Below are 57,671 nucleotides of genomic sequence, written 5' to 3'. Positions count from 1 at the left end.
GGCCGCGTATTGCACCATAAATTCAATATCGACGATACCTCCGGCGTCCTGCTTGATATCGAACGGCGCCGTGGCTTCGAAGGCATTCGCCCCGGTGCCGGCCGCCGTGCTCTTGCTGCCGAGGTTATCGCGCATCTTGGCGCGCATCTCGCTGACCTCCTGGCGCAGGGTCGGCAAATCACGTGGCTTGCCCAAAATCGCGGCACGGACTTTCTCGAATGCCTGGCCGACATCCTGACTGCCCACCAGCACTCGCGCCCGCACCAGCGCCTGGTGCTCCCAGGTCCAGGCTTCGTTTTCCTGATAACGGGCAAACGCCCCCAGGGAACTCACCAGCAACCCCGACGCGCCGGACGGCCGCAGACGCATGTCCACTTCATATAACTGCCCGGAGTTGGTCTGCGCCGTCAGCAAATGAATGATCCGCTGCCCCAGACGGGTGAAAAACTGCGCACCATCGATGGGTTTGGGTCCATCGGTTTCGGCCTGCGGATCACCGTCATGGATGAACACCAGATCCAGGTCCGAACCATGCCCGAGTTCCAGGCCGCCGACTTTCCCGTAACCGACAATGATGAAACCGGGATCGCACAAGGTGCCATCGGTGCGCAGCGGCGTGCCGTACTTGGCCACGGTCTGGCGCCAGGCCAGTGCCAGCACTTGTTCCAGGATCGCTTCAGCGAGCCAGGTCAGGTAATCGCTGACCTTCATCAACGGCAGGCTGCCGGCGATTTCCGAAGCGGCCACCCGCAAGCGGTGTGCCAGCTTGAAGTGGCGCAGAGCTTCCATCTGCTGTTCGAGGTCGTCCTCGGGTATCCGTGTCAGGCGCTCGCGCAACTCGGCCGCCAGCTCTGGGGCCAACGGCGGCTTGAACAGCCGGCCTTCGTTGAGCAATTCGTCGAGCAGCAACGGGAAACGAGTGATTTGCTCGGCGATCCACGGGCTCGCCGCGCACAGCGTCAGCAAACGCCGTAGCGCGCCGGGGTTCTCGGTCAGTAGCACCAGGTACGCGGAGCGACGGGCCACGGCTTCAACCAGCGGCAGCACCCGTTCCAGTACCAGGTCCGGATTGTCATGCTCCACGGCCTGAGCCAGCAAACGCGGAATAAAAGCATCGAGACGTTCGCGCCCCAGACGCTGCATCGCCCTCAATTGCGGGCTGCTGCGCAAGCCGGCCAAGGCTTTCAAGGCTTTGGGGGCATCCTTGAAACCACCCTCTTCCAGTTGGCGGCAAGCGGCCTCATCGTCCTGAGCCTCCTCCCACAGCGGCAACCATTCACCGCCGACCACCACTTCGCTTTCGGCGCCCTGCTCTTCGTCGGGATCGGCGATCACCTGTCCGAAGTGCCAGGCCACGCGGCCGCGCCAATACATCAGTTGTTCGTGGAAAGCCGTCCAGTTGGCGAAACCCAGCATAAAGGCAATACGCGCCTGATCCTGCTCTCCATCGGGCAACATTTGCGTCTGGCGATCGGCAATCGCCTGAATCGCGTGTTCGGTGTAACGCAGGAATTCGTAACCTTCACGCAGCTCGCTGATCACGGCCGGCGGCAGGTAACCCTGGCCTTCCAGTGTGCTGAGCACCTTTAACAGTGGGCGCTGCTGCAAGCTCAAATCGCGGCCGCCGTGAATCAGCTGGAACGCCTGGGCAATGAACTCGACTTCACGAATACCACCGGAACCCAGCTTAATGTTGTCGGCCATACCCTTGCGCCGCACTTCCTGCTGGATCAGCTGCTTCATGGTGCGCAGCGCTTCGATGGCCGAAAAGTCCAGGTAACGCCGGTAAACGAATGGCCGCAGCATGTCTTGCAGTTGCGCACCGGCCACCTGGTCGCCGGCCACCACCCGCGACTTGATCATGGCGTAGCGTTCCCAGTCGCGCCCCTGGTCCTGGTAATACTGCTCCAGCGCATTGAAGCTCAGCACCAGCGCGCCTGCCGAACCGTAGGGGCGCAAGCGCATGTCGACGCGGAACACAAAGCCGTCGACGGTCATCGGGTCCAGAGCCTTGATCAGCCGCTGCCCCAGACGAATGAAGAACTCCTGGTTATCCAGCGGGCGTTTCACGCCGACGGTTTCGCCACCCTCGGGGTAGGCAAAGATCAGATCGATGTCCGAGGACAGGTTCAGCTCCACCGCGCCGAGCTTGCCCATGCCAAGAATGACCATCTGCTGCGGCTCGCCGCTGCGCCGGCCGGTCGGCACGCCGAACTGCTGGCAATGTCGCACGTACAACCATTGATAGGCCTGATCGATACTGGCATCGGCCATGTCCGAGAGGTCACGACAGGTCTGGATCAAATCGGCCTGGCGGGTCAGGTCGCGCCAGATGATCCGCACCTGGTGGCGCGCACGCTGACGGCGCAAGGCGCGGCCAAGCTGATCGTCGGTCTCGGCCACACTCACGGCGGCGGCAATCTGCGCGCACAACTCGCCGGGAGCAAAGCTGCGGTCCAGTTCGCCGGACTGCACCATCTGCAGCAACATCAAAGGGTCACGAACACACTGTTCAATCACGAAATCGCTGGCGGCGGTGACGCGTGCAAATTGCGCCCAGCGCTCTGGCGTCCAGGCAGACAACCCGTGGTCATCGCCCAAAGCGACGACGGCAGCCCGGAACGACTGCTCGGCACGGGTGACAAACGGCAGGAGAATGGCGGGCAGTTCGGCAAACGAAGGGAGGCTCATGGTCTATCCTTGATCGGCGTACAACGGACTGCATGTAGTGGTTTTCGAAAACCCACTACCTGAGGGAGTGTCAAACAAAAGTTAGAAATAGCTGAAATTTCTTTAATTTTGGCAGCCAGCATCAAACTTTTACCTTTTGTAGTTGGAAAAAGACCAACCTTAACGATTATTCTCACAACGCAGCCGGGGGCCACAAGCCGCTCACCTGTAGTTTTACTACTCGTATATACATTAGCCGGGCTGAAATGCCGGAAGATTTGTAGTAAAACTACACGCCGCCGGAACAACCTGTCGGCAATCCAAGAATTCATAACGTCTGCCCACAAGGCCAGTCGCTAACTCAGGCAACCGATTCTGGTAGCCTTTCCGCCCTGGAGCAAGCCATGCAAGACCTCGATCCCGTCGAAACCCAGGAATGGCTGGACGCCCTGGAATCGGTTCTCGACAAAGAAGGCGAAGACCGTGCTCACTATCTGATGACCCGTATGGGTGAACTCGCGACCCGCAGCGGTTCGCAGTTGCCTTACGCCATCACCACGCCTTATCGCAACACGATCCCCGTTACCCACGAAGCACGCATGCCTGGCGACCTGTTCATGGAACGCCGCATTCGCTCGCTGGTACGCTGGAACGCGATGGCCATGGTAATGCGTACGAACCTGAAAGATTCTGACCTCGGCGGTCACATCTCCAGCTTCGCTTCCAGTGCGACCCTGTATGACATCGGCTTCAACTACTTCTTCCAGGCCCCGACCGACGAACACGGCGGCGACCTGATCTACTTCCAGGGGCACACCTCGCCAGGCGTTTACGCCCGCGCATTCATGGAAGGCCGTATCACCGAAGACCAGATGAACAACTTCCGCCAGGAAGTCGACGGCCAGGGCCTGTCGTCCTACCCGCACCCTTGGCTGATGCCTGACTTCTGGCAGTTCCCGACCGTATCCATGGGTCTGGGCCCGATCCAGGCCATCTACCAGGCACGCTTCATGAAGTACCTGGAACACCGTGGCTTCATCCAGCCAGGCAAACAGAAAGTCTGGTGCTTCCTGGGCGACGGCGAGTGCGACGAGCCGGAATCCCTGGGTGCCATCTCCCTGGCCGGCCGCGAGAAGCTCGACAACCTGATCTTCGTCATCAACTGCAACCTGCAGCGCCTCGACGGCCCGGTTCGCGGCAACGGCAAGATCATCCAGGAACTCGAAGGCGTGTTCCGCGGTGCTCAGTGGAACGTGACCAAAGTCATCTGGGGCCGTTTCTGGGACCCACTGCTGGCCAAGGACGTCGACGGTATCCTGCAACGCCGCATGGACGAAGTCATCGACGGCGAGTACCAGAACTACAAAGCCAAAGACGGCGCGTTCGTCCGTGAACACTTCTTCAACACGCCGGAACTCAAGGCGATGGTTGCCGACCTGTCCGACGACGAGATCTGGAAACTCAACCGTGGCGGCCACGACCCGTACAAGGTCTACGCGGCGTACCACGAAGCGGTCAACCACAAGGAACAACCGACCGTCATCCTGGCCAAGACCATCAAGGGTTATGGCACCGGTGCCGGCGAAGCGAAAAACACTGCGCACAACACCAAGAAAGTCGATGTCGACAGCCTGAAGTTGTTCCGCGATCGTTTCGACATCCCGGTCAAGGACGAAGAGCTGGAGAACCTGCCGTTCTTCAAACCGGAAGAAGGCAGCGCCGAAGCCCGTTACCTGGCCGAGCGTCGCAATGCGCTGGGTGGTTTCGTACCACAGCGTCGCGCGCATAGCTTCAACATCCCGACCCCTCCACTGGATACCCTCAAGGCGATCCTGGACGGCTCGGGCGACCGTGAAATCTCCACCACCATGGCCTTCGTGCGGATCCTCGCGCAACTGGTCAAGGACAAGGAAATCGGCCCGCGCATCGTACCGATCATCCCGGACGAAGCCCGTACCTTTGGTATGGAAGGCATGTTCCGTCAGTTGGGCATCTACTCCTCCGTCGGCCAGCTCTACGAGCCAGTCGATAAAGACCAGGTGATGTTCTACAAGGAAGACCAGAAGGGCCAGATCCTCGAAGAAGGCATCAACGAAGCGGGCGCCATGAGCTCCTTCATCGCTGCCGGTACTTCGTACTCCAGCCACAACCAGCCGATGCTGCCGTTCTACATCTTCTACTCGATGTTCGGCTTCCAGCGTATCGGCGACCTGGCCTGGGCCGCTGGCGACAGCCGCACCCGTGGCTTCCTGATCGGCGGCACCGCCGGCCGCACCACCCTGAACGGTGAAGGCCTGCAACACGAAGACGGTCACAGCCACCTGCTGGCTGCCACCATCCCGAACTGCCGCACCTACGATCCAACCTACGGCTACGAGCTGGCGGTGATCATTCAGGACGGCATGAAGAAGATGACCGAAGAGCAACAGGACGTCTTCTACTACATCACCGTGATGAACGAGTCGTACCAGCAGCCAGCCATGCCGGTCGGTGCCGAAGAAGGCATCAAGAAAGGCATGTACCTGCTCGAAGAAGACACCCGCGAAGCGGCACACCACGTTCAACTGATGGGCTCCGGCACCATCCTGCGTGAAGTCCGTGAAGCAGCGAAGATCCTGCGCGAAGAGTTCAACGTCGGCGCCGACGTGTGGAGCGTTACCAGCTTCAACGAACTGCGTCGCGACGGCCTGGCCGTTGAGCGCACCAACCGTCTGCACCCGGGCCAGAAGCCCAAGCTGAGCTACGTCGAAGAGTGCCTGAACGGCCGTAAGGGTCCGGTCATCGCGTCTACCGACTACATGAAACTGTTCGCCGAGCAGATCCGTCAGTGGGTACCGTCCAAGGAATTCAAAGTCCTGGGCACCGACGGTTTCGGCCGCAGCGACAGCCGCAAGAAACTGCGTCATTTCTTCGAAGTCGACCGTCATTTCGTGGTGTTGGCAGCCCTGGAAGCACTGGCTGACCGTGGCGACATCGAACCCAAGGTGGTGGCCGAGGCCATCGCCAAGTTCGGTATCAACCCGGAAAAACGCAACCCACTGGACTGCTGAGGAGAGATTCTGTGAGCGAACTCATTCGCGTACCTGACATCGGCAGCGGTGAAGGTGAAGTAATTGAACTGTTTGTGAAGGTCGGCGACCGTATCGAAGCCGACCAGAGCATCCTGACACTGGAATCGGACAAGGCGAGCATGGAAGTGCCTGCGCCGAAGGCCGGTATCATCAAGAGCCTGAAAGTGAAGCTGGGCGATCGCCTGAAAGAAGGCGACGAACTGCTGGAGCTGGAAGTCGAAGGTGCCGCTGCCCCCGCTTCTGCACAGTCTCCTGCGACTGCCGCAGCGCCAGCAGCAAAGGCCGCAGAGAAGCCAGCCGCTGCTCCAGCTCCTGCCGCTGCGCCGGCTGCCACTTCGGTTCAGCAAGTGCACGTGCCGGACATCGGTTCGTCGGGCAAGGCCCAGATCATCGAGATCCAGGTCAAGGTCGGCGATACCGTCGCGGCTGATCAGTCGCTGATCACCCTGGAATCCGACAAGGCCAGCATGGAGATCCCATCGCCTGCCGCTGGCGTGGTCAAGGCCATCAGCGTCAAGCTCAACGACGAAGTCGGCACCGGCGACCTGATCCTGGACCTGGAAGTGGCGGGCGCTGCTGCGCCGGCTGCTGCCGCTCCTGCTCAGACTGCTGCACCTGCCGCCGCTGCTCCAGCACCTGCCGCTGCCGCCCCGGCTGCACCGGTAGCCGACAGCGTTCAGGACATCCACGTTCCGGACATCGGCTCGGCAGGCAAGGCCAAGATCATCGAAGTCCTGGTCAAGGCCGGCGACACCGTTGTCGCCGACCAGTCGCTGATCACCCTGGAATCCGACAAGGCGAGCATGGAAATCCCGTCGCCTGCCGCTGGCGTGGTGGAAAGCATTTCCATCAAGCTCGATGACGAAGTCGGTACCGGCGACCTGATACTCAAGCTGAAAGTCAAAGGCGCTGCTCCTGCTGCACCTGTTGCTGCGACCGCACCTGGCGCTGCTGCTCCGAGCGCTCCGGCCCCAGCCGCTGCAGCACCTGCCGCGGCCGCACCTGTTGCTGCCCCGGTCGCAGCCCCAGCCAAGCCGGGTGCCAAGGTTCACGCCGGCCCTGCCGTGCGTCAACTGGCCCGCGAATTCGGCGTCGAGCTGAGCGCCGTCGGCGCCAGCGGTCCGCACGGTCGCATCCTGAAAGAAGACGTGCAGGTCTACGTCAAAGCCATGATGCAGAAGGCCAAGGAAGCACCGGCCGCTGCTGGCGCAACCGGTGGCGCGGGCATCCCGCCGATTCCGGTCGTGGACTTCAGCCGTTTCGGTGAAATCGAAGAAGTGCCGATGACCCGCCTGATGCAGGTCGGCGCTGCCAACCTGCACCGCAGCTGGCTGAACGTGCCGCACGTGACGCAGTTCGACTCGGCGGATATCACCGAACTCGAAGCGTTCCGTGTTGCCCAGAAAGCCGCTGCAGAGAAGGCCGGCGTCAAGCTGACCGTCCTGCCGTTGCTGCTCAAGTCCTGCGCACACCTGCTCAAGGAACTGCCGGACTTCAACAGCTCGCTGGCACCAAGCGGCAAAGCGATCATCCGCAAGAAATACGTGAACATCGGCTTCGCCGTCGACACGCCGGATGGCCTGCTGGTACCGGTCATCAAGAACGTCGACCAGAAGAGCCTGCTGCAACTGGCGGCCGAAGCAGCTTCCCTGGCTGAAAAAGCCCGGACCAAGAAGCTCTCGTCGGACGAGATGCAAGGCGCCTGCTTCACCATTTCCAGCCTCGGCCACATTGGCGGCACCGGCTTCACGCCGATCGTCAACGCGCCGGAAGTGGCGATCCTCGGTGTCTCCAAGGCAACCATCCAGCCAGTCTGGGACGGCAAAGCCTTCCAGCCGAAACTGATGCTGCCACTGTCGCTGTCCTACGATCACCGTGTGATCAATGGCGCCGCTGCTGCACGCTTCACCAAGCGTCTGAGCGACCTGCTGGGCGACATCCGCACCATGCTCCTGTAACACCGACCGGCCCTCCTTCATCGGAGGGCCGATTGCGTTCCACGTTTCCGAGCGCCACGCTCGTACCTCAACCCCGCCAATTTGGCGGGGCTTTTTTTTGCCCTGTATTTATCAATGCAATAGTTTCTTACAGAAAATAAAAGTACACCACAACTTTAGCAGCGCAGAAGTACGACAACTAGCGCTCACAAATACTACATAAGAAAACACCATCATCCGACAGGCAACCAGCTACGCAGCTACTTAAAGTTAACTTCGTTGCGCAACACAACTAATAACTTATCGGACGGAATCGAATATGAAACTTAACACCCCGATTGTCGGCCCTATTCTTGGTCACACCACACATAACGAAGCTCGCATTATGTTGGCCGGCACAACTAGCAACACCACAGCGCTGGCGGTTATTCGTTACCGGCGAACCGGAGAACTTAAATGGTCCACCCCACACTTCTCCGAACTTCCGGCAAACGACGATACGACCGGTGTTGTGGTATTGAGCAATCTGCAACCGAGTATGAAATATACTTACCAGGCCGGCTGGTGCAGCCCCGCCAGTTCAACCAGACCGCAAGACATCTCTTTTGCATGGCCCGAGCAAGAACACACTTTCTGGACCGTCTCGGCGCAATCCGACATCAAGCGCAGCTACATAATTGGCTCATGCCGCTACCTCAACCTGACCGCGAAAGAGGCTGTGGATCCGCAACGAGGGGATCGGATCTTCAAGGTAATGGCTGATCAAAACCTTCGTACCGACGGCCTGGTGATGGTCGGCGATCAGGTTTATGCCGACGATCTTAACTTTGCCTTTCCAGACCGAAAACTTTCAGATTTTCTGCGGAAATACCGCGCGGCTTTTTCACAACCTCATATCAGGAACATAATGAGTAACACCCCCACATACATGATTCTTGATGACCATGAAATCGAAGATAACTGGCCCGCCAAGCGCGCGCCAAACGATGATGAGCTGTACGACAACGCAATGAAGGCTTATCAGCTTTATCAATGCCGCCACAGTCCAGCTTATACACTGGCACCTGACAACACTATCAATCGCAAACTTGAGCACTATTGGTATCAGTTTACTAACGGCAACCTTGAGTGGTTCGTGACTGACACTCGCACCCAACGCAATCTGTCACCTAATGATCGACGACTGATGGATCACACCCAAGAGAAAGCCCTGACCGACTGGTTGTTGACCAGCAACGCCAAAGTCAAATTCATCGTTACGTCGGTCATGTTTTACCCCGACCTGAAAAACGACGGCGGCGATGCCTGGAAGTCCTTCCCCAAGCAGCGGAACAGGCTCCTGGAGTTCATTCGCTTGAACAAGATCAAAAACGTTGTTTTCGTTTCCGGTGACGTGCACGGCTCGATGACCAGTCGATTGACCCACTCCGAGGACAAAGACTTTGTTGTGCATACCATCGTGTCTTCGCCACTGTGCAACACCACCCTGCTGCCTTATGCCAAAACGGCCGACTTCATCCTGGACAAGCCGCTGACCACCGTCGGCACTGGCAGCTACAATCTTGCCCTGACCAGCAACAAGGTCATCGGCACAGACAACTTCGCGCGCATCACCGTTGAGGGCAACCGGATCACCGTAGGTTTCTTCGATAACACCGGACAGAATCTTCAGCCGGTCACCATCCCATTGGTCTGATGGCGGCATGACTCGCCATGTGGGGCGTATTCAACATTTTCCAGCCCCCATGGCGACCGGTTTTACCCCCGTCACTCCAGAATTTCACTTCGTTGCCGACATATTCTTATAGCACTTGGCCTTCATCTCTCTTGTCAGTCGGTGTCGCAATGATGCAACCTTGCCGCAGGCAACAGTAAAGAGGGCGAGAGCCCAGCGCGTTCAGCATATTCGAAGCGAGTTTCCCTCCATATGAAAAGCCAACCCGATGCCGCCAGCCGTATGGTGGCCGAGGTAGTGACGCAGTTGCCTGTGCCCTCGCGGCTCGGCATGCTGCGTTTCGAACGGCTTAATGAACCCAGCTGGGCGCTGCTGTTTCTCGATCCCAATTGCGAGCGCCAGTTCGGCCTGCCAGCCGTGGAGCTGTGCGCGCTGGTGGGCTCGCCCTACGCCAGCCTGATGGAGCCGGAAGCGCGCTATCTACTGCACGACGCGGTCCAGCAACAGCTGACTGAAAGCACGCATTACCTGATCCGCTACACCTTGCACACCGCCTCGGGCTCCCTGAATCTGCTGGAGCTTGGCGAAGCCTACAAACAGCACAATCGCCACCTGTTGCGCGGCTACCTGCTGGTCATTGACGGCCTGTTCGAGGATGACCCGCTGCAACCGGCCCTGGACCTGGAAACCCAGAACTCGCGCCTGCAAATCGCCCTGGAACTCAATCAACGGGCCCAGCAGGAGCAACTGCTGCATCTGGACCGGGCGCGTGCCCAGCAGGACCTGATACTGCTGCTCACCCGCCAACGCTACAGCAGCAACGACTCCCTGCGCGAAGCCGCCGAGCTGATCACCCGCAGCGCCTGCGACATTTACGAAATCGACTGCGCCAGCCTGTGGCACCTCGAAGGCTCGATGCTGGTGCCGATCTCGGCCTATCACCGCACAAGACAGGAATACCTGCTGCCGCAGCCAATCGATGTCAGCGTTTTCCCCGACTACCTCGACGCCTTGCACACCGGTCGAGCCATCGACGCCCATAACGCCATGCGCGACCCGCGCACCCGGGAGATGGCCGAAAGCCTGCGCCCGCGTGACGTCAACGCGATGCTCGACGCCAGTATCCGCGTCGATGGCCAGGTAGTCGGCGTTTTGTGCCTGGAGCAAACCGGTGCAACCCGTGCCTGGCAGTCGGACGAAATAGCCTTCGCCGGCGAACTGGCGGACCAGTTTGCCCAGGTCATCAGTAACCACAACCGGCGAACCGCCACCAACGCCCTGCACTTGTTTCAGCGCGCGGTCGAACAAAGTGCCAACGCCTTTTTGCTGGTCAACTGCGATGGCGTGGTGGAGTACGTCAACCCGAGCTTCACCGCAATCACCCAGTACTCCACAGAAGAAGTGCACGGTCAGCGCCTGTCGGAACTGCCGGCCCTGGAGAACCTCAGCGAACTGCTGTTCGACGCGCCTTCGGCACTGGCCAAAAGCAACAGTTGGCAAGGCGAATTCAAGAGCCGGCGGAAAAACCTCGAACCCTACTGGGGCCAGTTGTCGATCTCCAAGGTCTACGGCGACAACCGCGAGCTGACCCACTACATCGGCATTTACGAAGACATCACCCAGACCAAACTGGCCCAGCAACGCATCGAGCGCCTGGCCTACACGGACAACCTGACCAATCTCGGCAACCGCCCGGCGTTCATCCGCAACCTCGACGAACGCTTCGCCCGGGACAGCGACGCACCGATCAGCCTGTTGCTGGTGGACATCGACAACTTCAAGCGGATCAACGACAGCCTCGGCCACCAGACCGGCGACAAACTGCTGATCAGCCTGGCCCGGCGTCTGCGCAACAGCTTGATCCCAAGCGGTAGCCTGGCACGATTCGCCAGTAACGAATTCGCCGTGTTGCTGGACAACAGCGACCTCACGGTGGGTCAGCAGGTGGCCAACCAATTACTGGCGACCCTCGACAAACCGATGTTCGTCGACAACCAGTTGATCAGCGTCACAGGCTCCGTGGGCCTGGCCTGCGCGCCGCTGCACGGACGCGACCCGCAAACCCTGATGCGCAACGCCGGGCTGGCGCTGCACAAGGCCAAGGCCAATGGCAAACACCAGGTGCAAGTGTTCACCGAAGCGCTGAACGCTGAGGCCAGCTACAAGCTGTTCGTCGAAAACAACCTGCGCCGCGCCCTGACCCAGAACGAACTCGACGTGTTCTACCAGCCCAAGTTGTGCCTGCGCAGCGGGCGCCTGCTGGGGATGGAAGCACTGCTGCGCTGGGATCATCCGGAAAAGGGTATGATCCGCCCGGATCAGTTCATCAGCGTCGCCGAAGAAACCGGGCTGATCATTCCGATCGGCAAATGGATCGCCCGCCAGGCCTGCCGCATGAGCAAAGCGCTGACCGTCGCCGGACTGGGCAACCTGCAGGTGGCGATCAACCTGTCGCCCAAACAGTTCTCCGATCCGGACCTGGTGGCTTCCATCGCCAACATTCTCAAGGAAGAAGCCCTGCCCGCTCATTTGCTGGAACTGGAGCTGACCGAAGGCCTGCTGCTGGAAGCCACCGAAGACACCCACTTGCAGCTCGACCAGCTCAAGCGCCTGGGCCTGACCCTGGCCATGGACGACTTCGGCACCGGTTACTCGTCGCTCAGTTACTTGAAAAAATTCCCCATCGACATCATTAAGATCGATCGAAGCTTCATCCACGAAATCCCGGACAACCAGGACGACATGGAAATCACCTCCGCGGTGATCGCCATGGCCCACAACCTGAAACTCAAGGTCGTGGCTGAAGGCATCGAAACTGCCGAACAGTTGTCATTCCTGCGCCGTCACCGCTGCGACGTCGGCCAGGGCTACCTGTTCGACCGTCCGATCCCGGGCAACGAGCTGATCGAAAAGCTCAAGCGCTACCCGCGTGGTCCAATCGCCTGACAGCGATCCAACTCTCGGGCAAACTGCTTGTCTGTCTAATTATCCTGACTGAGAGGACTGATCATGGTTCTGCGCTCGGAAATTCTGGTGAACAAAAACGTGCTCCCTACTAAAGAACAAGCTCTGCCTGGCCGCGAAACCCCGATGAACCTGCCCGAGAAGCACTTTGTCTTCAAGGACACCCCACTACTGGGTCCATTCTTCGAGGACGTCGAGTTCGCGATCTTCGGCCTGGGCTGTTTCTGGGGTGCGGAACGCCGCTTCTGGCAGCGCGAAGGCGTGGTCAGCACGGTGGTGGGTTACGCCGGTGGCTTCACGCCGAACCCGACCTACGAAGAAGTCTGCTCGGGCCTGACCGGCCACGCCGAAGTGGTGCTGGTGGTGTACGACAAGGCGAAAGTCAGCTACCAGGAGCTGCTGGCGATGTTCTGGGAACTGCACAATCCGACTCAGGGCATGCGCCAGGGCAACGACATCGGCACCCAGTACCGTTCGGTGATCTACGCCACTTCGCCTGAACAACTGGACGCCGCGCTCAAGAGCAAACAAGCGTACCAGGCTGAGCTGTCCAAGGCCGGTCTCGGTGAAATCAGCACCGAAATCGAACAGGCCCCGACCGTCTATTTTGCCGAGGCCTATCACCAGCAGTATCTGGCGAAGAATCCGGAAGGGTATTGCGGAATTGGCGGCACAGGCGTGACCTGCCCTATCTAGCTACTGACTGCAGGAGCGAGCTCGCTCGCGAAAAACCAAAGTGCGCCACTGGGCATCCGGTTTTACGCGGTATCGTTAACGACCTTCGCGAGTGAGCTCGCTCCCACACAATGATGGCGTCCAACCGGACGCCACTGATGCACAGATCAACTCTCAGCGATCAACCAATCCATCCGCCATCCACCCTGGGTCTGTCCAAGTTTCTCGGACAACCACGGCAGCAGCTCACGCAACTCTTCCTCCAGCCCCCACGGCGGGTTGGCAATCGCCAGGCCGGAACCGTTCAGGCTGTTCGGCGTATCCAATGGATGCACCAGCAACTCCACCCGCAACAACTTCGGCGCACCGGTGCCAGCCAGGTCCTGATAGAAACGCCGCAGAGCGCGCTGATCCTTCACCGGGTACCAGATCGCCGCCACGGTCTGGCGCATCCGGCCAATCGCTTCCTTCAACGACGCGGCACAACGCTGCATCTCGTCGAGCTTCTCGAACGGCGGATCGATCAACATCACCGCACGCTTCTCCGGCACCGGCAGCAAGGCCCGCGACACATGCCAGCCCTCGCCCAGGTGAACCTTGACTCGACGGTCGCCAGCCATGTTGCCCTTGAGCAACAGGCCGTCTTCCGGGTGCTTCTCGTTGAGCAACACTCGGTCTTGCGGACGAGTCAGGCGCCGCGCCAGTTCCGGCGACCCCGGGTAATAGCGCAACTGGCCATCCGGGTTCATCTCGTGCAGCACCTGCATGTAATCGGCAGTCAGGAGCGGCAGATCCGGCTGATCCCACAAACGCGCAATGCCTTCCAGGTACTCGCCGGTGCGACTCGCCTGATCGCCCTGCAGGTCATACAGACCAATACCGGCGTGGGTGTCGAGATAGGCAAACGGCTGCTCCTTGCGCGACATCAGGGCGATGAGGCGGGTCAAGGTCAGGTGTTTGAACACATCGGCGTGATTGCCGGCGTGGAAGGCGTGACGATAATTCATGGCTGCTCCTGCGAAGGCCGGGAAGTTTACCTTTTACCGGCCGGCAAGTCAGGGGTTGGCGGCTGAGCGGGTGAACCGCGAAAAACACTGCAGTGAAAATGCAAAAAAATGGCCCGCGTCCAAAAGGATGCGGGCCATTTTCATTCAAGCCTTCGGGTCAGCGCATGCGCGCATCCCCATCACTTGTTCAAACGGTAATCGCTTTCGGCGGCAGCAAAACGCTGGAACATACCGGCAGTCGGCGTGCCCATTTTGCTGACGAGGTAGATCGCCAGGCTGGCGAAGATGAAGCCAGGGATGATTTCGTACAGGCCCAGCAGTTCGAAGTGTTTCCACACGATCACGGTGATCGCGCCGACCAGGATGCCGGCCAGTGCGCCGTTGCGGGTCATGTCTTTCCAGATCACGGAGATCAGCACCACCGGACCGAACGCGGCACCGAAACCGGCCCAGGCGTAGCTGACCAGACCCAGCACGCGGTTTTCCGGGTTGGCGGCCAACGCGATAGCAACCAGGGCAACCAGCAGCACCATGGCACGACCGACCCAGACCAGCTCCAGCTGGGAAGCCGATTTACGCAGGAAGGTTTTGTAGAAGTCTTCGGTCAGTGCGCTCGAGCACACCAGCAGCTGGCAGCTCAGGGTGCTCATGACGGCAGCCAGAATGGCCGACAGCAGGACACCGGCAATCCAGGGATTGAACAGGATCTTCGCCAGTTCGATGAACACGCGCTCGTGGTTCTCACTCACTGGCATGGCAACGGCCGGGTTGGCCGAGAAGTAAGCGATACCGAAGAAACCTACTGCGACGGTGCCGCCCAGGCACAGGATCATCCAGGTCATGGAGATGCGACGAGCATTGGCAATCGACTTGACCGAATCCGCCGCCATGAAACGCGCCAGGATGTGCGGTTGACCGAAGTAGCCCAGGCCCCAGCCCATCAGCGAGATGATGCCGACGAAGGTTGTGCCCTTGAGCATGTCGAAGTTGGCTGGATCTTGCGCCTCGATCGCCAGGAAAGTGGTATCGACGCCACCGGTGGCCAGCAGCACGATGATCGGCGTCAGGATCAGGGCGAAGATCATCAGGGTGGCTTGTACGGTGTCAGTCCAGCTCACCGCCAGGAAACCGCCGACGAAGGTGTAGGCAATCGTCGCCGCAGCGCCGGCCCACAGCGCCGTCTCGTAGGACATGCCGAAGGTGCTTTCGAACAGACGGGCACCGGCCACGATGCCGGAGGCACAGTAGATGGTGAAGAACACCAGGATCACGACGGCGGAGATGATCCGCAGCAGGCCGCTTTTGTCTTCGAAACGGCTGGCGAAGTAGTCCGGCAAGGTCAGGGCATCACCGTTGTGCTCGGTCTGTACGCGCAGGCGGCCGGCGACGAACAGCCAGTTCAGGTAGGCACCGACGATCAGGCCGATGGCAATCCAGCTTTCGGAAAGACCGGACATGTAGATAGCGCCTGGCAGGCCCATCAACAGCCAGCCGCTCATGTCGGACGCACCGGCAGACAGCGCGGTAACGACGCTGCCCAGGCTACGACCGCCAAGAATGTAGTCGGAAAGGTTGTTGGTGGAGCGATAGGCCATGAAACCGATCAGCACCATTGCAGCGATGTAGATCACGAATGTGATCAGGGTTGGATTCGTTACGCTCATTAAGTGACGCCCTGGCTTTGTTTTTATGTAGCAGCGGCTGTTGAACCCCTCGCAAACGCTGACGTTTGACAGACGATTCGAGACGCCGCGCATTTATGACTGATGTTTCCCCAGGAAAGCCATCAGCCGGCACACCTGTCTTCTCGACGGGTTGCACCTTGGGGCGCGAATGCTATGCAACAAAGCAAATAAGGTGCAACCCATTTTTTGGGAATCAGTTGCACCTATATGCTTTACCCGTATCCAAATGTTTTTTTGCTCCCTTTTAGCGCAGTCCAGAGGCTTTACTAGAAGTAAAAGCCTCAAGCAGCAGAAGCACGCCCGTACCAGAATTCAATTCCCGACGAGGCGCCGATTTTTCCTGCAAAAAAAGGGTTGCACCCGGTTGCACCTCGACAATTGCACGGCTAATCTTGCCGCCAGCTGATGCCACGCCGTCGTGGCAAACATGAGGATAAAAACATGGCTACCACCACCCTTGGGGTCAAACTCGACGACCCGACCCGCGAACGCCTCAAGGCCGCCGCGACTTCGATTGATCGCACGCCGCACTGGCTGATCAAGCAGGCAATCTTCAATTACCTGGAAAAACTCGAGGGTGGTGCAACCCTGACCGAGCTGAGCGGTTTGTCCAAGGATTCCGACGACACCGTCGATGCGCCTCTGGATCACGCCCACCAGTGCTTCCTCGAATTCGCCGAAAGCATCCTGCCGCAATCGGTACTGCGCGCCTCGATCACTGCCGCCTACCGTCGTCCTGAGCCGGAAGTGGTACCGATGCTGATCGAGCAGGCACGCCTGCCGGCACCGATGGCTGAAGCCACCAACAAACTCGCCGCTTCGATTGCCGAAAAACTGCGTAACCAGAAGAGTGCTGGCGGTCGTGCCGGCATCGTTCAGGGCCTGCTGCAGGAATTCTCCCTGTCGTCCCAGGAAGGCGTGGCACTGATGTGCCTGGCCGAAGCGCTACTGCGTATCCCGGACAAAGGCACCCGCGACGCGCTGATCCGCGACAAGATCAGCACCGGCAACTGGCAGCCGCACCTGGGCAACAGCCCGTCGCTGTTCGTCAACGCTGCCACTTGGGGTCTGCTGCTTACCGGCAAGCTTGTGTCTACGCACAATGAGGCCGGCCTGACCTCGTCCCTGAGCCGCATCATCGGCAAGAGCGGCGAGCCGATGATCCGCAAGGGCGTCGACATGGCCATGCGCCTGATGGGCGAGCAGTTCGTCACCGGCGAAACCATCGCCGAAGCCCTGGCCAACGCCAGCAAATTCGAAACCAAGGGCTTCCGCTATTCCTACGACATGCTGGGTGAAGCCGCACTCACCGAGCATGACGCGCAGAAGTACCTGGCCTCGTACGAACAAGCCATCCACTCGATCGGCAAAGCTTCCCACGGTCGCGGGATTTATGAAGGCCCGGGCATTTCGATCAAGCTGTCCGCCCTGCACCCACGCTACAGCCGCGCTCAGTACGAGCGCGTGATGGATGAGCTGTACCCGCGCCTGCTGTCGCTGACCCTGCTGGCCAAGCAATACGACATCGGCCTGAACATCGACGCCGAAGAAGCCGACCGCCTCGAGCTGTCGCTGGATCTGCTGGAGCGCCTGTGCTTCGAACCGCAACTGACCGGCTGGAACGGTATCGGGTTTGTGATCCAGGCTTACCAGAAGCGTTGCCCGTACGTGATCGACTACGTGATCGACCTGGCTCGCCGCAGCCGTCACCGCCTGATGATCCGCCTGGTGAAAGGCGCGTACTGGGACAGCGAAATCAAGCGCGCCCAGGTCGAAGGCCTGGAAGGCTACCCGGTCTACACCCGCAAGGTGTACACCGACGTGTCCTACATCGCTTGCGCCCGCAAGCTGCTGTCGGTACCGGAAGTCATCTACCCGCAGTTCGCCACGCACAACGCCCACACCCTGTCGGCCATTTACCACATCGCCGGTCAGAACTATTACCCGGGCCAGTACGAGTTCCAGTGCCTGCACGGCATGGGTGAACCTCTGTACGAACAAGTTGTAGGCAAGGTATCCGAAGGCAAGCTGAACCGTCCGTGCCGCGTGTACGCTCCAGTCGGCACCCACGAAACCCTGCTGGCCTACCTGGTTCGTCGTCTGCTGGAAAACGGCGCGAACACTTCGTTCGTCAACCGTATCGCCGACCAGTCGATTTCGATTCAGGAACTGGTGGCCGACCCGGTGGCGAGCATCGAACAGATGGCGACCGTGGAAGGTGGTTTCGGCCTGCCGCACCCGCGCATTCCACTGCCGCGTGACCTGTATGGCTCCGAGCGCGCCAACTCCAGCGGCATCGACATGGCCAACGAACATCGTCTGGCATCCCTGTCCTGCGCGCTTCTCGCTACCGCACACAACCACTGGAAAGCGGCGCCGATACTCGGCTGCGCATCCAGCAACGAAGCCCCGGCCCCAGTGTTGAACCCGTCCGACCTGCGTGACGTGGTCGGCCATGTACAGGAAGCGACCGTCGAAGACGTCGACAATGCGATCCAGTGCGCCCTGAACGCTGCACCGATCTGGCAGGCCACGCCGCCCGCCGAACGCGCCGCGATCCTGGAGCGTGCCGCCGACCTGATGGAAGCCGAGATCCAGCCGCTGATGGGCCTGCTGGCTCGCGAAGCCGGCAAGACCTTCGCCAACGCCATTGCTGAAGTGCGCGAGGCCGTGGACTTCCTGCGTTACTACGCAGTGCAGGCACGCAACGATTTCACCAATGACGCCCACCGTCCGCTGGGCCCGGTGGTGTGCATCAGCCCATGGAACTTCCCGCTGGCGATCTTCAGTGGCCAGGTGGCTGCCGCACTGGCTGCCGGTAACCCGGTATTGGCCAAGCCTGCGGAACAAACGCCGCTGGTGGCCGCTCAAGCCGTGCGCCTGCTGCTCGAAGCCGGGATTCCGGAAGGCGTGCTGCAACTGCTGCCGGGCCGTGGCGAAACCGTCGGTGCCGGCCTGGTCGGCGACGAACGCGTCAAAGGCGTGATGTTCACCGGTTCCACCGAAGTCGCACGCTTGCTGCAACGCAACATCGCCGGCCGCCTGGACAGCCAGGGTCGTCCGATCCCGCTGATCGCCGAAACCGGTGGCCAGAACGCAATGATTGTCGACTCTTCGGCTCTGACCGAACAGGTGGTGATCGACGTGGTGTCCTCGGCGTTCGACAGCGCCGGCCAGCGTTGCTCGGCCCTGCGCGTCTTGTGCCTGCAGGAAGATTCCGCCGACCGCGTCATCGAAATGCTCAAGGGCGCCATGGCCGAAAGCCGTCTCGGCAACCCGGAGCGCCTGTCCGTGGACATCGGCCCGGTGATCGACGCTGAAGCGAAAGCCGGCATCGAGAAACACATCCAGGCCATGCGCGACAAAGGTCGCAGCGTGTACCAGGTGGCCATCGCCGATGCCGAAGAGGTCAAACGCGGTACCTTCGTGATGCCGACGCTGATCGAACTGGAAAGCTTCGACGAGTTGCAGCGGGAGATCTTCGGCCCGGTGCTGCACGTGGTTCGCTACAAGCGCAAAGACATCGATCAACTGATCGGCCAGATCAACGCTTCCGGCTACGGCCTGACCCTGGGCGTGCACACCCGCATCGACGAAACCATCGCCAAGGTGATCGACACCGTCAACGCCGGTAACGTCTACGTCAACCGCAACATCGTCGGTGCCGTGGTCGGCGTGCAGCCATTCGGCGGCGAAGGCCTGTCGGGGACCGGCCCGAAAGCCGGTGGCCCACTGTACCTGTACCGCCTGCTGTCGACGCGCCCTGCGGATGCGATCGAACAATCCTTCGCTCGCGGCGATGCCGCCGCAGCGCCGGACGTTCGTCTGCGCGACGCCATGAGCAAGCCGTTGACTGCCCTGAAAGCCTGGGCCGACAACAACAAGTTCGCCGACCTGAGCACCCTGTGCGTGCAGTTCGCCGCACAATCGCAAAGCGGTATCACCCGCGTTCTGGCTGGCCCGACCGGCGAGCGCAACAGTTACGCAATCCTGCCACGGGAACACGTGCTGTGCCTGACGGAAGTCGAAGGCGACCTGTTGACCCAACTGGCAGCAGTACTGGCGGTAGGCGGTTCGGCGGTATGGCCGGAATCCGACACCAACAAGGCGCTGTTCGCACGCCTGCCGAAGGACATTCAGGCGCGCATCAAGCTGGTTTCCGACTGGAACAAGGACGATGTGGTATTTGATGCGGTTCTGCATCACGGCCATTCCGACCAGTTGCGTGCGGTTTGCCAGCAAGTTGCCAAACGTACCGGTGCGATCGTTGGCGTGCAGGGTCTGTCGCAAGGCGAAACCAGCATTGCGCTGGAGCGCCTGGTGATCGAACGTGCGTTGAGCGTCAACACGGCGGCGGCGGGTGGTAATGCCAGCTTGATGACGATCGGTTAAACCGCAACAAGACCGGGCAACCGCAATGGCTGTCCGGTTTGCAATACCCCCTGTGGGAGCGAGCCTGCTCGCGATAGCGGTCTGTCAGTCACATCTGTTTTGGATGTGCCGCCGTCATCGCGAGCAAGCTCGCTCCCACAGTTGTTTTGTGGTACCTGCTAAGTCGGTGCTCTGCCCCACCATCACGCTCATCAATCATCCTGTTCAGCCTTTATCCCCACGCCTAGACTCGGCCCATTCCAATAAAAGGTAGGCCGCCATGTCCGAGACGTTGCTCAGTTCCCGCAATCTGGCTTTCGAGCTGTATGAAGTCCTTGATGCCGAGGGCCTGACCCAGCGTGAGCGTTTCGCCGAGCACAACCGTGAAACCTTCGATGCAGCCATCGGTACCGCCCGCAACATCGCCGAGAGGTTCTTCGCCCCGCACAACCGCAAGGGCGACGAAAACGAGCCGCGCTATGAAAACGGTCAGGCGATTCTGATTCCGGAAGTGAAACCGGCGGTGGATGCCTTCCTCGAAGCCGGCTTCCTCAATGCTGCGCGCAGTTTCGAGGCGGGTGGCATGCAGCTTCCTACGCTGCTCTCCCAGGCCTGCTTTGCCCACTTTCAATCGGCCAACGCCGCATCGACGTCCTATCCGTTCCTGACCATGGGCGCGGCAAACCTGATCGAAAGCTTCGGTACCGATGAGCAGAAGCGCCGCTTCCTGCAACCGATGATCGACGGCCGTTTCTTCGGCACCATGGCCCTGACCGAACCGCACGCGGGCTCGTCGCTGTCGGATATTCGTACCCGTGCCGAGCCGGCGCCTGACGGCACTTATCGCCTCAAGGGCAACAAGATCTTCATTTCCGGCGGCGATCATCCGCTGTCGGAAAACATCGTGCACATGGTGCTGGCCAAGCTGCCGGATGCACCGGCCGGGGTGAAGGGTATTTCGCTGTTCATCGTGCCCAAGTTCCTGGTCAACGACGACGGCAGCCTGGGCAAGCGCAATGACGTGCTGCTGGCCGGGCTGTTCCACAAGATGGGCTGGCGTGGCACCACGTCCACCGCGCTGAATTTCGGCGATAACGGCGAGTGCGTCGGCTATCTGGTGGGCAAGCCGCACCACGGCTTGAGCTACATGTTCCAGATGATGAACGAGGCGCGCATTGGCGTCGGCATGGGCGCGGTGATGCTCGGTTACGCCGGCTATCTGTACTCGCTGGAATACGCCCGCGAGCGTCCGCAGGGGCGCGTGCCGGACAGCAAGGACCCGAACACTGCACCGGTGGCAATCATTCAGCACGCCGACGTCAAACGCATGCTGCTGACGCAAAAGGCCTACGTCGAAGGCTCGTTCGACCTCGGTCTGTACGCGGCGCGGCTGTTCGATGACACCACGACGCTAGAGACCGAAGCCGAACGCAAACAGGCCCATGAACTGCTGGACCTGCTGACGCCGATCGTCAAATCCTGGCCATCGGAGTTCTGCCTGAAAGCCAACGAACTGGCGATCCAGATTCTCGGCGGCCACGGCTACACCCGCGAATACCCGGTGGAGCAGTACTACCGCGACAACCGCCTGAACCCGATCCACGAAGGCACCCACGGCATACAGTCGCTGGACCTGCTGGGCCGCAAACTGGCGCAGAACGGTGGTGCGGGGCTCAAGCAACTGATCCGCCTGATCGCCGACACCGCCGAGCGCGCGCAAGCCCATGAATCGCTGACCGCGCTGCGTGAACCGCTGGAGAAACTGGTGGCGCGCCTGCAAACCGCGACCATTGGCCTGCTGACGGACCTGGCTCAGGGCAAGGTCAACAGCAGCCTGGCGAACTCGGCGCTGTACCTGAAGGTGTTTGGGCACACGGTCATTGGCTGGCGCTGGCTGGAACAGGCCATTCGGGCCGAGGAAGGCCTGGCCAAGGGCAATGCGGCGGATGTGAGCTTCTATAAAGGCAAATTGCAGGCGGCTCGCTACTTCCTGACGTGGGAGGTGCCGGGTTGCCACCATGAGCTGGCGATTCTTGAAGCTCGGGATGATGCTTGCCTGGGCATGCAGGATGAGTGGTTCTGACCAAATTCTTGTGGCATGGCTGAAATCCAATCGCGGGCAAGCCCGCGATGGCGTCAGTACAGCCAACACAGCTTCAGCCCAACCGAAACCCACCCATCTGCCGCGCCAGATCATCCGCCAACCGTTGCAACGTCTGGCAATCATCCCGACAGGCCCTGACCTCCCCCGCCGTCGCCCGCGCGAGATCGGAGATGCCCTGCACGTTGCGGTTGATCTCCTCGGTCACCGCCGACTGCTCTTCGGTCGCCGTCGCCACCTGATGATTCATGTCACTGATGCGTTCCACCTGACCGGTAATCGCCGTCAACGACGCGCCAGTCCTCTGGCTCGACTCCACACCGGTACCCGTGGCCGCTTGCCCGGTATGCATCGACGACACGGCGTTCTCGGCACCCTGCTTGAGGCTGCCGATCATCTGCTGGATTTCATCGGTGGACGATTGCGTACGCCGCGCCAGGGTGCGCACTTCATCGGCCACCACGGCAAACCCGCGCCCCATGTCCCCCGCCCGCGCCGCTTCGATGGCGGCGTTGAGCGCCAGCAGGTTGGTCTGCTCGGAAATCCCGCGAATCACCGCCAGCACCTGATCGATGGACGCCACCTGATGGGCCAGCTCACCCACCGCAGTGGCCGCTAAGCCGATTTCCCGGGACATGCTTTCAATGTGGCGGATCGAACCACCCACCACCTCCCGCGCCTGCATCGCTTCGTCACGGGCGGTCTGTGAAACGAATGCCGCGTTGCCGGCGTTCTGCGCGATGTCCTGCACCGTCAGGCCCATTTCATGTACCGCGGTGGCGACCATGTCGGTCATTTCCTGCTGGCGTCCGGAACGTTCGGCGGTGTTGTCCACCACCCGCGCCACCTGCCCGACAGCAGTGCGCAGGTGTTCGCTGGTGGTCAGTACTTCACCGATCATGTCGCGCTGACTGTCGAGGAACCGATTGAAACCGCGAGCCAGATCGCCCAGCTCATCGGCGCGACTGGAATCTAACCGCTGGGTCAAATCTCCACCACCGCTACCAATGGCAACCAGTGCCGCTGTTACCTGACGAATCGGCCGTACCAACCCACGGGCCAGCAGCACCACCAGCAACAGGCACACAATCGCCACCGCCAGGCCGATACCGCTGCTGATCCACATGGCGCGCCGGGCTTCAGCGTAGATCTGCGATTGCGGCACTTCGGCCACCAGTGTCCAGCCGAGATCGCGCAATGGCAGGCTCAACGCGAGGAAGTCTTCGCCGTCACGCAGGAAGCCGCTACTGGTGGCAACTTTTTGACTGATCACCGCTTGTGCCGCCGTAGCACCAATTTGCTCGGCCAAAGTGCGCTTACCACTGAATTGCGCCTCGGGATGGACCTGGATCAAACCGTCGGAACGCACGAGATAGACCTTGCCGCGCTCACCGAAGCTGAAATTGTGGATCAGCTCCGACAGCTCTTTCATGCTCAGGCCCAGCCCGGCAACGCCCACGACTTTACCGGCCTGCTCGACTTTCAGGTCGATGAACAGCGCCAATTCTCCGGTGGCTGTGTCGTTGTCGATATTGAGGGTGCGCGGCTGGTTGCTGTCGAGGAACGCATAGAACCAGGCATCCTTCGGGTTGGAACGACTGAGCGTACGGTCCAGGCCTTTTTCGGTGAAGTAATGGTTCGACGCGGTGCCGACAATCAGCGCGGTAAAGGCCTTGTGCTCGGCGCGAATGCCTTCGAGGTAGGTGGTAAACGTACCGACCCGGGCACTGTCTTCACCCCCGGCCAGCCAGTCGCGCACCATGCTGTTGCTGGCGATGTCCTTGGCGGCAGTGAGGGGTTGGACGAGGATGCGTTCGATGTCGTTGCGCATCGCTTCGATGCTCGAAGGCAGGGCTTGTTCGACCAGATAGCGCTGGGCGAGGCGGTTGACCACCAAGGTATAAATGCCAACCACGATCAGAATGCTGATCAGCAGGGCGGTGCCCATGCTCAGGATCAACTGCCATTGAATACTGCGTCGCCAGAACTGCATGGAGCACCCCCAAAGAATAAGAGGCTGAAACACTGCAACAGCCGTGCCGATTGTATACAAACCAATCGACAATCTATTCTTTGGTTGTGCGCAAAGCCGATCAGGCCTGATTGATCGTCTTGGAAATCACTTCAACCGTGGCGCTGACTTGCTCTTGGTAACGGTCGAGTTCGAGCTTGTGCTGCTTCTGCATTTCGATCTGTTGCGAGCACAGGTTCATCGCGGCCAGCACCAGCAGTCGGTCACCGATCAGCGTCGGGTACTTCCTCTTGGTTTCGGCCAGGGCTGCCTTCAACATCATCGCGGCGTCCAACAGGGTCTGTTCTTCCCCGGCCGGTGCCTTGATCGAATAGTCCTCTCCCAGGATCGAGACGACTTTTACCCCTGCGGCGTTGTAACTCATGCGCTGACAGGACCTGCGCTGACACGCTCAACCAGAGCCTGAATGCGAGCAGCCGTGGCGCCTTGCTTCTCTTCCTGCTCCATCAGGCTCAATTGCAGGCTTTCGTTTTCATCCTTGGCCTGGGCCAGTTCTGCAGTCAGGGCCTGGTTGGTACCGAGCAACGTCTGGTTCTGTTGCACCAGGTCACTGACCAGTTGTTCCAATTGGCTTAGGGATGCTTCCAACATTTTGATTTTCCGGGCTTTTTCAAAGGGCGCGTACGATAAAGAAAAGTCACCGTGGATGCCAGGGTTATACAGGCGCAAAGCCTTGATTCTGCTGACGGGCGACCTTCCTCGCGAGTTTTAAAGACTGCGATTGGCCAATCTGGTTCCTGCACTTCGTCGCCACAAGGTGCAACCGGCTGAAACAGGTCGAGCTCAAGACTTCAGTCCGGCAACCGATAAGTCATTCATACAGCAGCCTCAGCCCCGCACGGATGCGCTCTTTCCCGGTAAACGCCATGTCCCTTCGTAACATGAATATCGCCCCTCGGGCGTTCCTCAGCTTTGCCCTGATCGGCGGTTTGATGATGATTCTGGGAGTGTTTGCCTTGAATCAGATGAGCAAGATCCGTGGCGCGGCCGAGAACATCACCAACAACAGTGTGCCGAGCATCAAGAGCCTGGACGAGTTCACCCAGCTCACCTTGCGCCTGCGCGTGTTGTCCTACCGCTTGCTGGTGAACCGCGAGCCTGACGTGCAGCAAAAAACCATGGAACTGCTGGAGATGCGCAACCAGCAGATTCGCACCGCCCAGGCGACCTACGAAAAGCTGATCGCCAGCCCGCAGGAACGTGCGGCCTACGATCAATACGTGCAGTTGCTGGGTCAGTACCGCCAGATCGAAGACCGGATGAAAACCTTGTCGCGCAACAATCAGGTCGATGAACTGCGCAGCTTGCTCAACACCGATTTGCTCAATAACTCCGAAGCGATCAACCTGGTGTTGAACAAACTGCTGGAGATCAACACCCGGCAGAGCCACGACACCAACCAGCAGGCGGCAGATCAATACGATTCGGCGTTCAACCTGGTGATCACCTTATTGGTGATCGCCACCGCCCTGACACTGCTGTTCGCCTGGTTGCTGACCAACAGCATCACCCAACCGATCGCCAATGCCCTGAGCGCAGCCGAACAAATTGCCGAAGGCAACCTGACGTGCCCGATCACGGTCGACGGCCAGGACGAGGCCGGCCGCTTGCTGCTGGCGATGTCGAAGATGCAGGACAAACTGCGCGACACCCTGCAACGGATTTCCGGCTCCGCCACTCAGCTGGCTTCTGCCGCCGAAGAACTCAACAGCGTCACCGACGAAAGCGCCCGTGGCCTGACCCGGCAGAACAACGAAATCGAACAGGCTGCCACTGCGGTCAACGAAATGACCAGCGCCGTGGAAGAAGTCGCGCGCAATGCGGTCAGCACGTCCGAGGCGTCGAAGAACGCCACCACTTCTGCCGGCGACGGCCGTGATCTGGTACAGGAAACCGTCAGCGCCATCGAGCGCATGAGCGCCGACGTGCAGAGTACCGCGAACCTGATCGGCGACCTGGCCAACGAGTCCCGCGACATCGGCAAGGTGCTGGATGTGATCCGTGGCCTGGCCGACCAGACCAACCTGCTGGCCTTGAACGCCGCCATCGAGGCCGCACGCGCCGGTGAGGCCGGCCGTGGTTTCGCGGTAGTGGCCGACGAAGTGCGCGCCCTGGCCCATCGTACCCAGCAGTCGACCAGCGAAATCGAGCGCATGATTGGCAGCATCCAGAGCGGTACCGAGCACGCGGTGGATTCGATGCGCAACAGCACCGAACGCGCCGAATCGACCCTGAATATTGCCCGTGGTGCCGGGATATCGCTGGACACCATCAACAGCGCCATCGTCGAAATCAACGAACGCAACCTGGTGATCGCCAGCGCCGCCGAAGAACAGGCGCAGGTGGCCCGCGAAGTGGATCGCAACCTGGTGAACATTCGCGATCTGTCGGTGCAGTCGGCCACCGGGGCGAATCAGACAAGTGCGGCGAGCAACGAGCTGTCGCGCCTGGCGGTGGACCTGAACACCCTGGTTGGGCGGTTCAGCCTGTAACCGCCAACACCGCCCCCTGTGGGAGCTGGCAAGCCAGCTCCCACAGGGGATCGGGTGTATCGGAAGGCTGTGTTTTTTTATCTGCAAAAGCTTTTTGACAGCATCACATTTCAACAGGTTAGAATCGCTGGCACGCGGACTGCATGGTCAGTTTGTGCCCGCCTTTCAGCTTTCTGGAGTACTGCCTTTGAATGCGACGACCATCAACAGCCTGTTCTTGATCGGCGCGTTGCTGGTAGGTGCGAGCATTCTGGTGAGCTCACTCTCATCGCGCCTCGGTATCCCGATCCTCGTGATTATCCTGGCCGTCGGCATGGCGGCCGGCGTCGATGGCGGCGGCATTATTTTCGACAACTACCCCACGGCTTATCTGGTCGGCAACCTCGCGCTGGCAGTCATCCTGCTCGACGGCGGCCTGCGCACCCGGGTATCGAGTTTCCGCGTGGCGTTATGGCCGGCATTGTCTCTCGCTACCGTCGGGGTGCTGATTACCACCGGGCTGACCGGCATGGCCGCCGCATGGCTGTTCAACCTTAACCTGATCCAGGGCCTGCTGATCGGCGCCATTGTCGGCTCCACCGACGCCGCTGCGGTGTTCTCGCTATTGGGCGGCAAAGGCCTGAACGAACGGGTTACCGCCAGCCTTGAAATCGAGTCCGGCAGCAACGACCCGATGGCGGTGTTCCTTACCGTCACCCTGATCGACATGCTCGCCAGCGGCCAGACCGGCCTGCACTGGAGCCTGCTGACCCACCTGATCCGCGAGTTCGGCATCGGAAGCGTCATCGGCCTGGGCGGTGGCTGGCTGATGCTGCAACTGGTCAACCGCATCAACCTGGCCACCGGCCTGTATCCGATTCTGGTCATCGCCGGTGGCCTGGTGGTGTTTGCCCTGACCAACGCCCTGCACGGCAGCGGCTTCCTCGCGGTTTACCTGTGTGGATTGATGATCGGCAACCGTCCGGTGCGCAGCCGCCACGGCATCCTGCACATGCTCGACGGCATGGCCTGGCTGGCGCAGATCGGCATGTTCCTGGTGCTGGGGCTGCTGGTGACGCCTCACGACCTGCTGCCTATTGCCTTGCCGGCACTGGCACTGGCACTGTGGATGATTCTGTTTGCCCGGCCACTATCGGTACTGGTTGGCCTGCTGCCGTTCAAAGCGTTCCATGGTCGCGAGAAAGCGTTCATTTCCTGGGTCGGTTTGCGCGGCGCGGTCCCGATCATTCTGGCGGTGTTCCCGCTGATGGCCGGCCTGCCCAACGCCCAGCTGTACTTCAACCTCGCGTTCTTTATCGTGCTGGTGTCGCTGCTGGTTCAGGGCACGAGCCTGCCGTGGGTCGCCAAGCTGTTGAAAGTGACGGTGCCCCCGGAGCCTGCACCCATCTCCCGCTCGGCCCTGGAAGTGCACGTCACCAGCGAATGGGAGCTGTTCGTTTATCGCCTCGGCGCGGAAAAATGGTGCATCGGCTCGCACCTTCGTGAACTGAAAATGCCCGAAGGCACCCGTATCGCTGCCCTGTTTCGTGGCGAGCAACTGCTCCATCCGTCGGGTAGTACGGTGCTGGAAGTCGATGATTTGCTGTGTGTCATCGGCCATGAACACAACCTGCCGGCCCTCGGAAAACTCTTCAGCCAGGCGCCACAACGGGGCCTCGATCTACGTTTCTTCGGTGACTTCGTACTGGAAGGAGACGCCCAGTTGGCCGCGGTTGCGGCCCTGTATGGGCTGAAGGTCGAAGGCATCGATCCGGACATGTCCCTGGGCCGCTTCATTGCCCAGAAAGTCGGCGGCGCACCGGTGGTGGGTGACCAGGTGGAATGGAACAACACCATCTGGACCGTGGCGGTCATGGACGGGAACAAGATCGGCAAAGTGGGCGTCAGATTCCCCGAAGGAAGTCGCCCGGGTCCCGGCCTCTTCCTCTAAACTGCTTCCACTATCACTTGCTTGACCGGTCTCTATGCCTAACCTGCGCTCCATTTTCGCCATAGCCCTTCTGGGCTTGAGTCTCTCTGTCGGCCCCCTTGGTTTATTGCAAGCGGCACAAGCGGCCGAACCGCCCTCCAGCGAAGCCGTGCAGGCGAGCCTGGACAAAATCGCCGAGCGCAAATTGCCGGAAGCCGACCAGAAGGCCCTGCAAATCGTCCTGCAAAGCACGCTGACCCAGCTCAACAACAAGCGTGACTACGAGCAGAAGCTGGCCGATCTCAAGCAAACGTTGAGTTCTGCACCCAAGCAGACCCTCGAGAACCAGCGTGAACTGACCCGCCTCAAGGCCAGCACCGTGGTACCGGTGGCGCAGCGCTTCGCCAAGGAACCGATCCAGCAGCTTGAACTGGTGTTGACCGAGCGCTCCACCCAGCAAAGCGATCTGCAAAAAGCCCTGGGCGATGCCAACAGCCTGATCATCACCGCCCAGACCCGCCCCGAGCGCGCCCAGGCGGAGATATCCAGCAGCCAGACGCGCATTCAGCAGATCAACAACATCCTCAAGAACGGCAAGGACGGTGGCAAGGCCTTGAGCGCCGAACAGCGCGACCAGCTCAATGCCGAGCTGGCAGCGCTGAACGCCCTGATCCCGCTGCGCCGCCAGGAACTGGCCGGCAATACCCAATTGCAAGACCTCGGCAACAGCCAGCATGACCTGCTGTCGGAGCGATCCGACCGCCTGGATCGGGAAATCCAGGAACTGCAAACCCTGATCAACCAGAAGCGTCTGGCTTTGTCCCAGGAAACGGTCACCCAGCAATCCATCGAAGCGCAGAAAGCTGGCGGCAGCAGCCTGCTGGCCACCGAAAGCGCGGCCAACCTGAAGCTCTCGGACTACTTGCTCAAAAGCACCGACCGCCTCAACGAAGTCACCCAGCAAAACCTGCAGACCAAGCAACAGCTGGACAGCCTGACCCAGAGCGACTCGGCCCTGGACGAACAAATCAATGTGCTCAAAGGCAGCCTGCTGCTCTCGAAGATTCTCTACAAACAGAAACAAGCGTTGCCGCGCCTGCGGCTCGACCGCAACCTGGCCGACCAGATCGCCGACATTCGCCTGTATCAGTTCGAAGTCAGCCAGCAACGGGAGTTGCTGAGCAATCCGACCACCTACGTCGAGAACCTGCTGTCGACCCAGCCGCCCGAGCAAGTCACGCCGCAACTGCGCAAAAGCCTGATGGAACTGGCCACCACCCGCGCCGACCTGCTGGAACGCCTCAATCGCGAACTGAGCGCGGTGCTCAATGAATCCATCACCCTGCAACTGAACCAGAAGCAGCTACTCAGCACGGCGCAAAGCCTGCGGGCGACGCTCGATGAGCAGATGTTCTGGATTCCGAGCAACAAACCGCTGGAGCTGGAGTGGATTCGCACTGTGCCGGATCGCCTCCAGCGTCAACTCGACTCACTACCGGTACTTTCAAGCCTGAGTGAACTGACTGACGGCCTGACCCAGCGCCCGCTACTGTTCCTGCCGCTGGCACTTTTGATCGGCGCTCTGCTGTGGCGCCGCAGGAATCTGTACGCGCGACTGATTAAGGTTCACCAGGACATCGGTCATTTCAAACGCGACAGTCAGTGGCACACGCCGCAGGCGATTCTGATCAACATCCTGCTGGCGATGCCGGTGTCGCTGGGCCTCGCCTTGTGTGGGTTGGCCCTGCGAATCGACGCCCGTGGGCAGAACGCCAATATGGGCGCGGCGTTACTGCAGATGGCCGGGGCCTGGCTGGTGTTCTACACCGCCTACCGGATCCTCGCACCGGGTGGTGTGGCAGAACTGCATTTCCGCTGGGAAAAGCCCCAGGTGGAATTCCTGCGCAGATGGGTCCGCCGCCTCGGCATAGTGGTGATGGCACTGGTGACCGTAGTCGCCGTTGCCGAATTGCAGCCGGCGGCGCTGGCCGATGACGTGATCGGCATGCCGGTGGTGCTCACCTGCTACGCCTTGATGACCTTGCTGCTCAGCCGTTTGCTCATCAGTAGCCCGACCCACGAGAACGCTTCGCTGTTCCGCAAGCTCGTGGGGATCCTGTTCACCGCCCTGCCCGTCGCGCTGTTCGTGGCGGTGTGTTTCGGCTACTACTACACCGCGCTGAAACTCAGCGATCGCTTGATCAACACGCTGTACCTGCTGATGTTCTGGCTGGTGATCGAAGCCACGTTCGTGCGCGGCCTCAGCGTGGCGGCCCGCCGCCTGGCTTACCAGCGCGCCCTGAGCAAGCGGCTGGCCGCCAAGGAGGCCGGCGACGGCGAAGCGGTGATCGAAGAGCCGAGCATGGACATCGAGAAGGTCAACGAACAGTCCCTGCGCCTGATCCGCCTGGCGCTGCTCGGCGGTTTCATGGCAGCGCTGTATTGGGTCTGGGCCGACCTGATCACGGTGTTCTCGTATCTGGACAACATCACCCTCTACGAATACACCAGTGGTACCGGGGCCAACATGAGCATGGTGCCGATCAGCATCGGTGACATGCTCGGCGCGCTGATCATCATCGGTATCACCTTCGCCCTGGCGCGTAACTTGCCCGGCCTGCTGGAAGTGTTCGTGCTGTCGAAACTCAACCTGGCCCAAGGCAGCGCCTACGCGACCACCACGCTGCTCTCGTATGTGATTGCCGGCGTCGGTTTCGTCTCGACGCTGTCGACCCTTGGCGTCAGCTGGGACAAGTTGCAATGGCTGGTGGCAGCGCTGTCGGTCGGCCTCGGTTTCGGTATGCAGGAGATTTTTGCGAATTTCATCTCCGGCATCATGATCCTGTTCGAACGTCCGGTGCGGATCGGCGACACCATCACCATCGGCAACCTTTCGGGCACCGTGAGCAAGATTCGCATCCGCGCCACGACCATCACCGACTTCGACCGCAAGGACATCATCGTCCCGAACAAGACGTTCATTACCGGACAACTGATCAACTGGTCACTGACCGACACCATCACCCGGGTGACCCTCAAGCTCGGCGTCGACTATGGCTCGGACCTGGACCTGGTGAAAGAACTGCTGCTCAAGGCGGCCCGCGATAACCCGCGCGTCCTGAAAGACCCGGAGCCGCATGTGTACTTCCTGAATTTCGGCGAAAGCACCCTGGACCACGAGTTACGCATGCACGTGCGCGACCTCGGTGACCGCAACCCGGTACTCGACGAGGTCAACCGCTTCATCAACCGCGAGTTCAAGAAACAGCACATCAATATCTCGTTCCGGCAGATGGAGGTTTACCTCAAGAACCTGCACGGCCAGGAATACAAGATGGTGCCAATCGAGCCCGAAGCGAAAACCATCGTGCCACTGGTCGACGGCAAACCGCCGCAAGAACCGCCCGCCGCCAAGCTCGACTAACCGGGCTTTCCCCAGCAGAATGCTCGGACATTCTGCTGGAGCCGGCCCTTGAAAGCCCTCGACGAACTGACCTTCGATAATCGCTACGATCGCCTGGGCGACGCATTTTCCGCCCATGTGCTGCCCGAGCCCATCGACAATCCGCGCCTGGTGGTGGCCAGCCCCGCCGCCATGGCGCTGCTGGACCTCGACCCGGCCGTGGCCGAAACTCCGGAGTTCGCCGAACTGTTCAGCGGCCACAAGCTCTGGGCCGACGCGATCCCGAGGGCGATGGTCTATTCCGGGCATCAGTTCGGCTCCTACAACCCGCAACTGGGCGACGGTCGCGGCCTGCTGCTGGGCGAGGTGTACAACGAGGCCGGCGAGCACTGGGACCTGCACCTCAAGGGCGCCGGCCAGACGCCGTTTTCACGCATGGGCGATGGCCGGGCGGTACTGCGTTCGTCGATCCGCGAATTCCTCGCTTCCGAAGCCCTGAACGCCCTGAACATCCCAACCACCCGCGCCCTGTGCGTGATCGGCTCAGACACCCCGGTGTGGCGCGAAAAACAGGAGCGCGCAGCCATGATCCTGCGTCTGGCGCCGAGCCATGTGCGCTTCGGCCACTTCGAATTCTTCTACTACACCAAGCGCCCGGAGCAGCAGAAAATACTCGGTGATCACGTGCTGGCCATGCACTTTGCGCAATGCCTGGAACAACCGGAGCCGTACCTGGCGATGTTCCGCGAAGTGGTCGAACGCAATGCCGAACTGATCGCCAAGTGGCAGGCCTATGGCTTCTGCCACGGGGTGATGAATACCGACAACATGTCGATCCTCGGCATCACCTTCGATTTCGGCCCGTTCGCCTTCCTCGACGACTTCGACGCCAACTTCATCTGCAATCACTCCGACGACCAGGGCCGTTACTCCTTCAGCAACCAGGTGCCGATTGGCCAGTGGAACCTCAGCGCATTGGCCCAGGCCCTGACGCCCTTCATCAGCGTCGAAGCCCTGCGCGCAACCCTCGGTCTGTACCTGCCGCTGTTCCAGGCCCATTACCTGGACCTGATGCGCCGCCGCCTCGGCCTGACCACCGCGGAGGAGGATGACCAGACATTACTGGAGAGCCTGCTGCAACTCATGCAAAACAGCGGCGTCGACTACAGCCTGTTTTTCCGTCGCCTGGGTGATGAAGCACCGGCACAGGCCATCACCCGCCTGCGTGATGACTTCGTCGACCTCAAGGGCTTTGATGCCTGGGGCGAGCGCTATGTCGCCCGGGTAGCCCGTGAAGGCGCACTTGATCAAGAGCAGCGCCGCCAACGAATGCACGCCGTCAACCCGCTGTACATCCTGCGCAACTACCTGGCACAAAAGGCCATCACTGCGGCAGAAAGCGGCGACTACTCGGAAGTCCGCCGACTGCACGCGGTGCTGAGCAATCCGTTCGAGGAACAACCGGGGATGGAAAGCTACGCAGAAAGGCCGCCGGAGTGGGGCAAGCATCTGGAGATCAGTTGTTCGTCGTGAGGGGGATCAGATAAAGACTTCTGCCGACACAGCAAAGCGCTCGGCCAGCCAGCGGACCTGTCGCAGGTTGAGCTGGCGCTTGCCGCTAAGTATCTCGGAAACGACAGACTGAGGGCCGACACCAGGCAGGTCACTCTGGCTCAGGCCGTGTTCACGCATCAAGTAGCCAAGAACCTCGACCCCGCTAGGCTTCGGCATCGGGTGATACTTATGATCCCACTCCTCAATCCAGTCACCGATGATATCCACCAGGCTCATCAGCGGGTGGGACTCATCATCGCCGGTCATCTCGAGCAACTCGTCCAGCGCCTGCGCCAGCAAGTCATAGTCATCTTCGCTTTTCGGTTTTCGAAGCAGCGGTGAGACGAACTCCCAGTGCTCGGCAGCTCTTTTGATCAGGATGCTCATGCTCTTTCCTCCTTCCATTTGCCGCGATCATATTCACGGTGGTCCAGCACATGCTTGATATAAAGCTTTTGCGATCGATATCTGACAAAAGCGATCAGCCGCAATTTGTTGCCACCGATATCGAAAACATGAACACCCACCTTGTCGACTGCAGGAAATGTGGTTCTCATCGCCGCAAAATCCGACGGTTTGCTTCCTTTGGCTAATTGATACCAATGATCCAGGGCGTTGGCTGCCATTGGCCATTTGACCTTGGCTTCACGTACTCTTTTTTCGGTGAGAACATGCATGCAACATCCTTATCGCATTTTGCTATAGGAAGTTAATCTCAGGCCAAAAATATCGCAAGTTGCGATAATCCTCAGCAGACCAGCGGTCTGGTTCAGCACGACTCAGCCTAGTTTTATCGCCAGGCACTGCGCGATTGAAAATATGAGCAAACGTCTCCAACTAGGTGTTATCAGCTTCCAATTGGATATCGCTCATGACCGCCCCACTCCACATCCCCTGCCCCCACTGCAACGGCCTCAACCGCATTCCCGCTGAGCGCCTCAACGATCACCCCAAATGCGGACGCTGCAAGACCGAAGTCTTGCTGAACAAACCGTTTGAATTGAAGCAAGGCGACTACGCCAGCCAGATCAAGGGTGATCTGCCGCTGCTGGTGGACGTATGGGCGGACTGGTGCGGGCCGTGCAAGTCGTTTGCACCGGTGTTCGAGCAGGCGGCCAGGCAACTGGAGGGCCAGTGTCGGCTGGCCAAACTGGACAGCGAGGCGAACCAGCAGTTGTCGGCACAGTTGGGGATCCGCTCGATTCCGAGCTTGATCCTGTTCAGAAACGGCCGGGAAGTCGCCCGGCAGAGCGGGGCCTTCCCGTTACCGCAACTGATGAGCTGGTTGCGTAGCCAGGGGATTTAAAACCACCACAGGGGTTTTGTGTTGTCAGCCAGAATCAGGCGTTTTCCAGCAGGTTGTGCAACTCGACAAACTGCTGGGTCAGCTTGTGCCGTGGATCGAGATGAATCAGCGGCGTATTGGCCTGGTGGGATTCGCGCATGCGGACCGAGCTGGCCAGGTACACCGGTAACACCGGCAGGCCTTCGGCGATCAGTTCGTCGAGAATTTGCTGGGGCAGACTGGCGCGAGCCTGGAACTGGTTGACGACGATGCCTTCGACTTCCAGACCTTCGTTATGATCATCTTTCAACTCTTCGATTTCCGCCATCAGGCCGTACAGTGCCTGGCGTGAAAAACTGTCGCAATCGAAGGGAATCAACACACGATCGGCGGCAATCAATGCAGAAACCGCATAGAAATTCAGCGCCGGCGGGGTATCGAGGTAAATCCGGTCGTAGTCTTCGCTCAGCTCCTCAAGCAACTTACGCAGCTTGTTGATCTTGTGCTTGGCTTCAAGCTTTGGCTGCAAGTCCGCCAGCTCGGCGGTGGCGGTAATGACATGGAGGTTATCGAACGGGGTTTCGTAGATGTCGACCTGATTCTTCTTGGAAAATGGCCCGGAAGACAGCGTCTGCTTGAAGAAATCAGCGATGCCCATCGGGATGTCGTTACCGGTGAGCCCCGTCAGGTACTGAGTGGAGTTGGCCTGGGCATCGAGGTCCACCAGCAAGGTGCGAAAACCCTCGCTGGCACTGACCGCCGCCAGATTGCAGGCGATGCTGGATTTGCCAACGCCACCCTTCTGATTGAACACCACGCGCCGCATGTCAAAACCTCCGTGTATCAAAGAATGACCGAGTGTAGTGGTCCGCCGCGCTGCTTCGCTACCTTCTCGGTAAAGGGACTACACAGTCAGTTGCCTTCTCTTGCATGAAAAGCTCTGAACGGCCCTATAGCTTGGCGCAGGAACCGACAGACGGAGCAATAACTTTGTGAATAATTACCAATCATTCAATTTTTTCGAGCCCGCCGCTTCATCTTGCTGAGCAAAATGTAACCAGCATTTGCTACACGTTCCCGGCACCGGGATAATGCGCGCCACTCGGCGCCAAACGCCACGCAGGGTGAGTCTTGGCTCTTGGCCACTCCCCCGTGTCAAGTAAGCCCGTGAGGGTGGGATGAATGTCTGTGATCAACTTCAACATCGCCCAATGGCGCGCCTGGGCCCCGGGGCTTGATAGCGTGGACGACTGGCAGGCCTGGAGCCGGCAACCGGTCGTGCTGCCGCACAGCGATGCCGTTCCCGACGTTTCCTTTCTGCCGGCCATGCAGCGCCGTCGGCTCAGCCGCCTGGCGCGGATGGCCTTCAGTGTCGGCTGGCCATTGGCCGAAGGCCGGCAGGATCTGCCATTGGTCTTTGTTTCCCGTCACGGCGAAACGCCCCGCACCGTCGACATTCTCAGTGATCTGGCCGCCGACCAGCCGCTGTCGCCGACCCAGTTCAGCTTGTCCGTGCATAACGCGATTATTGGTTTGTGGTCGATCATGCGAGGTGAAACCAGCGAAATGACGGCCCTGGCTGCCGCAGGCGATGGTCTTGAACACGGCATGCTGGAAACTGCTGCGCTGCTGGCAGAAGGCGCACGCGCGGTACTGCTGGTGGTCACCGAAGAGCAGCCGCCCGAGGCTTACTCGACCTGGATCGACGACGTGCCGTTCCCTTATGCCGTCGGCCTGCTGATCACACCAGGTACCGACTGGCAGTTGTCCTTGAACAGCCCCCCGAATGCGTTGTCCAACCCCCGCTGGCCACACGCACTGAATCTGTTGCGGATGCTGCTCGGCCAGCAAACCACCAGCCAACATGCCTGGAAAAATCGTGTATGGACCTGGCAACGCAACCCGTGACCGAGAAAAACCGTGACGCCTATTACTGGCGCTTGCTGGCCACCGCCGCAAGCTTTGCCCTGTTCGGGTTGGGCGGGCTGTGCCTGCGCCTGGTGATTTTCCCTTTGCTGAACTGCCTGCCGGGCGATGCCCGGACCCATCGGCTGCGGGCTAGGCAAACGGTCAGCCGCTGTTTCTGGATTTTTGTGCGTTTCATGGCCCGTACCGGGGTGCTGACCTACAACATTGAAGGCGCGGAAAAACTTGGTCGTCCCGGGCAAATGATCGTTGCCAATCACCCATCGCTGATCGACGTAGTGTTTCTGATCGGCCTGGTGCGCCACGCCAACTGCGTGGTCAAGCAAAGCCTCTGGGAAAACCCTTTCACCCGCGGACCGCTGCGCTGCACCGAATACATCAGCAACGACGGCAGCATGGACATGCTCGACGCGGCTGCCGACGCGCTGAAAGACGACCAGACCCTGATCATTTTCCCCGAAGGGACGCGCACCCGCCCCGGCCAGGTACCGGCCTTTCATCGGGGCGGCGCGGCAATCGCCGTGCGTGGTGCGAAAATCCTCACCCCGGTCATTATCAAGGTCAACCCGACTACATTGACCAAGGCCGAGCCCTGGTATCGCATCCCCAAGCGGCGCGTGCACTTCAGTTTCCGGGTCGGGGCCGATATAGACCCACAGACTTTCGCCAAGCAGGGGCCGCCTCCGCAAGCCTCGCGCAAGCTCAACGATTATTTGCATTCTTACTTCATCAAGGAGCTCGCCGAAGATGAGCGATCTGAACACCCATAGCCTGGTGCTGGAAATCAAAGAGCTGATCATCGAAGCCCTGGGGCTCGAAGACATCAGCGCCGAAGACATCGGCAACGAACAGACGCTGTTCGGCGAGGGCCTGGGCCTGGACTCGGTGGACGCCCTGGAGCTGGGCCTGGCCATCCAGAAAAAGTACGGCATCAAAATCGACGCCGATGCCAAAGACACACGTAACCACTTCAGTAACGTGGCGAGCCTTGCGGCGTTCGTCACCGCAAAACAGGCAGCTTGAGACCGGACCATGCAAACTCGTGACGACATTTTCAACACCCTGCGCGATGCCCTGGTCGAGCTGTTCGAACTGGACCCCGAGCGTGTGAGCCTGGAATCCAACCTGTATCAGGACCTGGAAATCGACAGCATCGACGCGGTCGACCTGATCGATCACATCAAACGTCAGACCGGCAAGAAGATCGCCGCCGAAGAATTCAAATCGGTGCGTACCGTCAGTGACGTGGTCGAGGCGGTCTACCGTCTGGTTCAACCGGCCGCATGAGTCGACTGATTGGCCTCGGCCTGCTGCTGGCAGGCCTCTTGTATCCCTTTGCGGTGTATTTCGGCATAGAGCATTTCGCCCCCTGGCAGTTCGGCCTGCTGCTGGGTGGACTGTGGCTGGCCCGGGCGCTGACCGGCAAACGACGGCCTGGCAGCTTGTGGATGGCGATGGTGGCCATTGTGTTCTGTCTGTTGCTGGCACTGTTCGACAGCCCGGCGCTGTTGCGCTGGTATCCGGTGTTGATCAGCGGCTTCATGCTGGGGCTGTTCGGCTCGAGCCTGACATTCGGCCCGCCGATCGTTGAACGCCTGGCCCGGATACGCGAGCCGCAATTGCCGGCCGAGGGCATTCGCTATACCCGTCAGGTGACCATCGCCTGGAGCGTTTTTTTTCTTTGCAACGGTTTGTGTGCCGCCGCCCTGACCCTCTGGGCGCCGCTGAGCTGGTGGACGTTGTACACCGGCCTGATTTCCTACGGATTGATAGGCCTGATGTTTGCCATTGAATGGCTAATACGAATAAGGGTACGAGGCCACCCATGAATTGGATAAAACTTGAGCACCTGCTGCTCAAGGCCCAGCCGGAGCGCGCTGTAACAACCGGTCCGGCGCTGGATCACGCCCGACTGTGCGAACAGGCGCTGCGCCTGGCTGCCGGTCTGCAAGCCCGGGGCGTACGGCAGATGGCCGTACACCTTGAGGACGCGGCCGATCTGGCGGTCGCATTGCTGGGCGCCTGGCGTGCCGGGGTCAGCGTGCTGCTGCCGTCTGACTTGCAACCGCAGACCCGCCAACGCTGGTCAGGCGAAGTCGATCTGTGGCTGAGCGATCTGCCCGACGATGCACACCTGAGCGATTTTCGTCATCCGCCACTGAGTGCAGCGGCGCTGGACCTCGATCAGTGCCAACTCAGCCTGTGCACATCGGGCTCCAGTGGCGAACCCAAGCGCATCGAAAAACACCTGCGCCAACTGGCCAATGAAGTCGAAGCCCTGGAACAACTGTGGGGCTCTGGCCTGGGCCCGGCGTGCATCATCGGCAGTGTCGCTACCCAGCACATCTACGGATTGTTGTTCCGGGTGCTGTGGCCGCTGTGCGCCGGGCGCCCGTTCGTACGTCGGCAATTGGCCTTTCCGGAAGACCTGCAACGCGCCAGTCGCGAGTACCCGGCCTTCGCCTGGGTGGCCAGCCCGGCGCTGCTCAAGCGCATGGGCGACAACCTCGATTGGCCGGCCTTGAGCGCCGTGCGCCGGGTCTTTTCCTCCGGCGGCGCATTGCCGGTCGAGGCCGCAAAGAGCCTGTATGAGCGCCTTGGGCAATGGCCAACGGAAATTTTCGGCAGTTCGGAAACCGGTGGCATCGCCTGGCGTCAGGGCGCTGAACTCTGGCGGCCCTTTGCCAATGTCACGCTGACTCAAGACAGTGATGGAGCGCTGTTGATCGCTTCGCCCTACTTGCCTGACGGCCATGTCGAACAGACTGCCGATTCTGCGCGCATCGCCGCCGATGGTCGCTTCGAATTGCTCGGGCGACTGGACCGGATCGTCAAACTGGAAGAAAAACGCATCTCGCTGCCGATGCTGGAACAGGCGCTGATGGCCCATGAATGGGTCGTCGAAGCGCGGCTCGGCGTCGTTCAGGAAAACCGTGCCTCCCTGGGAGCGTTGTTGGTGCTGAGCGAGGCCGGTTTGCATGTTCTGCGCAATCAGGGCCGACGCAGCCTCACCGAAACATTGCGCCAACACCTGAGCCAACACTGCGAAGCCCTGGCCCTGCCAAGACGCTGGCGCCTGCTGCGACAATTGCCGCTGAACGCCCAGGGCAAACTGCCCCAGGCCGACGTCAACGCCCTGCTGTTGGCGTCGCGCCCCAAAACCCCGGAGGTGCTGGAGCACGTCGAAAGCAATGGCGAGTGGAGCCTGCAACTGGCCGTGCCACCGGACCTGGCCTATTTCAGCGGTCATTTCCCCAAGGCGCCGGTATTGCCTGGCGTGGTGCAAGTGGAGTGGGCGATGAGCCTGGGCCAGCAACTGATGAACCTGCCGAAAAAATTCGCCGGCATGGAAGTCTTGAAGTTCCAGCAACTGGTGCGTCCTGGAGATGAAATCCAGCTGCACCTGCGCTTCGACCCGGCGCGCGGCAAATTGTATTTTGCCTATCGCAACGAAACCGCCACGTGTTCCAGCGGGCGGATCTTGCTGGAGGCAGCGCATGCATAGCCCCTGCGCCGTCGTCCCGGTGTACAACCACGAAAGTGCCATCACCACGGTGGTCGATGCCCTGATCGCCAGCAACCTGCCGTGCATTCTGGTGGACGATGCCAGCAGCCCGCGCTGCGCCCGGGTGCTGGATCGCCTGGCCCAGCGTGAAATGGTTTACCTGATCCGACTCGCCGAAAACCAGGGCAAGGGTGGCGCGGTCATGACCGGCTTGCGCGAAGCGTCGCGCCTGGGTTTCAGCCATGCCTTGCAGGTCGATGCCGATGGCCAGCACGATTTGCAGGACGTCAAACGCTTCATCGAACAATCACGCTGCCACCCACGGGCAGTGATTTGCGGTTATCCGCTATATGACGCCAGCGTGCCGAAAGGTCGTTTGTATGCGCGTTACCTGACTCACGTCATGGTCTGGATCAATACCCTGTCATTGCAGATTCGCGACTCCATGTGCGGTTTCCGGGTTTACCCGCTGCCACCGGTTCTGGCGTTGATCGAGTCAGCGAAAATCGGCAAGCGCATGGATTTCGACTCGGACATCCTGGTGCGCCTGGCCTGGCGCAATCAGCCGATGCAATGGCTGCAAACCAGAGTCCATTACCCGCTGGACGGCGTTTCACATTTTCGCATGTTCCACGACAACGTCCTGATTTCCAGCATGCATACGCGGCTGTTCTTCGGCATGTTGCTGCGGGCGCCGGTGATCCTCTGGCGACGGTGGCGGGCATGAGTACAGACAAGCAACACTGGGCCGACCGCGAGGAGCGCGGCAGTTTCTGGCTGATGAAGCTCACTGCATTCGGCGCCAAGGTGCTGGGCCGTCGGCTGCTGAGCCCGCTGCTGTACGGCATCGTTCTGTACTTTTTCCTGTTCGGCCGCAGCGCCCGACACAGTGCCTGGCAATACCAGCAACGCCTGGCCGAGTGGAGCGGTCGCAGCGAGCTGCGCCCGAGCCACTGGCGTGTGTTCGGCCAGTTCATGGCCTTCGCCGACTCCATGCTCGACAAACTCGACGTCTGGAACGGCAGGCTGAGCATCGAACAAATCGAAATCGTCGACCCGGCACTGCTGCGCGACCAGTTGCGCAGTGCCCGCGGGCAGATGCTGGTGGGCGCGCACCTGGGCAATCTGGAAGTCTGCCGCGCACTGGCGGAGCTCGGCGAAAAAGTCACGATGAACGTGCTGGTGCACACCAAGCACGCCGAACAGTTCAACCGTTTGCTGGGTGAAGCCGGGGCAACCAATTTGCGCCTGATTCAGGTCAGCGAACTGGACCCCGGGATCATGCTACAACTCAGTGAACGCCTGGAGCGCGGCGAGTGGCTGGCGATTGCCGGCGACCGCGTGCCGCTACATGGCGGGCGCAGCGTGACCGTGGACTTCCTCGGCCACCCGGCCAGGTTCCCCCAGGGTCCATGGCTGCTGGCCGGCCTGCTGAAATGCCCGATCAATCTGCTGCTGTGCCTGAAAAAGCCCGACGGCGACTATCGACTGACCATTGAACCGTTCGCCGACGCAATCACCTGGAAGCGCAGCGACCGCGAGCAGGTCATTCATCAGTGGGCCTCCCGCTATGCCGAGCGCCTGAGTCACTATTGCCTCGAAGCGCCCCGACAATGGTTCAACTTTTACCCTTTCTGGAAGACCGATGACGACGCCAACGCTTGAGCCGGTAACCTTCGGCGAACTCCCATTGCGCATCGAAGACGTGCTGGCCCTCGCCAACCGTCAGGTGCCGACGCAATTACAGGGCGATCCTGAGTTCCGTCGGCGCATCGCCAAGGGTGCGCAGTTCCTCGACTCCCTCTTGGACAAGGAAGGCGTGATCTACGGCGTGACCACCGGTTATGGCGATTCCTGCGTGGTCGCGGTACCGCTGCATCACGTCGAGGCGCTGCCCCGTCATCTGTTTACCTTCCACGGTTGCGGGCTGGGCAAACTGCTCGACGCCAAGGCCACCCGTGCGGTATTGGCCGCGCGTTTGCAGTCGTTGTGCCAAGGTGTTTCCGGGGTGCGCGTGGAACTGCTGGAGCGCCTGCAGGCGTTCCTTGAACACGACATCCTGCCGCTGATACCGGAGGAAGGTTCGGTGGGTGCCAGCGGTGATCTGACGCCGCTTTCGTACGTTGCCGCCACGCTGTCCGGCGAACGCGAAGTGATGTTCCGCGGCGAACGCCGGCAGGCAGCCGATGTGCACCGCGAACTCGGCTGGCGGCCACTGGTGTTGCGTCCGAAAGAAGCCCTGGCACTGATGAACGGCACCGCCGTGATGACCGGTCTGGCGTGCCTGGCTTACACCCGCGCCGATTACCTGCTGCAACTGGCTACGCGCATCACCGCACTCAATGTTGTCGCCCTGCAAGGCAACCCGGAGCACTTCGACGAGCGCCTGTTCGCCGCCAAGCCACATCCGGGGCAGATGCAGGTCGCCGCGTGGTTGCGCAAGGACCTGGCCATCGACGCACCGACCGCCCCCTTGCATCGCCTGCAAGACCGTTATTCCCTGCGCTGCGCGCCCCATGTGCTGGGCGTGCTGGCCGACAGCCTGAACTGGCTGCGCCCGTTCATCGAGATCGAGCTCAACAGCGCCAACGACAACCCGATCATCGACGCCGAAGCCGAGCGTGTGCTGCACGGCGGGCACTTCTACGGCGGGCACATCGCGTTCGCCATGGACAGCCTGAAAAACCTCGTGGCCAACGTCGCCGACCTGCTGGATCGACAACTCGCGCTGCTGGTGGATGAGCGCTACAACCATGGTCTGCCGAGCAACCTGTCCGGTGCCACGGCTGACCGCGCCATGCTCAACCATGGTTTCAAGGCAGTGCAGATCGGCACCAGTGCCTGGACCGCCGAAGCGCTGAAGAACACCATGCCGGCCAGCGTCTTTTCGCGCTCCACCGAATGCCACAACCAGGACAAAGTGAGCATGGGCACCATCGCTGCCCGGGATGCGATCCGCGTGCTGGAACTGACCGAGCAGGTGGCAGCCGCCACGTTGCTGGCGGCCAATCAGGGCGTCTGGCTGCGCGGCCAGGCCGAAGATCGACCACTGCCACCCGCTTTGGCCACCATGCACGAAGCGCTGGCCAAGGATTTCCCGCCGGTCATCGAAGACCGCGCGCTGGAAGGCGAATTGCGCCTGTGCCTGCAACGCATCGCCGAACAACACTGGAGGCTGCATGCGTAGCAAGGGATTCCTGCACACCGACACGGAAATCGTCGTACCGTTCTTTGACGTCGACAGCATGCACGTGGTCTGGCACGGCCATTACGTCAAATACCTGGAAGTCGCCCGCTGTGCGCTACTGGACAAGATCGGCCACAACTACACCGCGATGAACGAGTCAGGTTATGCGTGGCCGGTGATCGACCTGCAATTGCGCTACGTGCGCGGCGCGGTGTTCGGCCAGAAACTGAACGTGCGCGCCAACCTGGTGGAGTGGGAGAACCGTTTGAAGATCAACTACCTGATCAGCGATCTGCAAACCGGTGAGCGCTTGACCCGAGCCATGTCGATACAGGTCGCCGTCGACCTCGCCAGCCGCGAGATGCAACTGGCCTCGCCGACCGTGTTCACCGACGCCGTGGCGAGAGTGCTGGCATGAAGTCGACCTTCAAATGCCTCGTCGCCCTGGCGCTGTTCGGGTTGTCATCGATGGCCAGCGCCTTCGATCTGCAACAACTCAGCGATCAACTGGCCAGGCCCGAAGTGATCCACGGCAATTTCATCCAGGAAAAACACCTGCGTGCCCTGCCCCAGCCGCTGATCAGCAAGGGCACATTCGTCCTGGCAAAAAACCACGGCTTGTTGTGGCTGCTCAAAACGCCACTGCAACAGGACTATCGCATCACTGCCAAAGGCATTGCCCGGCGTGACGGCAGTGTTTGGCAAATGCTGCCGGGTAAAAGCGCCGGTGCCGAGCAGAACCGTTTGTTCCTGGCCGTGCTGCAAGGCGACAGCAGCGGCCTGCAACGGGATTTCGAGCTGTCCCTGAGCGGCGACGCGCAGAACTGGAAGCTCACGCTGGTGCCGCGCTCGATGCTGCTCAAGCAGGTGTTCAACCAGATCAACATCGCCGGTGCAGAACTGGTACACAGCATCGAACTGCTCGAAACCCAGGGCGACAGTACCTTGTTGCGCATGCAGGACAGCACCGCCACCCAACCGTTGAGCGACGCGGAGCAACATGACTTTGCCGAGTGAACGGTTCCTGCCACGGCTGTTTCTGATCCTGTTGCTGGCAGTGCTCGCGCTCGCCGGTTGGCAATGGCGCGACGGCGCGCCACTGTCGGCCAATCTGATGGAACTGGTACCCGGCACGGCGCCCGATGCATTGGAATTGCGTGCAGAACAACGCATGCAAGAACCACTGAATCGCGAAATGCTGCTACTGGTCGGGCATACCGATCGCCAGCAGGCCATCGCCATGGCGCAAACCCTCGGCAAGCAATGGCAGGCCAGCGGATTGTTCGAAAAGGTCCAGTGGACCCTGCAAGCCGACTTGCCGGCGTTGCGCACGCAATTGCTGCAAGGTCGCCTGTCGATGCTCTCGGCGGCGGACCGACAACTGCTGGTCGAGCACCCCGACACCTTTATCCAGCAACGGGTGCAGGCCTTGTTCGACCCGTTCAACGGTTACAGCCTGGTGCCGAGCCAGGATGACTGGCTGGGCCTGACCGGGCGCATCCAGAACAGCCAGCCGCAACGCGGTTCGGTGCAACTGGACATCGGCAGCGGCGCCTTGATTGCCGATGCCGATGGCAAGAGCTGGGTGCTGCTGCGCGCGCGCACCACCGGCAACGCCTTCGACATGAGCCTGCCGCTGCAAGTGGCCGACCTGCTCAAGCACAACCGCGAAGAAGCCGCACGGCACGACGTGCAACTGCTCGCCGCCAGCGGCTTGCTGTACGCAGCCAACGGGCAACAGCAGGCCAGCCGGGAGATGACCTGGGTCGGTGGCGGTGCCACCGTCGGGATTCTGTTGTTGCTGCTGCTGGCCTTCCGGCGCTGGCGCGTCTTGCTGGCGTTCGTGCCGGTGCTGGTGGGCATGCTCTTCGGTGCGGTGGCCTGCGTGGCATCGTTCGGCCATATGCACGTGATGACACTGGTGCTGGGTTCGAGCCTGATCGGTGTGGCAGTCGATTACCCGCTGCACTACCTGTCCAAGAGCTGGAGCCTGAAACCCTGGCACAGCTGGCCTGCCCTGCGCCTGACCTTACCCGGGTTGACCCTGAGCCTGATCACCAGCGGTATCGGTTACCTGGCCCTGGCCTGGACACCCTTCCCGGCGCTGACCCAGATCGCCGTATTCTCTGCCGCCGGCTTGCTCGGCGCCTATTTGTCCGCCGTGTGCCTGCTGCCGGCCTTGCTCAAGGGCGTGGAGCTGCGCCCGGCGCAGTGGCCATTACGCGTTTGCGAGCATTTGCTGGGCTGTCGCGAAGCGCTGCTCAGACAGGCGAAAACACCGGTCCTGCTGGCGCTGCTGATCGCCTTTTGCGTGGGCGGCCTGTTACAGCTGAGCAGCAAAAACGACATCCGCCAGTGGATCGGCGCCCCTCAACTATTGACCGACGAAGCCCGGACCATTGCACGGATCACCGGCTATCAACCCACCAGCCAGTTCTTCCTGATACGTGCCGCCAATCAGCAGCAACTGCTCGAACGCCAGAACGCGCTGCGCGAGCGACTGGATCAATTGATTGGCCTGGAAAAGCTCCAGGGTTATCTGTCGCTCAATCAACTGGTCAGCCCGCCGAACGAACAGCAACAGGTGCGCGAAGCGTTGAACAAACTGCCATCGTTCTGGCAACCGTTGCTCGACATCGGCATACCGGCTGAGGCGCTGCAAGCCGAGCTGACGAAGTTACAGGCATTGCCGACCATGGACATCGACGCTGCGCTCACCGGCCCGTTGGCAGAACCCTACCGGCCCCTGTGGCTAGGGCCGACAGATGACGGCGTGGCGGCGATGGTCAGTCTGCAAGGCATCAACAACCCGGCCCTGTTGCGGCTCCAGGGTGAGGATCTGCCCGGCGTGACACTGGTGGATCGACTGGGTGAATTGAACAACGTCTTCGCGGCCACCCAAATCAGTGCCGCAGAACTGAAACTCGCCTCTTGCGTGCTGATCGTGTTGGTGCTGATCCTGCCCTTCGGCCTCGGCGGTGCGCTGCGTATCGTGTCGCTGCCGCTGCTGGCGGCGTTGTGCAGCCTGGCCAGCCTCGGCTGGCTGGGGCAGCCGCTGACCCTGTTCAGCCTGTTCGGCCTGCTGTTGGTGACAGCGATCAGCGTCGATTACGCGATCCTGATGCGCGAACAGGTCGGCGGCGCGGCCGTGAGCCTGCTGGGCGCTCTGCTGGCGGCGTTGACCACTTGGCTGTCGTTCGGCCTGCTGGCAGTGTCGAGCACCCCGGCGGTGAGCAGTTTCGGACTGTCAGTGAGCCTGGGCCTGTTCTTCAGCTTCCTGCTCGCGCCATGGGCCGGTCGACAAGTGCATGAACCCGCAGCCGTGGAGCGTGCAACGTGATGGTCGCTCTGTTCTGGGCGATGGCGCTGGCGTTGTTCGCGGTGGCGACCCGTGTCGGCCGCCATTTTGGCCTGATTCCCATCGTCAGCCAGTTGTTGCTGGCGACCCTCGGCTTGCCGCTGTTGATGTATTTCTGGATCGAGCCCCACTGGCAATTGAGCGGGGCGCAACTGGTGTCGCCGGGCTGGCTGAAGAACGTCTACAGCCTGAGTTTTGCCCTGTTGCTGGGCTACATCCTCAGCGATGTGATCGACCTGCAACTGGATCGCCAAAGCCTGAAAATCGCCCTGCCCAGCTTTTGCATCCCGTTTGCCTGTGGCCTGGCCACGGCCGTCTTATGGTTGCCGCCGCAACCGTGGATCAGCTCGCTGGCCGTCGGCCTGCTGTTCGCCATCACCGCGATTCCGGTGTTGTACCTGTACCTGCGGCACATCGATTACCCACCCGCTGCCACCCGGCGCCTGGTGCAAACCGCGATCCTCATCGACCTCGCCTGCTGGACCCTGTTCGGCATTGCCCAGGGCAGCCTGCACCTGAGCAGCCTGTTGCTGCCACTGACCGGCGCGTGCCTGCCGCTACTGCTGCGGCTGCTGGGCCTGCGCCAGACGTGGCTTTACAGCCTGTGCTTTTTCGCCCTGCTGGTCGTCGCTGAACACTACAAGCTCAACGCGCTGATCTTCGGCGTCGGTTATGTGTTGATCATGGCTGCACTGAGGGCGCCGCTGGTGCTGCCGTTGCCGGCCGTGTGGATGAGCCGTTTGCAGACGTACATCGCCATCCCGTTGATCCTCACGTTCGGCATCGTGCAGATCAACGTACACAGCGTGATGGACAGCCTCGGCTGGATGCAATTGGCGGCCCTGCTGCTGTTACCGATGCTGAGCAAACTGCTGGGCAACTGGCTTGGCCTCGGCTGGGCCGGAGCCTCGTTCAAAGGCGCCAGCCGCTGGCGGGAAAGCGTACTGCTGAACATCCGCGGCTTGAGCGAGATCGTTTTTCTCAACCTGCTGCTGCAACAGCAACTCATCAGCCCGCCGCTGTACTTTGCACTGATGCTGATGGGCCTGATCGCCACGCTGCTGCCGGCCCTGACCGGCATGCACCGTATTCCCCTGAAAACCGCAGGCCCGGCAAGGAGCCCCCATGCCAACCGTTGAAATGGAAATTCGCCAGGTCGTGGTCATCGGCGCCGGTCCTTCCGGTGCCATCGCCGCCGCATTGCTCAAGCGCAAGGGACACGATGTGCTGGTGATCGAGCGTCAGCATTTTCCACGGTTTTCCATCGGTGAAAGCCTGTTGGCCCATTGCCTGGATTTCGTCGAAGAAGCGGGCATGCTCGACGCCGTCAACGCGGCCGGCTTCCAGCTGAAAACCGGTGCCGCGTTTGCCTGGGGCGAACGTTACAGCGCATTTGATTTCAGCGAGACGTTCAGCCACGGCAAATCGACGACATTTCAGGTCCAGCGCGCCGATTTCGATAAGCTGCTGGCCGATCAGGCCACGCTGCAAGGCGTGGAGATCCGCTATGGCGAAACGATCGTCAGCGTCGACATTGATCCGGCAAAACCACAGCTCGGCGTGCGCCGCGAAGACGGCAGCGAGTACCGCATCGAGGCCGACTTCCTGCTCGATGCGAGTGGTTACGGCCGCGTGCTGCCACGCTTGCTCGACCTTGAGGCGCCGTCGAACTTTCCGGTGCGCCAGGCCGTGTTCACGCACGTTGAAGACCGTATAGACCACCCGGCCTTCGACCGCAGCAAGATCCTCGTGACCACTCATCCGACCCAGCGCGACGTGTGGTTCTGGACCATCCCGTTCAGCAATGGGCGCTGCTCGGTCGGCGTAGTCGCCGCTGAGGAACGTTTCGCAGGTCGCAGCGACAATCTGGACGAGTGCCTGCGCGGCTTTATTGCCGAGACGCCAAGCCTGGCCGGCGTGTTGCAAAATGCACAGTGGGACACCGCAGCCCGAACCATCGGCGGTTACTCGGCCAACGTCAAAACCCTGCACGGTCGGGGCTTCGCGCTGCTGGGCAATGCCGCGGAATTCCTCGACCCGGTGTTTTCCTCCGGTGTGACGATCGCCATGCGTTCGGCGAGCATGGCCGTCGGAGTATTGCACCGCCAGTTGCAAGGCGAAGCAGTCGACTGGCAAGCCGAGTTCGCCGAACCGCTCAAACGCGGCGTCGACACGTTCCGTTGCTATGTCGAAGGCTGGTACGCCGGGACCTTCCAGGATGTGATTTTCCATGAAAGCAGTTCGCCGGAAATCCGCGGGATGATCAGTTCCATTCTTGCCGGATATGCCTGGGACCCACGCAACCCGTTCGTCAGCGAAGCCCGGCGCCGGTTGAAGGTGATATCGGAATTCTGTGCAAGGGATGGGTCATGAACGACTTGAGCGATACCTACGTCGAAGAAACCCGTTTCGGCTTGTGGTTCCTGCGCAGCCGGATCTGGCAACACTATGTGCTGCGGGCGGCGATCAACGACTTGCGCAACCTGTTCGGCGAAGCGCTACCTGTCAGCCCGGTGCTGCTGGATGCCGGTTGTGGCCAAGGCAAGTCATTCCCGCTGCTGCGCCAGGCCTTTGCGCCCTCGCGCCTGATCGGCATCGACGCCGACCTGCAGAGCCTGTCCCAGAGCGCCGAAGAAGCGGCGCGCCAGGGCATGGAAGTGGAGTTGATCGGCAGTGACTGCGCCAGCCTCAAGTTGCCGGACGCCAGTGTCGACCTGCTGTTCTGTCACCAGACCTTCCATCATCTGGTCGAGCAGGAACGGGCACTGGCCGAGTTCTACCGCGTGCTCAAGCCCGGCGGTTATCTGCTGTTCGCCGAATCCACCGAGGCTTACATTGATACCTGGGTGATTCGCTGGTTGTTCCGCCACCCCATGCACGTGCAGAAAAGCGCTGCGCAGTATCTGCAGATGATTCGTCGGCAGGGTTTCGAATTTACCGCGCAAAACGTGTCTTATCCGTACCTGTGGTGGAGTCGCGCCACGGATTTCGGCCTGCTGGAACACTTGGGTGTGTGCAAGCCAAAACCCTTTGGCCAACGGGAAGAAACCCTGGTGAATGTGGTGGCGCGCAAACCTTTTGAAGGAATTGTGTGATGTTCATTGCCAGTCGCTCACAACGCTATCCCACAGGGGTAGCAGGTGCTCTGCGATTTTTGCTACTTGCCGCGGCCCTGCTGCTCAGCGCCTGCACCAGCCGGGCGCCATTACCCGGGAAAATTCCGGATCTGCCCCTGCCGCTGCAACTGCACATCCAGCGCTTGCAGGACGACAAACGCCAGGACTGGGTGCTGGTGATCCAGCGCGAGGAGTCAGGTATTCGCTGGTCGATGATGGACCTGCTGGGCATTCCCCAGGCTCGCCAGAAACTGATCGACAAAACCTGGGAGTCCGATGGCTTTTTGCCGCCCAACCCGGAAGCCAGGGAGCTGTTCGCGGCGCTGCTGTTTGCGCTGACGCCGAAGGATGAACTGGCGACCAACTACCCCGGCTCCTGGCAGCACGGCACGCAACGATCCTTGCCCGAGCGCTGGGACATACACTACGCACAACTGCAGAATTTTGAATTGAAGCTTGCGAACGGTCCGACCTATCAAGTCACGCCCCTGAGCGGTGAAACGCCATGACGGCCTACCTCAATGCCCTCGGATTGGTCTGCGCGCTGGGCCGCGACAGGCAGGAGGTTGCCCGCAACCTGTTTGCCGGCAACTGTGGCGGCATGCGCGAACAAGCCGGGTGGGTGCCGCAACGCGCGCTGCCGGTAGGAGCGGTCATGGGCAAACTGGCAAGCCTTCCAGCCGACATGTCGCACCATCACAGTCGCAACAATCAGTTGTTGCTGGAAGCCACGCTGCAAATCCGCCCGGACATCGACAGCGCGATCCAGACTTACGGTCGCGATCGCATCGGCGTCGTACTGGGCACCAGCACCTCGGGCATCGACGAAGCCAGCCAGGGCCTGGCGCATTACCTGCGCGAAAAGCAGTTCCCTGCCGAGTACGACTATCAGCAACAGGAACTCGGGGCGCCGGCAAACTTCCTCGCCGAGTGGCTGCAATTGAGCGGCCCGGCCTATGTCATTTCCACGGCTTGCACCTCCAGTGCCCGAGCCCTGATGAGCGCCCGGCGCCTGTTGGACCTGGGCATTTGCGACGCGGTGCTATGTGGCGGTGTCGACACCTTGTGCAAGTTGACCCTCAACGGTTTCTCGGCGCTGGAAGCGGTCTCGCAACAGCGTTGCAATCCGTTTTCGGTGAACCGCAATGGCATCAACATTGGCGAAGCGGCGGTGCTGTTCCTGATGACCAGACGTACAGGTGACAACCAGCCGATTGCCTTGCTCGGCAGCGGCGCCAGCTCCGATGCGCATCACATTTCCGCTCCGGAGCCCTCGGGTCGTGGCGCTTTGCAGGCCATGCGCAAAGCCCTGGATCGCGCCAACCTGCAACCGGAGCAGATCGCGTATCTGAACCTGCACGGCACTGCCACCCCACACAACGACGCTATGGAAAGCCTGGCCGTGGCAACGCTGTTTCCGGCCGGCGTGCCCTGTTCGTCGAGCAAACCCATGACCGGCCACACCCTCGGAGCAGCCGGGGCGCTGGAAGCGGCGTTCTGCTGGTTGAGCCTGAGCCCGGACAATCGCGAGCATGCCCTGCCGCCGCACATCTGGGACGGGCAGCCCGACCCCGAACTGCCGCCGCTGCAATGGGTGACCCCGGCCACTCGCCTGACGTCCATTGCACCCCGCTACCTGATGAGCAATTCCTTCGCCTTCGGTGGCAACAACGTCAGCCTGATTATCGGAGACGCCCCATGATTGACTGGCCGCTCGCCGAACTGCTGCCCCACGCTGGTGACATGATTCTTATCGATCAGATCCTGGCGTTCGATGCAGAGCAGATTCACACCCGCCTGACCGTCAAGCCCGATGGCCTGTTCAATCTCCCCGACGGCAGCCTGCCGGCCTGGGTCGGCATCGAACTGATGGCCCAGAGCGTAGCCGCTTTCGCCGGTTGCCATGCGCGTCAGCGCGGTGATGCGGTGGAATTGGGCTTCCTGCTCGGCAGCCGCAAATTCGAATGCAACGTTGAAAGCTTCCCGGCCGGCACCGAGTTGACCATCCATGGGATCCGCTCCCTGGAAGACGACAACGGCATGGGCGTGTTCGAATGCCACATCAACGCCCAGGGGATCCACGCCACCGCCCGTCTGAACGTGTATCGCCCACCCCAGGCCGCCCAATATCTCCATGAACCCGAAGGAGTCCAGTCATGACTGAATCCGTACTGGTCACCGGTTCCAGCCGTGGCATCGGCCGCGCCATCGCCTTGCGCCTGGCCCAGGCCGGGCACGACATCGTGCTGCATTGCCGCAGTGGCCTGGCCGACGCCGAAGCCGTCAAAACCGAAATCGAGGCCTTGGGCCGTCGTGCGCGCATCCTCCAGTTCGACGTGGCCGACCGCGCGCGCTGCAAGGAAATTCTCGAAGCAGACGTGGAAACCCACGGTGCCTATTACGGCGTGGTGCTCAATGCCGGCCTGACCCGCGACGGTGCTTTTCCGGCCTTGAGCGAGGAAGACTGGGATGTGGTGATGCGCACCAACCTCGACGGTTTCTACAACGTGCTGCACCCGGTGATGATGCCGATGATTCGCCGTCGCGCTGCCGGGCGGATTGTCTGCATCACCTCGGTTTCAGGGCTGATCGGCAACCGTGGCCAGGTCAACTACAGCGCCTCCAAGGCCGGGTTGATCGGCGCGGCCAAGGCACTGGCGATCGAATTGGGCAAGCGCAAAATCACCGTCAACTGTGTCGCACCCGGCCTGATCGACACCGCTATGCTCGACGAAAACGTGCCGGTGGAAGAACTGATGAAAATGATCCCCGCACAACGCATGGGCACCCCTGAAGAGGTGGCCGGCGCGGTGAATTTCCTGATGTCGGCGGAAGCCTCGTACATCACCCGGCAGGTTCTGGCCGTCAATGGAGGCCTGTGCTGATGAAGCGCGTCGTCGTCACCGGCATGGCCGGCATCACCTCACTGGGCAGCGATTGGGACACCATCGCCGGCAACTTTGCGGCCAACCGCAGTGGCATCCGCCGGATGGGCGAATGGGATCGTTTCACCGAACTCAACACGCGCCTGGCTGGCCCCATCGATGACTTCAAGGTGCCCAGCCACTGGACCCGCAAGCAGCTGCGCAGCATGGGCCGGGTCTCGCGGCTGGCTGTGGGCGCTGCCGAGCAAGCGCTGGCCGACGCCGGCCTGCTGGGCGACGAGTCGATCAAGGACGGGCGCATGGGCGTCGCCTGCGGCTCCTCCACCGGCAGCACCGACGAGATCAAGGCGTTCGGCAACATGCTGCTCAACTCGGTGGCCGAAGGCCTGAACGCCAACTCCTACGTGCGCATGATGCCGCACACCACCGCGGCGAACATCAGCATCTTCTTCGGCCTCACCGGTCGTCTGATTCCCACCTCCAGCGCCTGCACCAGCGGTAGCCAGGGCATCGGCTATGCCTACGAAGCCATCAAGTTCGGGCGCCTGCCGCTGATGCTCGCTGGAGGCGCCGAAGAACTGTGCCCGACCGAAGCCATGGTCTTCGACGCGCTCTACGCCACCAGCCTGAAAAACGATACCCCGCAACGCAGCCCGCGCCCTTACGACACCGCACGCGATGGCCTGGTGATCGGCGAAGGCGGCGGTATGCTTGTGCTCGAAGAACTGGAGCACGCCCTGGCCCGTGGCGCACGCATCCATGCCGAGATCGTCGGTTTCGGCAGCAACGCCGACGGCCAGCACACCACCCGCCCCGAACAAATCACCATGCGCCGGGCCATGGAACTGGCCCTGGAAGACGCCGGGCTGAAACCTTCGGACATCGGCTACGTCAACGGCCACGGCACCGCTACCGAACAGGGCGACATCGCCGAAACCCTGGCCACCAGCAGCCTGTTCGGCGAGCACATGCCGATCAGCTCGCAGAAAAGCTTCCTCGGCCACACCCTCGGCGCCTGCGGTGCGCTGGAATCCTGGTTCAGCATCGAAATGCTCAACCGCGACCTCTACGCCCACACCTTCAACCTCGACGAAGTCGACCCGCACTGCGGCAAACTCGACTACCTGCGCGGCGAGTTCCGGCAGATGAGCAACCGGTACGTGATGAACAACAACTTTGCGTTTGGCGGGGTGAATACGTCGCTGATTTTCAAGCGCTGGGCGTAGAGCCAAAAACGAAAAGGCGCCTTTCGGCGCCCCGCAGTCCACATGCCCCTTTCGGCAGCATGGAGAGTTCTGCTCGAAATGAAGCTTACTGAGCCTGAATCAGCTTGCTTTCGGTAACGCCAGCGCGACCGGTCTTGTCGTCGACGACTTGCAGGCTGTTACGCGCCTTGATGAAACCCATTTTTACTTCCTGCCAGACAAAGTAGTTTTTACCGGCTTCAGCGGTGAGTTTCAGTTCCGAATCGTTTTCCGCGGAAGACACCAAAGTCTGCTGACCGGCCGGGACTGACAGCATCAGATAAGACTTGGCGACGGTCTCTCCTACAGGCTTGCCGTTCAGCGCCACAGGCATTTTCACGCCAGCACCCATGCTTTCGTTGCGATAAACGTAGATGTGAGCTTTATCCGGGGCCACTTGGAATGTTTTGGCCTGAGCATCCTGGCTTTCATCCGCCATTTTTACCGAAGCACAACCACCAGTCAGAGCGGTCAATGCCAGCAAAGCGGTGAAGGTTAATTGCTTGAACATCCTGTCTCTCCATAGTTTGATGAATCCAGAAATGGTTATCGTCCGATCGGGAAAAGGCTAAAGGCCACCATCCAAAAATGTTGAGTATCAGGGCGTCAGCTTACGCGTCAACAACTCCACAAACGCCTTGGCCATCGCCGACTTCTGATCCTTGCGCTGCACCAACCAAACCGCCGACACCGCCGCCGGATCCAGCAGCGGTCGATAGACCACACCATCAATGCGCATCCGCTGATAAGACGCCGGCAGCACCGAAACACCCAACCCCGCTGCCACTAGACCAATGATCGTCATCGCCTCGCCCGCTTCTTGGGCGAAGTGAGGGCTGAAGCCGGCATCCCTGGCCAGGCTGAGCAGCTGCGCATACAGACCACTGCCATAACTGCGTGGAAAAAACACAAAGGGCTCAAGGGCCAGGGCTGACAGAAACAAGCCCTCCTCGCTGCCCTCTACCAACGGGTGCTTGGAGCTGAGCACCGCGACCAGTGGTTCGCGCATCAGCTCGACCACGCTGAGGCAGTCCGGCAGCCCGAGCGGGCGCATGATCCCGACTTCAATCGACTCGTCCACCAGCGCATCGGCCACCTGGGTGCTGCTCATTTCCCGCAGGTTCAGGTGTACCGCCGGGAAGCGCTGACGGAACGAGAAGATCGCTTGAGGAATGGTCGAGTTGAACGGCGCCGACGAGGTGAAGCCGATTTTCAGCTCACCCAGCTCACCCAGTTGCGCCCGTCGGGCGACATCCGCCGCTTTGTCGACCTGCGCCAGCACCCGCCGCGCCTCCTCCAGAAACAGCCGACCGGCCTCGCTCAGCTCGACCCGACGATTGGTACGCTCGAACAGCCGGGCGCCGACTTCCTGTTCCAGCGCCTGAATTTGCTGGCTCAGCGGTGGCTGGGAGATGCCCAGCACCTGTGCGGCGCGGCCGAAGTGCAGTTCTTCGGCGACGGCGATGAAGTAGCGCAGATGACGCAATTCCATGAAAACCTCATTAAGTCGTAGAAGCTATCAAACAGGTCGAACAATATATTGGATTGAATCATTAGCCAGCTATATGCTTTTTTCATTGCCTGACCGGCTGCGCTCCTCCGAGGTCCACCGTGAAAACTGCTGTCGCTCCACTCGCCCATGAAGTTCCTCCCGCCGCATTGGACGATGCCGTCGTCGAACTGAAAGAGATCTACATCGAAAAAGGCACGCCGGCATTCATGCGCACGGTGCTGGCACTGTTCTGCGGCGGCTTTGCGACCTTCGCCCTGCTCTACTGCGTACAACCGATGATGCCGCTGTTGTCCTACGAATATTCCATCAACGCGGCGCAAAGCAGCCTGATCCTTTCCGTGGCCACCGGCATGCTCGCTTTCGGCCTGCTGATCACCGGGCCGATCTCCGACCGCGTCGGGCGCAAGCCGGTGATGGTCGCCGCGCTGTTCGCTGCGGCCCTGTGCACCATTGCCAGTGCGATGCTGCCGAGCTGGCACGCGGTGCTGGCGATGCGGGCGTTGGTGGGGCTGTCTTTGAGCGGCCTGGCGGCGGTCGCCATGACCTACCTGAGCGAAGAGATTCACCCGCAACACATTGGTCTGGCGATGGGGTTGTACATCGGCGGCAACGCGATTGGCGGGATGTGCGGGCGCCTGATTACCGGGGTGCTGATCGACTTTGTCAGTTGGCACACGGCAATGCTGGTGATCGGCGGCCTGGCCCTGATTGCGGCGGCGGTGTTCTGGAAAATCCTCCCCGAGTCGCGCAACTTCCGCGCCCGCTCGCTGCACCCGCGCAGCCTGCTCGACGGCTTCACCATGCACTTTCGCGACGCCGGCCTGCCGCTGCTGTTCCTTGAAGCCTTTGTGCTGATGGGTGCGTTCGTCACACTGTTCAACTACATTGGCTATCGCCTGCTGGCCGAGCCGTATCACATGGAACAGGCCTTCGTCGGAATGCTCTCGGTGGTGTACCTGTCGGGCATCTACAGCTCAGCGAAAATCGGTGCCTTGGCCGACAAGCTCGGTCGACGCAAAATGCTCTGGAGCACCATTGCACTGATGATCGCCGGTCTTGCCCTGACGATGTTCACGCCGCTGCCGCTGGTGATCATCGGCATGCTGGTGTTCACCTTCGGCTTCTTCGGCGCCCATTCGGTGGCCAGCAGCTGGATTGGCCGCCGCGCCACCAAGGCCAAGGGGCAGGCATCGTCGCTGTACCTGTTCAGCTACTACGCCGGGTCGAGTATTGCTGGAACGGCCGGTGGGGTGTTCTGGCATCTGGGTGGCTGGAACGGCATCGGGCTGTTCATTGGCGGGTTGCTGGTGGTGGCGTTGTTGATTGCGTTGAAACTGGCAAAGCTGCCGCCTTTAAGTGGTGTAACGGTATAGGCAAGCCCGCACCCACATTTCAATCTGCGCATACAAAAACGCCCGGCATAGACCGGGCGTTTTTTATGGAGCAGCGATCACTCGTGATACTGCGCCGACAATTCATGCACGGCACGCAGGAATGCACCGGCGTGTTCCGGATCAACTTCCGGCGTGATGCCATGGCCGAGGTTGAACACGTGGCCGCTGCCCTTGCCGTAGCTGGCCAGAATGCGCCCGACTTCAGCGCGAATGGCTTCCGGTTTGGCGTAGAGCACGGTCGGGTCCATGTTGCCTTGCAAGGCAACCTTGTCGCCGACACGGGCGCGGGCGTTGCCGATGTCGCAAGTCCAGTCCAGGCCGAGGGCATCGGCGCCAGCCTCGGCGATGCTTTCCAGCCACAGGCCGCCGTTCTTGGTGAACAGGATCACCGGTACCTTGCGACCTTCGTGCTCGCGGATCAGGCCGCTGACGATTTTCTTCATGTAGGCCAGGGAGAATTCCTGATACGCCGCGGCGGACAGGTTGCCGCCCCAGGTGTCGAAGACCTGCACCGCTTGGGCACCGGCCTTGATCTGGCCATTGAGGTAGCTGGTGACCGATTGCGCGAGCTTGTCCAGCAGCAGGTGCATGGCTTGCGGGTTGTCGTAGAGCATGGCCTTGGTCTTGCGGAAGTCTTTCGACGAACCGCCTTCAACCATGTAGGTGGCCAGGGTCCACGGGCTGCCGGAGAAGCCGATCAACGGCACACGGC

At 60.8% G+C, this 57,671-nt stretch carries 45 protein-coding genes and 2 pseudogenes (2 of these 47 cut by a window edge); 34 read left to right on the top strand and 13 right to left on the bottom strand.

Annotation, left to right across the window (positions count from 1 at the left end; genetic code table 11):
• On the bottom strand, window positions 1-2,691 hold the 5' portion of the coding sequence (gene glnE / locus CAF65_RS17280; protein WP_085717369.1) for a bifunctional [glutamate--ammonia ligase]-adenylyl-L-tyrosine phosphorylase/[glutamate--ammonia-ligase] adenylyltransferase. The gene continues 249 nt to the left of window position 1, outside the view; only the first 2,691 of its 2,940 coding nucleotides appear in the window; the start codon lies at window positions 2,689-2,691; its stop codon lies beyond the left edge, outside the window.
• A 383-nt stretch (window positions 2,692-3,074) separates the two neighbouring features.
• On the opposite strand from glnE, the gene aceE reads away from it, so the two are divergent.
• From aceE to msrA, 5 genes are all read left to right on the top strand, one after another.
• Window positions 3,075-5,720 (top strand): pyruvate dehydrogenase (acetyl-transferring), homodimeric type, encoded by a 2,646-nt coding sequence (aceE, locus tag CAF65_RS17275; protein WP_085717368.1) that lies wholly within the window; start codon window positions 3,075-3,077, stop codon window positions 5,718-5,720.
• Window positions 5,721-5,731: 11 nt separating this feature from the next.
• The gene (aceF, locus tag CAF65_RS17270; protein WP_085717367.1) at window positions 5,732-7,699 is read left to right on the top strand and encodes a dihydrolipoyllysine-residue acetyltransferase; all 1,968 of its coding nucleotides are present in this window, start codon (window positions 5,732-5,734) and stop codon (window positions 7,697-7,699) included.
• Between the two features lie 298 nt (window positions 7,700-7,997).
• Entirely contained in the window at window positions 7,998-9,374 is a 1,377-nt protein-coding gene (locus tag CAF65_RS17265) for an alkaline phosphatase (RefSeq protein ID WP_085717366.1), read from the top strand.
• 231 nt (window positions 9,375-9,605) lie between these two features.
• Window positions 9,606-12,299: a bifunctional diguanylate cyclase/phosphodiesterase gene (locus tag CAF65_RS17260; protein ID WP_085717365.1), complete on the top strand. Its 2,694-nt coding sequence runs from the start codon at window positions 9,606-9,608 to the stop codon at window positions 12,297-12,299.
• Window positions 12,300-12,362: 63 nt separating this feature from the next.
• On the top strand, window positions 12,363-13,013 hold the full coding sequence (gene msrA / locus CAF65_RS17255; RefSeq protein WP_085717364.1) for a peptide-methionine (S)-S-oxide reductase MsrA: 651 nt from the start codon (window positions 12,363-12,365) through the stop codon (window positions 13,011-13,013).
• 146 nt (window positions 13,014-13,159) lie between these two features.
• Here msrA and CAF65_RS17250 read toward each other — a convergent pair whose 3' ends face one another.
• Both CAF65_RS17250 and putP read right to left on the bottom strand, forming a co-directional pair.
• A complete protein-coding gene (locus CAF65_RS17250) occupies window positions 13,160-13,999 on the bottom strand; it encodes a 23S rRNA (adenine(2030)-N(6))-methyltransferase RlmJ (protein ID WP_085717363.1) in 840 nt (279 codons plus the stop codon).
• A 179-nt stretch (window positions 14,000-14,178) separates the two neighbouring features.
• Complete coding sequence (gene putP, locus CAF65_RS17245; protein ID WP_085717362.1) at window positions 14,179-15,663, bottom strand: sodium/proline symporter PutP; 1,485 nt, start codon at window positions 15,661-15,663, stop codon at window positions 14,179-14,181.
• 462 nt (window positions 15,664-16,125) lie between these two features.
• Here putP and putA point away from each other — a divergent pair, with 462 nt between their 5' ends.
• Together putA and CAF65_RS17235 are read left to right on the top strand one after the other, a co-directional pair.
• The gene (gene putA / locus CAF65_RS17240) at window positions 16,126-20,076 is read left to right on the top strand and encodes a trifunctional transcriptional regulator/proline dehydrogenase/L-glutamate gamma-semialdehyde dehydrogenase (protein ID WP_085717361.1); all 3,951 of its coding nucleotides are present in this window, start codon (window positions 16,126-16,128) and stop codon (window positions 20,074-20,076) included.
• Between the two features lie 259 nt (window positions 20,077-20,335).
• Entirely contained in the window at window positions 20,336-22,138 is a 1,803-nt protein-coding gene (locus tag CAF65_RS17235; protein WP_085717360.1) for an acyl-CoA dehydrogenase, read from the top strand.
• Between the two features lie 73 nt (window positions 22,139-22,211).
• Here CAF65_RS17235 and CAF65_RS29090 read toward each other — a convergent pair whose 3' ends face one another.
• From CAF65_RS29090 to CAF65_RS17220, 4 genes and pseudogenes are all read right to left on the bottom strand, one after another.
• Entirely contained in the window at window positions 22,212-22,943 is a 732-nt protein-coding gene (locus CAF65_RS29090; RefSeq protein WP_371919015.1) for a methyl-accepting chemotaxis protein, read from the bottom strand.
• A gap of 132 nt (window positions 22,944-23,075) precedes the next feature.
• Window positions 23,076-24,104 (bottom strand): annotated as a pseudogene (locus tag CAF65_RS29085) (cache domain-containing protein); the annotation flags it as partial.
• Between the two features lie 145 nt (window positions 24,105-24,249).
• Window positions 24,250-24,552 (bottom strand): cell division protein ZapA, encoded by a 303-nt coding sequence (locus CAF65_RS17225; protein ID WP_007981180.1) that lies wholly within the window; start codon window positions 24,550-24,552, stop codon window positions 24,250-24,252.
• The gene (locus tag CAF65_RS17220; protein WP_085717358.1) at window positions 24,549-24,779 is read right to left on the bottom strand and encodes a hypothetical protein; all 231 of its coding nucleotides are present in this window, start codon (window positions 24,777-24,779) and stop codon (window positions 24,549-24,551) included. Before CAF65_RS17220 ends, CAF65_RS17225 begins: the two co-directional genes overlap by 4 nt.
• Window positions 24,780-25,030: 251 nt before the next feature.
• Here CAF65_RS17220 and CAF65_RS29080 point away from each other — a divergent pair.
• The 5 genes and pseudogenes from CAF65_RS29080 to selO all read left to right on the top strand — a co-directional run.
• Window positions 25,031-25,777, top strand: a pseudogene (locus CAF65_RS29080) (MCP four helix bundle domain-containing protein); the annotation flags it as partial.
• Window positions 25,778-25,807: 30 nt separating this feature from the next.
• Complete coding sequence (locus CAF65_RS29075) at window positions 25,808-26,680, top strand: methyl-accepting chemotaxis protein (RefSeq protein WP_371919014.1); 873 nt, start codon at window positions 25,808-25,810, stop codon at window positions 26,678-26,680.
• Between the two features lie 187 nt (window positions 26,681-26,867).
• Window positions 26,868-28,610, top strand: a complete 1,743-nt coding sequence (locus CAF65_RS17210; RefSeq protein WP_085717356.1) for a potassium/proton antiporter — start codon at window positions 26,868-26,870, stop codon at window positions 28,608-28,610.
• 34 nt (window positions 28,611-28,644) lie between these two features.
• Window positions 28,645-32,013 carry a mechanosensitive channel MscK gene (mscK, locus tag CAF65_RS17205; RefSeq protein ID WP_085717355.1) on the top strand — a complete coding sequence of 1,123 codons (3,369 nt, stop codon included), beginning with the start codon at window positions 28,645-28,647 and terminating at the stop codon, window positions 32,011-32,013.
• 48 nt (window positions 32,014-32,061) lie between these two features.
• Window positions 32,062-33,525: a protein adenylyltransferase SelO gene (selO, locus tag CAF65_RS17200; protein WP_085717354.1), complete on the top strand. Its 1,464-nt coding sequence runs from the start codon at window positions 32,062-32,064 to the stop codon at window positions 33,523-33,525.
• Window positions 33,526-33,531: 6 nt separating this feature from the next.
• Here selO and CAF65_RS17195 read toward each other — a convergent pair whose 3' ends face one another.
• Together CAF65_RS17195 and CAF65_RS17190 are read right to left on the bottom strand one after the other, a co-directional pair.
• A complete protein-coding gene (locus tag CAF65_RS17195) occupies window positions 33,532-33,933 on the bottom strand; it encodes a type II toxin-antitoxin system HigA family antitoxin (protein ID WP_085717353.1) in 402 nt (133 codons plus the stop codon).
• Window positions 33,930-34,223, bottom strand: a complete 294-nt coding sequence (locus tag CAF65_RS17190; protein ID WP_085717352.1) for a type II toxin-antitoxin system HigB family toxin — start codon at window positions 34,221-34,223, stop codon at window positions 33,930-33,932. Before CAF65_RS17190 ends, CAF65_RS17195 begins: the two co-directional genes overlap by 4 nt.
• Window positions 34,224-34,417: 194 nt before the next feature.
• Between CAF65_RS17190 and trxC the strand changes: the two genes are divergently transcribed.
• On the top strand, window positions 34,418-34,852 hold the full coding sequence (gene trxC / locus CAF65_RS17185; protein WP_085717351.1) for a thioredoxin TrxC: 435 nt from the start codon (window positions 34,418-34,420) through the stop codon (window positions 34,850-34,852).
• Window positions 34,853-34,886: 34 nt separating this feature from the next.
• Here trxC and CAF65_RS17180 read toward each other — a convergent pair whose 3' ends face one another.
• The gene (locus CAF65_RS17180; RefSeq protein WP_008016979.1) at window positions 34,887-35,657 is read right to left on the bottom strand and encodes a ParA family protein; all 771 of its coding nucleotides are present in this window, start codon (window positions 35,655-35,657) and stop codon (window positions 34,887-34,889) included.
• Window positions 35,658-36,013: 356 nt separating this feature from the next.
• On the opposite strand from CAF65_RS17180, the gene CAF65_RS17175 reads away from it, so the two are divergent.
• Genes CAF65_RS17175 through CAF65_RS17080 form a run of 20 tightly spaced genes read left to right on the top strand, consistent with a single transcriptional unit; the run spans window position 36,014 to window position 54,034 of the window.
• Window positions 36,014-36,739 (top strand): beta-ketoacyl synthase chain length factor, encoded by a 726-nt coding sequence (locus CAF65_RS17175; protein WP_085717350.1) that lies wholly within the window; start codon window positions 36,014-36,016, stop codon window positions 36,737-36,739.
• Window positions 36,715-37,527, top strand: coding sequence for a 1-acyl-sn-glycerol-3-phosphate acyltransferase (locus CAF65_RS17170; protein WP_085717349.1), 813 nt, complete (start codon window positions 36,715-36,717; stop codon window positions 37,525-37,527). Before CAF65_RS17175 ends, CAF65_RS17170 begins: the two co-directional genes overlap by 25 nt.
• Window positions 37,505-37,780 (top strand): phosphopantetheine-binding protein, encoded by a 276-nt coding sequence (locus tag CAF65_RS17165; protein ID WP_085717348.1) that lies wholly within the window; start codon window positions 37,505-37,507, stop codon window positions 37,778-37,780. The genes CAF65_RS17170 and CAF65_RS17165 overlap by 23 nt, the downstream gene beginning before the upstream one ends.
• Before the next feature lie 9 nt (window positions 37,781-37,789).
• Window positions 37,790-38,044: an acyl carrier protein gene (locus CAF65_RS17160; protein WP_007992314.1), complete on the top strand. Its 255-nt coding sequence runs from the start codon at window positions 37,790-37,792 to the stop codon at window positions 38,042-38,044.
• Entirely contained in the window at window positions 38,041-38,586 is a 546-nt protein-coding gene (locus tag CAF65_RS17155) for a hypothetical protein (RefSeq protein WP_085717347.1), read from the top strand. Before CAF65_RS17160 ends, CAF65_RS17155 begins: the two co-directional genes overlap by 4 nt.
• Entirely contained in the window at window positions 38,583-40,262 is a 1,680-nt protein-coding gene (locus tag CAF65_RS17150; protein ID WP_085717346.1) for an acyl-CoA synthetase family protein, read from the top strand. Before CAF65_RS17155 ends, CAF65_RS17150 begins: the two co-directional genes overlap by 4 nt.
• Complete coding sequence (locus CAF65_RS17145; RefSeq protein ID WP_085717345.1) at window positions 40,255-40,989, top strand: glycosyltransferase family 2 protein; 735 nt, start codon at window positions 40,255-40,257, stop codon at window positions 40,987-40,989. The genes CAF65_RS17150 and CAF65_RS17145 overlap by 8 nt, the downstream gene beginning before the upstream one ends.
• Window positions 40,986-41,927, top strand: coding sequence for a glycosyl transferase (locus tag CAF65_RS17140; RefSeq protein WP_085717344.1), 942 nt, complete (start codon window positions 40,986-40,988; stop codon window positions 41,925-41,927). The genes CAF65_RS17145 and CAF65_RS17140 overlap by 4 nt, the downstream gene beginning before the upstream one ends.
• Window positions 41,908-43,449 (top strand): histidine ammonia-lyase, encoded by a 1,542-nt coding sequence (gene hutH, locus CAF65_RS17135; RefSeq protein ID WP_085717343.1) that lies wholly within the window; start codon window positions 41,908-41,910, stop codon window positions 43,447-43,449. Before CAF65_RS17140 ends, hutH begins: the two co-directional genes overlap by 20 nt.
• A complete protein-coding gene (locus CAF65_RS17130) occupies window positions 43,442-43,867 on the top strand; it encodes a thioesterase family protein (protein WP_085717342.1) in 426 nt (141 codons plus the stop codon). The genes hutH and CAF65_RS17130 overlap by 8 nt, the downstream gene beginning before the upstream one ends.
• A complete protein-coding gene (locus tag CAF65_RS17125) occupies window positions 43,864-44,466 on the top strand; it encodes an outer membrane lipoprotein carrier protein LolA (RefSeq protein ID WP_085717341.1) in 603 nt (200 codons plus the stop codon). The genes CAF65_RS17130 and CAF65_RS17125 overlap by 4 nt, the downstream gene beginning before the upstream one ends.
• Complete coding sequence (locus CAF65_RS17120; protein WP_085717340.1) at window positions 44,450-46,789, top strand: MMPL family transporter; 2,340 nt, start codon at window positions 44,450-44,452, stop codon at window positions 46,787-46,789. Before CAF65_RS17125 ends, CAF65_RS17120 begins: the two co-directional genes overlap by 17 nt.
• The gene (locus tag CAF65_RS17115) at window positions 46,789-47,946 is read left to right on the top strand and encodes a sodium:proton antiporter (RefSeq protein WP_085717339.1); all 1,158 of its coding nucleotides are present in this window, start codon (window positions 46,789-46,791) and stop codon (window positions 47,944-47,946) included. The genes CAF65_RS17120 and CAF65_RS17115 overlap by 1 nt, the downstream gene beginning before the upstream one ends.
• Window positions 47,933-49,180 carry an NAD(P)/FAD-dependent oxidoreductase gene (locus tag CAF65_RS17110; RefSeq protein ID WP_085717338.1) on the top strand — a complete coding sequence of 416 codons (1,248 nt, stop codon included), beginning with the start codon at window positions 47,933-47,935 and terminating at the stop codon, window positions 49,178-49,180. The genes CAF65_RS17115 and CAF65_RS17110 overlap by 14 nt, the downstream gene beginning before the upstream one ends.
• A complete protein-coding gene (locus tag CAF65_RS17105; protein ID WP_085717337.1) occupies window positions 49,177-49,902 on the top strand; it encodes a class I SAM-dependent methyltransferase in 726 nt (241 codons plus the stop codon). Before CAF65_RS17110 ends, CAF65_RS17105 begins: the two co-directional genes overlap by 4 nt.
• The gene (locus CAF65_RS17100; RefSeq protein WP_085717336.1) at window positions 49,902-50,432 is read left to right on the top strand and encodes a hypothetical protein; all 531 of its coding nucleotides are present in this window, start codon (window positions 49,902-49,904) and stop codon (window positions 50,430-50,432) included. Before CAF65_RS17105 ends, CAF65_RS17100 begins: the two co-directional genes overlap by 1 nt.
• A complete protein-coding gene (locus tag CAF65_RS17095; protein ID WP_085717335.1) occupies window positions 50,429-51,625 on the top strand; it encodes a beta-ketoacyl-[acyl-carrier-protein] synthase family protein in 1,197 nt (398 codons plus the stop codon). The genes CAF65_RS17100 and CAF65_RS17095 overlap by 4 nt, the downstream gene beginning before the upstream one ends.
• On the top strand, window positions 51,622-52,083 hold the full coding sequence (locus tag CAF65_RS17090; protein ID WP_085717334.1) for a hotdog family protein: 462 nt from the start codon (window positions 51,622-51,624) through the stop codon (window positions 52,081-52,083). Before CAF65_RS17095 ends, CAF65_RS17090 begins: the two co-directional genes overlap by 4 nt.
• Window positions 52,080-52,808 carry a 3-oxoacyl-ACP reductase FabG gene (gene fabG / locus CAF65_RS17085; RefSeq protein WP_085717333.1) on the top strand — a complete coding sequence of 243 codons (729 nt, stop codon included), beginning with the start codon at window positions 52,080-52,082 and terminating at the stop codon, window positions 52,806-52,808. The genes CAF65_RS17090 and fabG overlap by 4 nt, the downstream gene beginning before the upstream one ends.
• Window positions 52,808-54,034 (top strand): beta-ketoacyl-ACP synthase, encoded by a 1,227-nt coding sequence (locus CAF65_RS17080; protein ID WP_085717332.1) that lies wholly within the window; start codon window positions 52,808-52,810, stop codon window positions 54,032-54,034. Before fabG ends, CAF65_RS17080 begins: the two co-directional genes overlap by 1 nt.
• 85 nt (window positions 54,035-54,119) lie before the next feature.
• On the opposite strand, the gene CAF65_RS17075 is transcribed toward CAF65_RS17080, so the two are convergent.
• The gene (locus tag CAF65_RS17075) at window positions 54,120-54,563 is read right to left on the bottom strand and encodes a DUF2846 domain-containing protein (protein WP_085717331.1); all 444 of its coding nucleotides are present in this window, start codon (window positions 54,561-54,563) and stop codon (window positions 54,120-54,122) included.
• Window positions 54,564-54,650: 87 nt separating this feature from the next.
• Window positions 54,651-55,544 carry a LysR family transcriptional regulator gene (locus CAF65_RS17070; protein WP_085717330.1) on the bottom strand — a complete coding sequence of 298 codons (894 nt, stop codon included), beginning with the start codon at window positions 55,542-55,544 and terminating at the stop codon, window positions 54,651-54,653.
• A 167-nt stretch (window positions 55,545-55,711) separates the two neighbouring features.
• On the opposite strand from CAF65_RS17070, the gene CAF65_RS17065 reads away from it, so the two are divergent.
• Window positions 55,712-56,938 (top strand): MFS transporter, encoded by a 1,227-nt coding sequence (locus CAF65_RS17065; protein WP_371919013.1) that lies wholly within the window; start codon window positions 55,712-55,714, stop codon window positions 56,936-56,938.
• Window positions 56,939-57,015: 77 nt separating this feature from the next.
• On the opposite strand, the gene hemE is transcribed toward CAF65_RS17065, so the two are convergent.
• Window positions 57,016-57,671: the 3' portion of a uroporphyrinogen decarboxylase gene (hemE, locus tag CAF65_RS17060; RefSeq protein ID WP_085717328.1), read on the bottom strand. 412 nt of this gene lie beyond the right edge of the window; only the last 656 of its 1,068 coding nucleotides appear in the window; its start codon lies beyond the right edge, outside the window; it ends in the stop codon at window positions 57,016-57,018.

The organism is Pseudomonas sp. B28(2017) (assembly GCF_002113025.1).
GTDB lineage: Bacteria > Pseudomonadota > Gammaproteobacteria > Pseudomonadales > Pseudomonadaceae > Aquipseudomonas.
Note: the sequence above shows the minus strand (reverse complement) of the source record. Positions and strands in the feature narration are given on the sequence as shown.

What these genes read in the sequence shown, in the direction of transcription:
- CAF65_RS17180 (WP_008016979.1), bottom strand. Translation starts at nt 35,657, where the DNA reads ATGCGGCGCGTGGTGTTCAATCAGAAGGGTGGCGTTGGCAAATCCAGC.
- CAF65_RS17190 (WP_085717352.1), bottom strand. Translation starts at nt 34,223, where the DNA reads ATGCATGTTCTCACCGAAAAAAGAGTACGTGAAGCCAAGGTCAAATGG.
- CAF65_RS17160 (WP_007992314.1), top strand. Translation starts at nt 37,790, where the DNA reads ATGCAAACTCGTGACGACATTTTCAACACCCTGCGCGATGCCCTGGTC.
- CAF65_RS17145 (WP_085717345.1), top strand. Translation starts at nt 40,255, where the DNA reads ATGCATAGCCCCTGCGCCGTCGTCCCGGTGTACAACCACGAAAGTGCC.
- trxC (WP_085717351.1), top strand. Translation starts at nt 34,418, where the DNA reads ATGACCGCCCCACTCCACATCCCCTGCCCCCACTGCAACGGCCTCAAC.
- CAF65_RS17265 (WP_085717366.1), top strand. Translation starts at nt 7,998, where the DNA reads ATGAAACTTAACACCCCGATTGTCGGCCCTATTCTTGGTCACACCACA.
- CAF65_RS17110 (WP_085717338.1), top strand. Translation starts at nt 47,933, where the DNA reads ATGCCAACCGTTGAAATGGAAATTCGCCAGGTCGTGGTCATCGGCGCC.
- CAF65_RS17165 (WP_085717348.1), top strand. Translation starts at nt 37,505, where the DNA reads ATGAGCGATCTGAACACCCATAGCCTGGTGCTGGAAATCAAAGAGCTG.
- fabG (WP_085717333.1), top strand. Translation starts at nt 52,080, where the DNA reads ATGACTGAATCCGTACTGGTCACCGGTTCCAGCCGTGGCATCGGCCGC.
- CAF65_RS17080 (WP_085717332.1), top strand. Translation starts at nt 52,808, where the DNA reads ATGAAGCGCGTCGTCGTCACCGGCATGGCCGGCATCACCTCACTGGGC.
- CAF65_RS17225 (WP_007981180.1), bottom strand. Translation starts at nt 24,552, where the DNA reads ATGAGTTACAACGCCGCAGGGGTAAAAGTCGTCTCGATCCTGGGAGAG.
- CAF65_RS17195 (WP_085717353.1), bottom strand. Translation starts at nt 33,933, where the DNA reads ATGAGCATCCTGATCAAAAGAGCTGCCGAGCACTGGGAGTTCGTCTCA.
- CAF65_RS17220 (WP_085717358.1), bottom strand. Translation starts at nt 24,779, where the DNA reads ATGTTGGAAGCATCCCTAAGCCAATTGGAACAACTGGTCAGTGACCTG.
- CAF65_RS29090 (WP_371919015.1), bottom strand. Translation starts at nt 22,943, where the DNA reads ATGGTCGCCACCGCGGTACATGAAATGGGCCTGACGGTGCAGGACATC.
- CAF65_RS17260 (WP_085717365.1), top strand. Translation starts at nt 9,606, where the DNA reads ATGAAAAGCCAACCCGATGCCGCCAGCCGTATGGTGGCCGAGGTAGTG.
- CAF65_RS17120 (WP_085717340.1), top strand. Translation starts at nt 44,450, where the DNA reads ATGACTTTGCCGAGTGAACGGTTCCTGCCACGGCTGTTTCTGATCCTG.
- aceE (WP_085717368.1), top strand. Translation starts at nt 3,075, where the DNA reads ATGCAAGACCTCGATCCCGTCGAAACCCAGGAATGGCTGGACGCCCTG.
- CAF65_RS17155 (WP_085717347.1), top strand. Translation starts at nt 38,041, where the DNA reads ATGAGTCGACTGATTGGCCTCGGCCTGCTGCTGGCAGGCCTCTTGTAT.
- CAF65_RS17235 (WP_085717360.1), top strand. Translation starts at nt 20,336, where the DNA reads ATGTCCGAGACGTTGCTCAGTTCCCGCAATCTGGCTTTCGAGCTGTAT.
- CAF65_RS17125 (WP_085717341.1), top strand. Translation starts at nt 43,864, where the DNA reads ATGAAGTCGACCTTCAAATGCCTCGTCGCCCTGGCGCTGTTCGGGTTG.
- CAF65_RS17070 (WP_085717330.1), bottom strand. Translation starts at nt 55,544, where the DNA reads ATGGAATTGCGTCATCTGCGCTACTTCATCGCCGTCGCCGAAGAACTG.
- CAF65_RS17105 (WP_085717337.1), top strand. Translation starts at nt 49,177, where the DNA reads ATGAACGACTTGAGCGATACCTACGTCGAAGAAACCCGTTTCGGCTTG.
- CAF65_RS17095 (WP_085717335.1), top strand. Translation starts at nt 50,429, where the DNA reads ATGACGGCCTACCTCAATGCCCTCGGATTGGTCTGCGCGCTGGGCCGC.
- CAF65_RS17150 (WP_085717346.1), top strand. Translation starts at nt 38,583, where the DNA reads ATGAATTGGATAAAACTTGAGCACCTGCTGCTCAAGGCCCAGCCGGAG.
- CAF65_RS29075 (WP_371919014.1), top strand. Translation starts at nt 25,808, where the DNA reads ATGTCGAAGATGCAGGACAAACTGCGCGACACCCTGCAACGGATTTCC.
- CAF65_RS17075 (WP_085717331.1), bottom strand. Translation starts at nt 54,563, where the DNA reads ATGTTCAAGCAATTAACCTTCACCGCTTTGCTGGCATTGACCGCTCTG.
- putA (WP_085717361.1), top strand. Translation starts at nt 16,126, where the DNA reads ATGGCTACCACCACCCTTGGGGTCAAACTCGACGACCCGACCCGCGAA.
- CAF65_RS17090 (WP_085717334.1), top strand. Translation starts at nt 51,622, where the DNA reads ATGATTGACTGGCCGCTCGCCGAACTGCTGCCCCACGCTGGTGACATG.
- mscK (WP_085717355.1), top strand. Translation starts at nt 28,645, where the DNA reads ATGCCTAACCTGCGCTCCATTTTCGCCATAGCCCTTCTGGGCTTGAGT.
- msrA (WP_085717364.1), top strand. Translation starts at nt 12,363, where the DNA reads ATGGTTCTGCGCTCGGAAATTCTGGTGAACAAAAACGTGCTCCCTACT.
- CAF65_RS17140 (WP_085717344.1), top strand. Translation starts at nt 40,986, where the DNA reads ATGAGTACAGACAAGCAACACTGGGCCGACCGCGAGGAGCGCGGCAGT.
- CAF65_RS17130 (WP_085717342.1), top strand. Translation starts at nt 43,442, where the DNA reads ATGCGTAGCAAGGGATTCCTGCACACCGACACGGAAATCGTCGTACCG.
- hutH (WP_085717343.1), top strand. Translation starts at nt 41,908, where the DNA reads ATGACGACGCCAACGCTTGAGCCGGTAACCTTCGGCGAACTCCCATTG.
- CAF65_RS17115 (WP_085717339.1), top strand. Translation starts at nt 46,789, where the DNA reads ATGGTCGCTCTGTTCTGGGCGATGGCGCTGGCGTTGTTCGCGGTGGCG.
- putP (WP_085717362.1), bottom strand. Translation starts at nt 15,663, where the DNA reads ATGAGCGTAACGAATCCAACCCTGATCACATTCGTGATCTACATCGCT.
- CAF65_RS17170 (WP_085717349.1), top strand. Translation starts at nt 36,715, where the DNA reads ATGGACCTGGCAACGCAACCCGTGACCGAGAAAAACCGTGACGCCTAT.
- CAF65_RS17250 (WP_085717363.1), bottom strand. Translation starts at nt 13,999, where the DNA reads ATGAATTATCGTCACGCCTTCCACGCCGGCAATCACGCCGATGTGTTC.
- CAF65_RS17175 (WP_085717350.1), top strand. Translation starts at nt 36,014, where the DNA reads ATGTCTGTGATCAACTTCAACATCGCCCAATGGCGCGCCTGGGCCCCG.
- CAF65_RS17100 (WP_085717336.1), top strand. Translation starts at nt 49,902, where the DNA reads ATGTTCATTGCCAGTCGCTCACAACGCTATCCCACAGGGGTAGCAGGT.